Annotated in this window: 51 protein-coding genes (1 of these 51 running past the window's edge); 27 read left to right on the forward strand and 24 right to left on the reverse strand. The window is 59.8% G+C overall.

Going from position 1 to position 57,671, the window contains the following annotated elements; translation table 11 throughout:
- The 7 genes from VFN25_RS15915 to VFN25_RS15945 form a co-directional block, all read right to left on the reverse strand.
- A partial coding sequence (locus tag VFN25_RS15915) for a SulP family inorganic anion transporter (protein ID WP_325143662.1) occupies window positions 1-980 on the reverse strand: 980 nt, incomplete at its 3' end.
- Window positions 981-1,379: 399 nt separating this feature from the next.
- Window positions 1,380-4,247, reverse strand: a complete 2,868-nt coding sequence (gene fdhF / locus VFN25_RS15920; RefSeq protein WP_325143663.1) for a formate dehydrogenase subunit alpha — start codon at window positions 4,245-4,247, stop codon at window positions 1,380-1,382.
- Window positions 4,248-4,335: 88 nt separating this feature from the next.
- The gene (locus VFN25_RS15925) at window positions 4,336-5,886 is read right to left on the reverse strand and encodes an NADH-quinone oxidoreductase subunit NuoF (RefSeq protein ID WP_325143665.1); all 1,551 of its coding nucleotides are present in this window, start codon (window positions 5,884-5,886) and stop codon (window positions 4,336-4,338) included.
- Window positions 5,883-6,401 carry a formate dehydrogenase subunit gamma gene (locus tag VFN25_RS15930; RefSeq protein WP_325143667.1) on the reverse strand — a complete coding sequence of 173 codons (519 nt, stop codon included), beginning with the start codon at window positions 6,399-6,401 and terminating at the stop codon, window positions 5,883-5,885. The genes VFN25_RS15925 and VFN25_RS15930 overlap by 4 nt, the downstream gene beginning before the upstream one ends.
- An 81-nt stretch (window positions 6,402-6,482) precedes the next feature.
- Window positions 6,483-6,947, reverse strand: a complete 465-nt coding sequence (locus VFN25_RS15935) for a hypothetical protein (RefSeq protein WP_325143669.1) — start codon at window positions 6,945-6,947, stop codon at window positions 6,483-6,485.
- A 165-nt stretch (window positions 6,948-7,112) separates the two neighbouring features.
- Window positions 7,113-8,096 (reverse strand): patatin-like phospholipase family protein, encoded by a 984-nt coding sequence (locus VFN25_RS15940; RefSeq protein ID WP_325143671.1) that lies wholly within the window; start codon window positions 8,094-8,096, stop codon window positions 7,113-7,115.
- A complete protein-coding gene (locus VFN25_RS15945) occupies window positions 8,093-9,076 on the reverse strand; it encodes a YafY family protein (protein WP_325143673.1) in 984 nt (327 codons plus the stop codon). Before VFN25_RS15945 ends, VFN25_RS15940 begins: the two co-directional genes overlap by 4 nt.
- 365 nt (window positions 9,077-9,441) lie before the next feature.
- Between VFN25_RS15945 and VFN25_RS15950 the strand changes: the two genes are divergently transcribed.
- The 5 genes from VFN25_RS15950 (at window position 9,442) to VFN25_RS15970 (ending at window position 16,827) form a co-directional block, all read left to right on the forward strand.
- Window positions 9,442-12,261, forward strand: a complete 2,820-nt coding sequence (locus VFN25_RS15950) for a molybdopterin oxidoreductase family protein (RefSeq protein WP_325143675.1) — start codon at window positions 9,442-9,444, stop codon at window positions 12,259-12,261.
- On the forward strand, window positions 12,258-14,024 hold the full coding sequence (locus tag VFN25_RS15955) for an SLC13 family permease (protein WP_325143677.1): 1,767 nt from the start codon (window positions 12,258-12,260) through the stop codon (window positions 14,022-14,024). Before VFN25_RS15950 ends, VFN25_RS15955 begins: the two co-directional genes overlap by 4 nt.
- Window positions 14,021-14,833 carry a 4Fe-4S dicluster domain-containing protein gene (locus VFN25_RS15960; protein ID WP_325143679.1) on the forward strand — a complete coding sequence of 271 codons (813 nt, stop codon included), beginning with the start codon at window positions 14,021-14,023 and terminating at the stop codon, window positions 14,831-14,833. Before VFN25_RS15955 ends, VFN25_RS15960 begins: the two co-directional genes overlap by 4 nt.
- 12 nt (window positions 14,834-14,845) lie before the next feature.
- Complete coding sequence (locus VFN25_RS15965; RefSeq protein ID WP_325143681.1) at window positions 14,846-15,916, forward strand: dimethyl sulfoxide reductase anchor subunit family protein; 1,071 nt, start codon at window positions 14,846-14,848, stop codon at window positions 15,914-15,916.
- A 143-nt stretch (window positions 15,917-16,059) separates the two neighbouring features.
- On the forward strand, window positions 16,060-16,827 hold the full coding sequence (locus VFN25_RS15970) for a DUF481 domain-containing protein (RefSeq protein ID WP_325143682.1): 768 nt from the start codon (window positions 16,060-16,062) through the stop codon (window positions 16,825-16,827).
- Window positions 16,828-16,897: 70 nt separating this feature from the next.
- Here the strand turns inward: VFN25_RS15970 and hemC are convergent, their stop codons facing one another.
- The 4 genes from hemC to VFN25_RS15990 all read right to left on the reverse strand — a co-directional run bounded on the left by hemC (window position 16,898) and on the right by VFN25_RS15990 (window position 20,352).
- The gene (hemC, locus tag VFN25_RS15975) at window positions 16,898-17,824 is read right to left on the reverse strand and encodes a hydroxymethylbilane synthase (protein WP_325143683.1); all 927 of its coding nucleotides are present in this window, start codon (window positions 17,822-17,824) and stop codon (window positions 16,898-16,900) included.
- Window positions 17,821-18,555, reverse strand: coding sequence for a LytTR family DNA-binding domain-containing protein (locus VFN25_RS15980; protein WP_325143685.1), 735 nt, complete (start codon window positions 18,553-18,555; stop codon window positions 17,821-17,823). Before VFN25_RS15980 ends, hemC begins: the two co-directional genes overlap by 4 nt.
- Window positions 18,552-19,589 carry a sensor histidine kinase gene (locus VFN25_RS15985; RefSeq protein ID WP_325143687.1) on the reverse strand — a complete coding sequence of 346 codons (1,038 nt, stop codon included), beginning with the start codon at window positions 19,587-19,589 and terminating at the stop codon, window positions 18,552-18,554. The genes VFN25_RS15980 and VFN25_RS15985 overlap by 4 nt, the downstream gene beginning before the upstream one ends.
- 88 nt (window positions 19,590-19,677) lie before the next feature.
- On the reverse strand, window positions 19,678-20,352 hold the full coding sequence (locus tag VFN25_RS15990; RefSeq protein WP_325143689.1) for an alpha/beta hydrolase: 675 nt from the start codon (window positions 20,350-20,352) through the stop codon (window positions 19,678-19,680).
- A gap of 154 nt (window positions 20,353-20,506) precedes the next feature.
- On the opposite strand from VFN25_RS15990, the gene VFN25_RS15995 reads away from it, so the two are divergent.
- Window positions 20,507-22,891 (forward strand): S9 family peptidase, encoded by a 2,385-nt coding sequence (locus tag VFN25_RS15995; protein WP_325143692.1) that lies wholly within the window; start codon window positions 20,507-20,509, stop codon window positions 22,889-22,891.
- A gap of 85 nt (window positions 22,892-22,976) precedes the next feature.
- On the opposite strand, the gene VFN25_RS16000 is transcribed toward VFN25_RS15995, so the two are convergent.
- A complete protein-coding gene (locus VFN25_RS16000) occupies window positions 22,977-23,828 on the reverse strand; it encodes a choice-of-anchor J domain-containing protein (protein WP_325143694.1) in 852 nt (283 codons plus the stop codon).
- A 371-nt stretch (window positions 23,829-24,199) separates the two neighbouring features.
- Between VFN25_RS16000 and VFN25_RS16005 the strand changes: the two genes are divergently transcribed.
- The 12 genes from VFN25_RS16005 (at window position 24,200) to mutM (ending at window position 33,466) form a co-directional block, all read left to right on the forward strand.
- Window positions 24,200-24,658, forward strand: coding sequence for a hypothetical protein (locus VFN25_RS16005; protein WP_325143697.1), 459 nt, complete (start codon window positions 24,200-24,202; stop codon window positions 24,656-24,658).
- Window positions 24,659-24,727: 69 nt separating this feature from the next.
- Entirely contained in the window at window positions 24,728-25,387 is a 660-nt protein-coding gene (gene rsmG, locus VFN25_RS16010) for a 16S rRNA (guanine(527)-N(7))-methyltransferase RsmG (RefSeq protein ID WP_325143698.1), read from the forward strand.
- Window positions 25,384-26,175, forward strand: coding sequence for an AAA family ATPase (locus VFN25_RS16015; RefSeq protein ID WP_325143700.1), 792 nt, complete (start codon window positions 25,384-25,386; stop codon window positions 26,173-26,175). The genes rsmG and VFN25_RS16015 overlap by 4 nt, the downstream gene beginning before the upstream one ends.
- Window positions 26,176-26,186: 11 nt before the next feature.
- A complete protein-coding gene (locus VFN25_RS16020; RefSeq protein WP_325143702.1) occupies window positions 26,187-27,065 on the forward strand; it encodes a ParB/RepB/Spo0J family partition protein in 879 nt (292 codons plus the stop codon).
- Between the two features lie 90 nt (window positions 27,066-27,155).
- Entirely contained in the window at window positions 27,156-27,872 is a 717-nt protein-coding gene (locus VFN25_RS16025; protein WP_325143704.1) for a glycosyltransferase family 2 protein, read from the forward strand.
- 205 nt (window positions 27,873-28,077) lie between these two features.
- The gene (gene rpmB, locus VFN25_RS16030) at window positions 28,078-28,314 is read left to right on the forward strand and encodes a 50S ribosomal protein L28 (RefSeq protein WP_325143706.1); all 237 of its coding nucleotides are present in this window, start codon (window positions 28,078-28,080) and stop codon (window positions 28,312-28,314) included.
- A gap of 13 nt (window positions 28,315-28,327) precedes the next feature.
- On the forward strand, window positions 28,328-28,492 hold the full coding sequence (rpmG, locus tag VFN25_RS16035) for a 50S ribosomal protein L33 (RefSeq protein ID WP_325143708.1): 165 nt from the start codon (window positions 28,328-28,330) through the stop codon (window positions 28,490-28,492).
- Between the two features lie 311 nt (window positions 28,493-28,803).
- Complete coding sequence (locus tag VFN25_RS16040) at window positions 28,804-29,742, forward strand: ABC transporter ATP-binding protein (protein WP_325143711.1); 939 nt, start codon at window positions 28,804-28,806, stop codon at window positions 29,740-29,742.
- Window positions 29,739-30,497 carry an ABC transporter permease gene (locus VFN25_RS16045; protein WP_325143713.1) on the forward strand — a complete coding sequence of 253 codons (759 nt, stop codon included), beginning with the start codon at window positions 29,739-29,741 and terminating at the stop codon, window positions 30,495-30,497. Before VFN25_RS16040 ends, VFN25_RS16045 begins: the two co-directional genes overlap by 4 nt.
- Before the next feature lie 3 nt (window positions 30,498-30,500).
- Window positions 30,501-31,850, forward strand: a complete 1,350-nt coding sequence (locus VFN25_RS16050) for a GldG family protein (protein ID WP_325143715.1) — start codon at window positions 30,501-30,503, stop codon at window positions 31,848-31,850.
- Window positions 31,850-32,644 (forward strand): DUF4340 domain-containing protein, encoded by a 795-nt coding sequence (locus tag VFN25_RS16055; RefSeq protein ID WP_325143717.1) that lies wholly within the window; start codon window positions 31,850-31,852, stop codon window positions 32,642-32,644. The genes VFN25_RS16050 and VFN25_RS16055 overlap by 1 nt, the downstream gene beginning before the upstream one ends.
- Window positions 32,645-32,653: 9 nt before the next feature.
- Window positions 32,654-33,466, forward strand: a complete 813-nt coding sequence (mutM, locus tag VFN25_RS16060; RefSeq protein ID WP_325143719.1) for a bifunctional DNA-formamidopyrimidine glycosylase/DNA-(apurinic or apyrimidinic site) lyase — start codon at window positions 32,654-32,656, stop codon at window positions 33,464-33,466.
- 200 nt (window positions 33,467-33,666) lie between these two features.
- On the opposite strand, the gene VFN25_RS16065 is transcribed toward mutM, so the two are convergent.
- Window positions 33,667-34,287 (reverse strand): thymidine kinase, encoded by a 621-nt coding sequence (locus VFN25_RS16065; RefSeq protein WP_325143721.1) that lies wholly within the window; start codon window positions 34,285-34,287, stop codon window positions 33,667-33,669.
- 395 nt (window positions 34,288-34,682) lie between these two features.
- Here VFN25_RS16065 and VFN25_RS16070 point away from each other — a divergent pair, with 395 nt between their 5' ends.
- The gene (locus tag VFN25_RS16070) at window positions 34,683-36,659 is read left to right on the forward strand and encodes a UvrD-helicase domain-containing protein (protein WP_325143723.1); all 1,977 of its coding nucleotides are present in this window, start codon (window positions 34,683-34,685) and stop codon (window positions 36,657-36,659) included.
- Between the two features lie 9 nt (window positions 36,660-36,668).
- On the opposite strand, the gene VFN25_RS16075 is transcribed toward VFN25_RS16070, so the two are convergent.
- Window positions 36,669-37,688 carry a hypothetical protein gene (locus VFN25_RS16075; RefSeq protein ID WP_325143725.1) on the reverse strand — a complete coding sequence of 340 codons (1,020 nt, stop codon included), beginning with the start codon at window positions 37,686-37,688 and terminating at the stop codon, window positions 36,669-36,671.
- A 152-nt stretch (window positions 37,689-37,840) separates the two neighbouring features.
- Between VFN25_RS16075 and VFN25_RS16080 the strand changes: the two genes are divergently transcribed.
- Window positions 37,841-38,758, forward strand: a complete 918-nt coding sequence (locus VFN25_RS16080; RefSeq protein WP_325143728.1) for a 5'-nucleotidase, lipoprotein e(P4) family — start codon at window positions 37,841-37,843, stop codon at window positions 38,756-38,758.
- Between the two features lie 338 nt (window positions 38,759-39,096).
- Here the strand turns inward: VFN25_RS16080 and VFN25_RS16085 are convergent, their stop codons facing one another.
- Both VFN25_RS16085 and VFN25_RS16090 read right to left on the reverse strand, forming a co-directional pair.
- A complete protein-coding gene (locus tag VFN25_RS16085; RefSeq protein WP_325143730.1) occupies window positions 39,097-39,750 on the reverse strand; it encodes a hypothetical protein in 654 nt (217 codons plus the stop codon).
- A gap of 198 nt (window positions 39,751-39,948) precedes the next feature.
- Window positions 39,949-40,203, reverse strand: coding sequence for a winged helix-turn-helix domain-containing protein (locus tag VFN25_RS16090; RefSeq protein WP_325143732.1), 255 nt, complete (start codon window positions 40,201-40,203; stop codon window positions 39,949-39,951).
- 114 nt (window positions 40,204-40,317) lie between these two features.
- On the opposite strand from VFN25_RS16090, the gene VFN25_RS16095 reads away from it, so the two are divergent.
- The gene (locus VFN25_RS16095) at window positions 40,318-40,983 is read left to right on the forward strand and encodes an aspartyl/asparaginyl beta-hydroxylase domain-containing protein (RefSeq protein WP_325143734.1); all 666 of its coding nucleotides are present in this window, start codon (window positions 40,318-40,320) and stop codon (window positions 40,981-40,983) included.
- Window positions 40,980-41,675, forward strand: a complete 696-nt coding sequence (locus VFN25_RS16100; protein WP_325143736.1) for a hypothetical protein — start codon at window positions 40,980-40,982, stop codon at window positions 41,673-41,675. Before VFN25_RS16095 ends, VFN25_RS16100 begins: the two co-directional genes overlap by 4 nt.
- Before the next feature lie 308 nt (window positions 41,676-41,983).
- Here the strand turns inward: VFN25_RS16100 and VFN25_RS16105 are convergent, their stop codons facing one another.
- Entirely contained in the window at window positions 41,984-42,577 is a 594-nt protein-coding gene (locus tag VFN25_RS16105) for a ferritin-like domain-containing protein (RefSeq protein ID WP_325143738.1), read from the reverse strand.
- 130 nt (window positions 42,578-42,707) lie between these two features.
- Complete coding sequence (locus VFN25_RS16110) at window positions 42,708-44,600, reverse strand: sulfotransferase (protein WP_325143740.1); 1,893 nt, start codon at window positions 44,598-44,600, stop codon at window positions 42,708-42,710.
- Window positions 44,601-45,104: 504 nt separating this feature from the next.
- Between VFN25_RS16110 and VFN25_RS16115 the strand changes: the two genes are divergently transcribed.
- The gene (locus tag VFN25_RS16115; protein WP_325143743.1) at window positions 45,105-46,025 is read left to right on the forward strand and encodes a hypothetical protein; all 921 of its coding nucleotides are present in this window, start codon (window positions 45,105-45,107) and stop codon (window positions 46,023-46,025) included.
- Window positions 46,026-46,481: 456 nt separating this feature from the next.
- Here the strand turns inward: VFN25_RS16115 and thiC are convergent, their stop codons facing one another.
- On the reverse strand, window positions 46,482-48,353 hold the full coding sequence (gene thiC, locus VFN25_RS16120) for a phosphomethylpyrimidine synthase ThiC (RefSeq protein WP_325143745.1): 1,872 nt from the start codon (window positions 48,351-48,353) through the stop codon (window positions 46,482-46,484).
- Window positions 48,354-48,803: 450 nt separating this feature from the next.
- Between thiC and pepQ the strand changes: the two genes are divergently transcribed.
- Entirely contained in the window at window positions 48,804-50,144 is a 1,341-nt protein-coding gene (gene pepQ, locus VFN25_RS16125) for a Xaa-Pro dipeptidase (protein ID WP_325143747.1), read from the forward strand.
- A gap of 115 nt (window positions 50,145-50,259) precedes the next feature.
- On the forward strand, window positions 50,260-50,817 hold the full coding sequence (locus VFN25_RS16130) for a DUF3016 domain-containing protein (RefSeq protein ID WP_325143749.1): 558 nt from the start codon (window positions 50,260-50,262) through the stop codon (window positions 50,815-50,817).
- Window positions 50,818-50,839: 22 nt separating this feature from the next.
- On the opposite strand, the gene VFN25_RS16135 is transcribed toward VFN25_RS16130, so the two are convergent.
- Window positions 50,840-52,030 carry a class I SAM-dependent methyltransferase gene (locus tag VFN25_RS16135; RefSeq protein WP_325143751.1) on the reverse strand — a complete coding sequence of 397 codons (1,191 nt, stop codon included), beginning with the start codon at window positions 52,028-52,030 and terminating at the stop codon, window positions 50,840-50,842.
- Window positions 52,031-52,091: 61 nt separating this feature from the next.
- On the opposite strand from VFN25_RS16135, the gene VFN25_RS16140 reads away from it, so the two are divergent.
- Window positions 52,092-52,841 (forward strand): pteridine reductase, encoded by a 750-nt coding sequence (locus VFN25_RS16140; RefSeq protein WP_325143753.1) that lies wholly within the window; start codon window positions 52,092-52,094, stop codon window positions 52,839-52,841.
- A 61-nt stretch (window positions 52,842-52,902) separates the two neighbouring features.
- Here the strand turns inward: VFN25_RS16140 and VFN25_RS16145 are convergent, their stop codons facing one another.
- Complete coding sequence (locus VFN25_RS16145) at window positions 52,903-53,748, reverse strand: DUF6159 family protein (RefSeq protein WP_325143755.1); 846 nt, start codon at window positions 53,746-53,748, stop codon at window positions 52,903-52,905.
- 165 nt (window positions 53,749-53,913) lie between these two features.
- Between VFN25_RS16145 and VFN25_RS16150 the strand changes: the two genes are divergently transcribed.
- Complete coding sequence (locus tag VFN25_RS16150; protein WP_325143757.1) at window positions 53,914-55,296, forward strand: L-serine ammonia-lyase; 1,383 nt, start codon at window positions 53,914-53,916, stop codon at window positions 55,294-55,296.
- An 89-nt stretch (window positions 55,297-55,385) separates the two neighbouring features.
- On the opposite strand, the gene VFN25_RS16155 is transcribed toward VFN25_RS16150, so the two are convergent.
- From VFN25_RS16155 to VFN25_RS16165, 3 genes are all read right to left on the reverse strand, one after another.
- Complete coding sequence (locus tag VFN25_RS16155) at window positions 55,386-56,144, reverse strand: cyclic nucleotide-binding domain-containing protein (protein ID WP_325143759.1); 759 nt, start codon at window positions 56,142-56,144, stop codon at window positions 55,386-55,388.
- 160 nt (window positions 56,145-56,304) lie between these two features.
- Window positions 56,305-56,889, reverse strand: a complete 585-nt coding sequence (locus tag VFN25_RS16160; protein WP_325143761.1) for an SCO family protein — start codon at window positions 56,887-56,889, stop codon at window positions 56,305-56,307.
- Window positions 56,886-57,671: the 3' portion of a formylglycine-generating enzyme family protein gene (locus VFN25_RS16165; protein ID WP_325143763.1), read on the reverse strand. Its footprint extends 33 nt past the window's final position; 786 of the gene's 819 nt are visible here — the last part of the coding sequence; the start codon falls outside the window, past its right edge; the stop codon is at window positions 56,886-56,888. Before VFN25_RS16165 ends, VFN25_RS16160 begins: the two co-directional genes overlap by 4 nt.

Raw genomic sequence — 57,671 nt, forward strand, 5'->3', positions numbered from 1 at the left:
ACCATGATCATCACCGCGACCAGTGCCGCCATCGGAATCTCGGCGACCAGCGACCCCGCAAACACGACCATGATCAGCAGCGCGACACCGGCGGTCAGCGTCGACAGGCGCGTGCGTCCACCGGATTTCACGTTGATCACCGACTGCCCGATCATCGCGCAACCGGCCATGCCGCCGAGCAGGCCGGAGGCGATATTGGCGATGCCTTGGCCGGTCGCTTCGCGGTTCTTGTTGCTTGGCGTGTCGGTCAGGTCATCGACGATCGCCGCAGTCAGCATCGATTCGAGCAAACCGACGACGGCGAGGGTGAACGAGAACGGCAGGATGATCTGCAGGGTTTCCAGAGTCAGCGGCACATCCGGCCAGAGGAAAATCGGCAAGCTGTCGGGCAACTCGCCCATGTCGCCGACCGTGTTCACATCGATCTTGAAATAGATCGCGATGGCGGTCAGGACAACGATGCAGATCAGTGGCGAGGGAATGGCACGGGTGATGCGTGGAAACAGGTAGATGATACCGAGGCCACTCGCGACCATCGCATAGACCGGCCAGCGCATGCCGATCAGCTCGGGCAACTGGGCCATGAAGATCAGAATCGCCAGCGCATTGACGAAGCCGGTGATCACCGAGCGCGAGACAAAGCGCATCAGCACGGCAAGGCGAAACGCCCCGGCGAGAATCTGCAGCACGCCAGTCAACAGCGTCGCCGCGAGCAGGTATTGCAGGCCGTGATCCTTGACCAGGGTGACCATGACCAGAGCCATCGCGCCGGTCGCCGCCGAAATCATGCCGGGCCGGCCGCCGGTGAACGAGATCACCACGGCGATGCAGAACGAGGCGTACAGGCCGACCTTCGGATCGACCCCGGCAATGATCGAGAACGCGATCGCCTCGGGGATCAGGGCGAGTGCCACGACCAACCCGGCCAGCACATCGGCACGCGGATTGGACAGCCACTCCTGACGGATGGAATTGAACACACAGACTCCGGCTCGCGCGCGGCGAGGGTTCGAAATGAAAATGAAGATCGCGCGGATCGGCACAAAGGCCGACAAGGACCGCAGATTCAGCGGCCAGAGCGCCCAAGGCGCAAGCACGGGGCGCGCATTCTAGACCATGCGAAGTTCGATTGCCCAATGGGGCCCGTTTCGAATGATCAAGAAAGGTGAGAAAACACGTAGGAAGCGGCTTTAGCCGCGATGCTTTTCAGCATTCGGGCCAAAGGCATCGCGGCTGAAGCCGCTTCCTACGAAGAGCGGCGCGAGGATTCCCGATTCCCGATTCCCGATTCCCGATTCCCGATTCCCGAAAAAAAGCATCGTGCCTGAAGGCGCTCCAGATTCCGTTCGCCCTGAGCCTGTCGAAGGGTGAGCTTCAACCTACAGAGGCGCGGGCTCTTTTGACTTGCGTCGCTCGCGCAGCAACTGCTGCTGGACCTTGCTGAAGGCGCGATAGCGTTGCTGCCAGTCGGAAGGTTCGGTGACGCGGGTGATCTCGACGGCGGTGACCTTGTATTCGGGGCAGTTGGTGGCCCAGTCCGAGTTCTCGGTGGTGATCACGTTGGCGCCGGAGAATGGAAAATGGAAGGTGGTGTAGACCACGCCCGGCTGCATGCGCTCGCTGATCTGCGCGCGCAACACGGTTTCGCCGGCACGGCTGGCAATACCCGCCCAATCGCCGTCTTCTATGCCGCGCTGCTCGGCATCATGCGGATGGATTTCCAGGAGGTCCTCGCCATGCCAGACCGTATTCGGCGTGCGCCGGGTCTGCGCGCCGACGTTGTACTGGCTCAGGATCCGCCCGGTGGTCAGGATCAGCGGATACTTGGCATTGACCTTTTCCGTGGTCGGCACGTATTCGGTGAGCATGAAGCGACCCTTGCCGCGCACGAACTCATCGACATGCATGGTCGGCGTGCCATCGGGTGCGGCGGCGTTGCACGGCCACTGGATGCTGCCGAGTTCATCGAGGCGGGCAAAACTCACCCCGGCGAAGGTCGGTGTCAGGCGCGCGATCTCGTCCATGATTTCGGACGGATGGGTGTAATTCATCGGATAGCCGAGCGCGTTGGAAATCAACTGGGTGATCTCCCAATCGGCATAGCCGGCGACCGGCTGCATGACCCGACGCACGCGCGAGATACGCCGCTCGGCATTGGTGAAGGTGCCGTCCTTTTCGAGGAAGGTCGAGCCGGGCAGGAACACATGGGCGAACTTGGCCGTCTCGTTGAGGAACAGATCCTGCACGACGATGCACTGCATCGCCGACAGCGCCGCAGTGACGTGCTGGGTATTCGGATCGGACTGGGCGATATCCTCGCCCTCGACATAGAGGCCCTTGAACTCGCCATCGAGTGCGGCTTCGAACATGTTTGGAATGCGCAAGCCCGGTTCGGCGAGCAGGGTCACGCCCCAGTCGTGCTCGAAGGTTCCGCGCACCGTTGAATCGGAGACATGCCGGTAGCCGGGCAGCTCATGCGGGAACGAGCCCATGTCGCACGAACCCTGCACATTGTTCTGCCCGCGCAATGGATTCACGCCGACACCGCGCCGACCGATATTGCCGGTGAGCATGGCCAGGTTGGCAATCGCCATGACAGCGGTCGAGCCCTGGGAATGCTCGGTCACGCCGAGACCGTAGTAGATCGCCGCATTGCCACCGGTTGCGAACAGGCGTGCCGCAGCACGCATCTGCGCGGCAGGCACGCCGGTATCCGCTTCGGTCGCTTCGGGAGAATTGCGTTCGTTGCCGACAAACGTTTTCCACTTTGCGAATGCCTCCGGCTCGCAGCGCAGCGCGACAAAGGCCTCATCGGCCAGCCCTTCATCCACGATCACATGAGCGAGCGCATTGAGCAGGGCGACATTGGTGCCGGGCTTGAGCTTGAGCAGAAAGTCCGCCTGCACATGCGGCGAGCGGACCAGATCGATACTGCGCGGATCGGCGATGATCAGCCTGGCGCCTTCGCGCAGGCGTCGTTTCATCTGCGAGGCAAACACCGGGTGTGCATCGGTCGGATTGGCGCCGATGACGAAGATCACATCGGCCTCCTCGACCGAATCGAAATCCTGCGTTCCGGCCGATTCGCCGAGTGTCGCCTTCAAACCGTAGCCGGTCGGCGAATGGCAGACGCGCGCGCAGGTATCGACGTTGTTGTTGCCGAAAGCCGCGCGCACGAGTTTTTGCACGAGCCAGGTTTCCTCGTTGGTGCAGCGTGACGAGGTGATGCCGCCGATCGCGTCGCGACCGTGTTCGGCCTGGATGCGGCGGAACTCGGAGGCCGTGTGGGCGATGGCTTCTTCCCAGGAGACTTCCTTCCACGGATCGCTGATCTTCGCCCGGATCATCGGCTTGGTGATGCGCTCGCCATGCGTGGCGTAGCCAATCGCGAAGCGTCCCTTGACGCAGGAGTGGCCGTGATTGGCCTTGCCGTCGATATGCGGAACCATGCGCACGATTTCCTCGCCGCGCATCTCCGCGCGGAACGAGCAGCCGACCCCGCAATAGGCGCAGGTCGTGACCACGCTGCGCTCGGCCTGGCCTTTTTCGATCACCGACTTTTCCAGTAGTGCAGTGGTCGGACAGGCCTGCACGCAGGCGCCGCAGGACACGCATTCGGATTCGAGAAACGATTCATCCTGACTGGCGACGACGCGCGAATCGAAACCACGCCCTTCGATGGTCAGCGCGAAGGTGCCCTGCACATCGTCGCAAGCACGCACGCAACGCGAGCAGACGATGCATTGCGAAGGATCGAAACGAAAGTACGGATTGGATGCGTCGATCGGGGCGAAGCGCTTTGCACCGTCGAAGCCGTAACGATTGCTTTCGAGGCCGACTACAGCAGCCATCTCCTGCAATTCACAACGGCCGCCCGGGGCGCAGCCCACGCAACCGAGCGGATGATCGGAAACATACAGCTCCATCACACCGCGGCGGATCTCGGTCAGCTTGGCGCTCTGCGTGCTCACCCGCATGCCTTCGGCCACCGGTGTCGTGCACGAAGCCGGATAACCTTTCCTGCCCTCGATCTGGACCAGACAGAGCCGGCACGAGCCGAAGGCATCGAGGGTATCGGTTGCACACAGGCGTGGAATGTCGATGCGGTTCGTTGCCGCCGCCCGCATCACCGAGGTGCCAGCGGGCACCTTGACCGGCGTGCCGTCGATTTCGAGGCTCACGAGTTTCAGCGAATCCAGCGATTGGATCGCCGGGGTGCCGTAGTCAATGTCGTCAATTGAACGCATGTTGTTGCTCCACCTGTTTACTCGTCGCGCCGACCCCATCGATGGCTACGCGACGCGTATCGCTTTCGCAGGATCGCCTTTGGCGCTCTTACGAAACTTTTGGACGCCGAATCTCGAAATCCTCGGGAAAATGCTTCAGCGCACTGAGCACCGGCAATGGCGTCATGCCGCCGAGTGCGCACAGCGAGCCGTGCAGCATCGTCTCGCACAGGCTCTTCAGCAGTACCTTGTTTGCATCGGCATCAACGCCGCCGCGAATGTGATCGATGACCTCGACACCGCGTGTCGAGCCGATCCGGCAAGGCGTGCATTTGCCGCAGGATTCAATTGCGCAGAAGCCCATGGCGAAGCGTGCCTGTTCGGCCATGTCGACGCTGTCGTCGAAGACCACAATGCCGCCGTGTCCGAGCATCGCATCGATGGCGATGAAAGCTTCGTAATCGATCGGCGTATCGAACTGCGATTCCGGCAGATAGGCACCAAGCGGCCCACCGACTTGCACGGCGCGGATCGGGCGGCCACTGGCCGAACCGCCGCCATAATCTTCGAGCAGTTCACGCAAGCTCACGCCGAAGGCCAGTTCAATCAAGCCGCCACGCCTGATGTTGCCGGTCAGCTGGATCGGCAAGGTGCCGCGCGAGCGACCCATGCCCATGCCGCGATACCAGTCCGCGCCATGAATCAGGATGTCGGGCACCGAGGCCAGACTGATGACGTTGTTGATGACGGTCGGTTTTCCAAACAGTCCTTCGATTGCCGGCAGTGGCGGCTTGAAGCGGACTTCGCCGCGACGCCCTTCGAGACTTTCGAGCAAGGAGGTTTCTTCACCGCAGATATACGCTCCGGCGCCGAGACGCAGTTCGATATCGAAATCCCGCCCACTGCCCTGGATGTTGTTGCCAATCCAGCCGCCATGGCGGGCTCGCTTGATGGCTTCGAAAAGAATGCGCTCGGCCAACGGATATTCGCTGCGCAGATAGATGTAGCCCTTGTCGGCACCGACGGCGATGCCTGCAATCAGCATGCCTTCAATCAGCCGATAGGGGTCACCCTCCATCACCATGCGATCGGAAAACGTGCCGGAATCGCCTTCATCGGCATTGCAGACGATGTATTTCTGTTCGGCCGATTGATCGAGCACCGTCTTCCATTTGATCCCGCACGGAAATGCCGCGCCACCGCGCCCGCGCAAACCGGATTCGGTAATGCTGTGCACAATTTCGTCAGGTGCCATGAGCAAGGCATTCTCAAGGCCACGCCAGCCGCCCAGCGCACGGTAGTCGTCAAGCGATAGCGGGTCGGTAATACCGTTGCGCGAAAAGCACTGGCGATTCTGATTTTTCAGCCAGTCTATTTCTTCGACCAATCCCACGGCCTTTGGATGGCCGCCATCGCGCGCGAAGCCGCACTCGAAAAGGCCTGCAACATCGTCCACCTCGATCGGGCCGAAGCCATACCGACCCTCGCCCATATCCACTTCGACCAGCGGCTCAAGCCAACAAAGGCCTCGAGACCCATTGCGCACGACAACAACATCAACGCCTCGATCGACGGCTTCGCTGTTGATTTTCGCAGCCACCGCATCCGCCCCACAGGCAATCGCGCTGGTATCACGAGGCACAAAGATGCGCAGGCTCATGTCGATTCCTCGCAGCCATCAATCAAGCGATCAATGCGCTCGACGGAAAGTCGGCCATGCACCTGATCATCCAGCATCAGTGAGGGCGCACAGGCGCAGTTGCCAAGACAGTAGACCGGCTCCAGGGTTACCGCGCCATCGGCGCTGGTTTCGTTGAATCCGATACCAAGGCGAGTGCGGACATGCGCTTCGATTGCGCGTGATCCCATTGCCTGACAGGCCTCGGCACGGCACAGCTTGAGCACATGCCGCCCCGGCGGCGCAGTGCGGAAATGATGGTAGAAACTGATCACGCCATGCACTTCGGCGCGACTGAGGTTGAGCGTTTGCGCGATCACCGGCACGCTCGCGGGTGGTACAAAACCGAGCGCATTCTGGATGCCGTGAAGAATGGGCAGCAGGAAATCCTGACGTGGCTCGAATGCCGCAATCACGGCCTTGATCGCCTCGGCATCCTTCCTGTCGAGCTCGACCGTCGGAATCAAACCAGATTTGCCAGCGGCGCGTGATGTCATGTCAGCCTCGTTGACGGCGCGTGAAAACAGTGGCCAGGCGGAAATGCATGAGATCGCCGCCCGCCAACCATGCAGCAGAGACTACCGCTTTCCTGCGGCCTTCGACCCTGCCTTGCTCGTGGTCAGGACCAGATCGTAGTCGTTGCCCGGCGCTTCGGGTGCCTTTGATGGAAAGGCCAGGCTGACATTCTTGCCGACCAGAGCGGTAATGGAATGACTGTCACGTTCGACCCATTTGCCCAGATGGCGGCCGAAGAAGGTCAGCTTCAGCATGATCGATTCATTTCCGTTGGGTGCTTCTCCCAACGTGCTCAAGGTCATCAGGATACGGAATCCTTCGTTGGGCTTCTGCGGGTTTTCATCGCGAAATTCCGTTTCCGCGCCGGGCTGGACTTCGACCGCAGGCTTGCCGACAAGTGAGCCATTGTGGGTGATGATCATGTCAACCCGGTAACTGTTGGCGGGGTTTTCGGCGGCCTGGCTGGCGCTGCAGACAACAAGCAGGGTCAACAAGCAAAGGGAACTGCAAACAATCTTCAGGTTCATCAACGAATTCTCTGGTCTGGAAGGGTTTCGGCGAGGCCGGGAATTGAGCATATCTTCCCATAGTCGATGGAAAGACCCGATTGTGGCAGCGACGTTCCCTGCGAGACGAATATTCGCCGAGGGCAACGCCGGACAGGCTGCCAGCAACGACGATGCCGACGTTGGCTAGCGCAGGAGTCGATTGCCCGGCTTCGGCGACCAGACCTCAAGTGCCTTGCGCGTGCGCTGGCGACCAAGTTCGATCAGGCTTTCGGCGCGATGGAAATCGTAAAAGGTCGAAGCATTGCGTGGAATCGTGATCAGCAGATCCGGCGGCTGCGCAGCGAGTTTGAGGCGGGTGATGGTTTCCTGAACGGTATCGAGGGTACGCGCGAATAATTCAAGAATGCTCGGATCCGGTGTCTCGGTGGATGTCTTGTCGCTACCGAACCAGGATCCGAACATGCGACTCATGCGGTTGCCGACCCTGACCTGCTCTTCATTTTCGCCTTCGACGGGTAGTTCGCCGTGGGCATCAATTCCGGGGCCGACTTCGCCAGCCGAAGAGGCATCGAGCGGCTCTTCTGCACCATTCACATCGACCGCAATGGTAGCCGCGGTGAAATCGCGCAAGGTCGGCGAAACCGGCAGGGGATTGAGCAGTCCGCCATCGACAAGCAGGCGCCCCTGGTAGCGATGTGGGCGAAACACTGTCGGAATCGCAATCGATGCCCGGATCGCATCGAACAGCGAACCGTGCGAAAACCACACTTCGCGATGCGCATCGAGGTCAACGGCAACGGCCGTGTAGCTGATTGGAAGGTCCTCGATTGCCACGTCGCCGACGTGTTCACGCAGGGCATTGATGATGCGATCGCCCTTGATGAAACCGCCACCGCTGATGGTGATGTCGAGCAACTTGAAGACATCGAATTTGGCCAACTGCAGCACCCAGTCGCGATAGGCATTGAGCTTGCCTGCGGCATACACACCGCCGACCAGGGCGCCCATCGAACTGCCCGCAATCGATCGAATATCAAAGCCCTGCGCGATCAATTCCTCGATCACTCCGACATGCGCATAGCCGCGTGCACCACCCGAACCCAGCACCAGGGAAATCGGAATCTTCCGGCTGTCATCGTCGCGTCGAATTGGCGTGGCTTCGGTCATGACGTCTGCACTCCCTGATAACTGCCGATCGCAAGCTGCAGCAAAATGCGCATTTCTTCGCGCAGCGAAATCGGCGATACGACCTCGGCATCCGGGCCATACTTGAGCACATCCATCAGCAGTTCGCGGGAATTGCTGTAGGGCACCTTGAGTTCATAACGACCATCGGACAGCCAGTGGCCTTCCTGCTGCGAATGCCAATGTTCATCGGCGACCCAGCGCGAGGCGTGCTCGGAAAAACGGATTACCGCGGTGGCCTTCGGCGCACCGGAAAAAATGCCGTAGCTTGATGCAAGATGCGCATCGAGCTCGGCCAAATCGCTGTCCAGCGCTTCCTGATCGCCGACCTTGACGCTGCGCATGCGATCGAGAGCAAAACTGCGCAGCGCTTCGCGACCATGATCCCAGGCATCGAGATACCAGTTGTCCCGATAGTGAGCGAGGCGTTGCGGCGAGACATCGCGCGTGGTCGGTGCGTTGGTCGTGCGTGCACGGTATTCAAAGGTCAGGCGCTTGCGGCTGAGCAAGGCACTCGAGACGGTACGGAACACTGCCTGATCGAGCTTGCGCGCACCACTGGCGATGACACGAATGCGTTCCACCGGCAACGTGCGCCCGCTGGCATGGTCGGAAAGCAGGGTTTCGATGCGCTCGCGGAACGGTGCCAGTGCACCGGCGAGTACGCCGGGCTCGGATCGATCGAGCAGTTCGTTGAGAGCAAGCAAGGCTGACAGCTCTTCGCTCGACAGCCACAAGCCCGGCAGCTCGAAGCGATCACCCTCTTCCCTGGCATAGTGAATCGTGCCGTTGTCGGAGTCACTCTCGATTGGTGCGCCAAGCGCATCGCGCAGGAAGGCGATATCGCGATACATCGTCGCCCGGGAACACTGCAGCTCATCCTGCACACGCTTGAGCGAGACCGGAAAGCGCGCGGCCTTGAGCATGCGATGAAGGAGCAAGGTGCGTTCGTAGCGATCCATGAGCGCGAAATACCCAGTTTCCAGACGGATACCGAGTTTGGCACAAGGGGTTGATGAATCGGGAGTGGGGAGTGGGGAGTGGGGAGTGGGGAGTGGGGAGTGGGGAGCGGGGAGCGGGGAGCGGGGAGCGGGGAGCGGATATGATGCGCGCCTTCACACGAGTCGTTCCAGCCGGGCATGGTGGCTCAACCGCCAACGCGACCTGAGCCATCGATCAATGTTCAGCTCGCGAACGCAGGAATGCATGGATTCCCGTTAAAACAAGGGCTTGCAGCACCCTGCATTCGGCGATTCGTGGGCCTGCTCCCCTTCGCCCGGAATTTACCATTACCATCAGCGGTTCCTGACCAGGCAACGCATGGATCATGCCCCACGCATCACTTGCCCTGAATACGCCGACCGCAGACGAGGTCAAGACCACCACGTGCTACATGTGCGCGTGTCGCTGCGGCATCCGCGTCCATCTGAAGGATGGCCGCGTGCGCTACATCGACGGCAACCCGAAGCACCCGGTCAATCGCGGGGTGATCTGCGCCAAGGGTTCGTCCGGAATCAAACAACATTATTCGCCAGCGCGCTTGTCGAAGCCGCTGTTGCGAGTCGGCGAACGCGGTGCTGGCGCGTTCCGCGAGATTGAATGGGATGAAGCGCTGGAGCTGGCGGCCAAATGGCTGGGTGATATCCGTCAACGCAATCCCGATGAACTCGCTTTTTTCACCGGGCGCGATCAATCCCAGGCGCTGACCGGCTGGTGGGCGCAGCAATTCGGCACGATCAATTACGCGGCCCACGGAGGCTTCTGCTCGGTCAACATGGCCGCCGCCGGCATGTACACGTTCGGCGGCAGCTTCTGGGAGTTCGGCGAACCGGACTGGGATTTGACCAAGTACCTGATGCTCTGGGGCGTCGCCGAGGATCACGATTCCAACCCGATCAAGCTCGGCCTCGGCAAACTGAAGGCGAACGGGGCCAAGATCGTCGCGATCAATCCGGTGCGTACCGGCTATGGCGCAATTGCCGATGAATGGGTGCCGATCAATCCGGGCACCGATGGTTTGCTCGCTGGCGCGTTTATCCACGAACTGCTGCGCAACGACCGCATCGATCTCGAGTATCTGGTGCGCTATACGAATGCTCATCACCTGGTCATTCGCGATCCGGGTGCGGCCGATGACGGCTTGATCGCACGCGATGGCGACGGGCAGGCGCTGTGTGCGGCGCGCCGCGATGACGGCGAGGGGAACGCAATCGTTCGCGCCAACGGCGTGGATGTTTCGCCACTGGTAGTTGGTGAATATCAACTGCCTGATGGACGCAAGGCGATTCCTTCGTTCCAGTTGATCGCCGAGCGCTTTCTTGCGGACGACTATTCGCCTGATGCGGTAAGCGAGCGTTGTGGCGTCGACGTCGAGACCATTCGTCGACTCGCCCGTGAACTCGCCGAGACAGCATTCGATCAGGCGATTACGCTCGATCAGCCGTGGACCGACAGCCACGGACGCGAACACGCAACCATGGTCGGCCGCCCGGTTTCGATGCATGCCATGCGTGGCATCTCGGCACATTCAAACGGCTTCCATACCTGCCGCACCTTGCACGTTTTGCAGATGTTGCTCGGCGCAATCGATACACCGGGAAGCTTCCGCTACCAGCCACCGTATCCAAAACCGGCGCCGCCACCGAATCGCCCGGGCAAATCGCGCAAGGCCGACGGCACGCTCGACGGCGGCCCGCTCGGCTATGTGCAGTCGCCGGATGATTTGCTGGTCGATGCCGATGGCCAGCCACGGCGCCTCGACAAGGCCTATTCGTGGCAGCACCCGCTGGCCGCGCACGGCATCATGCAATCGGTGATCCGCAATGCCTGGGCCGGCGATTCGGGTCATATCGACACCTTGTTCATGTTCATGGCCAACATGGGCTGGAACTCGTCGATGAATACCAGCGAGACGCGGCGCATGCTGCGTGATCGCGATGAGGCAACCGGCGAATACCGGATCCCGCACATCATCTATTCGGACGCCTATTTGTCCGAAACCGTCGCCTTCGCCGATCTTGTTTTGCCTGATACGACATATCTGGAACGCCACGACTGCATCAGCATGCTCGACCGGCCAATCTCGGATGCTGATTGCGCTGCCGATGCGATCCGCCAGCCGGTGGTCGAACCTGATCGCGATGTGCGGCCGTTCCAGGATGTATTGATCGATCTCGGCACGCGGATCGGATTGCCCGGCTTGCTTAACGAGGATGGCAGCGGCAAATATCCCGGCGGATTCGCCCAATACATGGTCGAACACGAGCGCGCGCCCGGGGTCGGCATGCTCGCCGGCTGGCGTGGCGCCGATGGCTCAAAATCTGGCTTCGGCGAGCCGAATCCGGATCAGATCAAACGCTATATCGAGCACGGCTGCGTCTGGGAAGCCAAAATTCCCGATGCCGGGCGTTATTACAAGATGGCCAATCGCGATTATCTGTCGTGGGCCAAATCGCTGGGTTTCGTCGGCTCGACTGATGCCATCGTCATGCAGCTCTATTGCGAAACCCTGCAACGGTTTCGTCTGGCCGCGCAGGGTCATGGCGCGCAACAGCCGCCCGAGAGCGAGCGTCAACGTGTCGAGCGCTATTTCGATCCGATTCCATTCTGGTACGAAAGAGTCGAGCAACCGTCCGCCAGCGGCAATGAGCTGACCAGCGACTACCCTCTTTCCGCAATCACTCAGCGGCCGATGTTCATGTATCACAGCTGGGGTTCGCAAAATACCTGGCTGCGCCAGATCACTGCGCGCAACTACCTGTATCTGAATCCGCAGACGGCTGAAGCCAACGGCGTCGGCGATGGTGACTGGATCTGGCTGGCATCGCCGCTCGGCCGCATCCGCGTGCAGGCAAGATTTCATTCTGCGACCGCGCCCGGAACATTGTGGACATGGAACGCAATCGGCAAGCGCAAAGGCGCCTGGAGACTTGATGCCGATGCGCCGGAATATCGCGATGCCTTTCTGCTCAATCACCTGATCAATGAGCTGCTGCCTTCGGATCGAAAGTCACCGGGCTACGCAAATGCCGATCCGGTCACCGGCCAGGCCGCCTGGTTTGATCTGCGCGTGCGCATCGAGCGTGATCCGTCGCCGCTGGAAGATGGTCATCGCATCGAGATGAACGACAAGAGGGCGGTCGAGTGACCTTGTCGCAATGGATGACCCTGGTGATCGTGATTGGCGCGGTCGCCTTGTTTGCCAGTGAAAAAGTTCGCATCGATCTGGTTGCCCTGATCGTTCTGGTGTTGCTGGTGATCCTGCAACTGGTCTCGCCGGTCGAGGCGCTCGCCGGATTCAGCAACGAGGCAACGATCACGGTCGCGGCGATGTTTGCCCTGAGTCTCGGCATCGAGCGTTCGGGCGCGCTGGAACCGCTGGGCCGCCTGCTCTCGCGAATCCGCAAGCCGTGGCTGCTGACTCTCGCCTTGATGCTGGCGATTGCGCCGATGGGTGCTTTCGTCAAGAACATCGCGCTGGTGGCGACGTTTCTGCCGCTGGCGCTGCGCGTTTGCGCAAACACCGGCACCTCGCCCGCACGCGTATTGCTGCCAATGGCCTATGCCGCACAAATGGGTGGCGTCTGCACCCTGATCGGCACCTCGTCGAACCTGCTCGCCGACAGCCTCGCCCAGCAACACGGCATCGCCGGTTTCGGCGTATTCGAGTTCACTCGCCTGGGCGCGCTGCTGGCCGTGGTCGGCATCACTTACCTGATGCTGGTCGGGCGCTGGTTGCTACCCAAGGAAATTTCCCCGGTGGCCGCCGCCGAGACCGATATCGGCAAGTACGTTACCGAACTCAAGATCACGACGGATTCGCCCCTGGTCGGGCAGACCATCGCCGACGCCAAACTGGGTGACAAGTACAGCATCTACCCGCTCGAACTGCTGCGCGGCGATCGCCATCTGTGGTCACCGCGCTCGCAGGTACTGGAAGTCGACGATGTGTTGTTGGTGCGCGGTGACTGGGACAAGATCGAGGACTTCCGCAAGCGCGCCGAACTCGAAATCGATCCGGAGAACCGCTTCGGGACCGACAAGAGCAGCGCGCGCATCCTCGTCGAGGTCATGGTCAAGCCGGCAACAGCCATCGAAGGCAGCTCATTGGGTGAGCTCGATTTCAATCACAACCACGATGCCATCGCGCTCGCCATCCACCAGCGCGGGCGCATCCTGCGTGACAAGCTCAAGGATGTGCGCCTGACCGCCGGTGACGTACTCCTGCTGCTGGTCAACGAAGCGGGCGCTACTGCCTTGCGCAGCGAGGAACAGTTTGTCGTTCTGAGTGAGCGTGAAGATACCCGGCGCACACCGAAACGGGCGATCGCCGCGGTGCTCATCATGATTGCCGTCGTCGTGGTCTCCGGCCTGCACTGGTTGCCGATCCCGGTGGCGGCGATTGCCGGTGCCGTAGCCATGGCCGCCGCAGGTTGCTATGGACGCAAGGATCTCTACGAAGGTATCGACTGGAAGATCATTGTCCTGCTGGCAGCGATCCTTCCGCTCGGCACGGCCATCGAAAACAGCGGCTTGTCGCAAACGCTCGTCGAATCGAGCATGGGTCTGGTCGGCGAACACGGTCCACTGGCGGCCCTGCTCATGGTTTATCTGCTGACTGCCCTGCTCACGGAGCTGATGGGACACAACCCGTCCGTCGTGCTGATGGTGGGTATCGCGGTCACGGTGGCGCATTCGGTGGGCGCCGATCCGCGCCCGTTTGTGGTCGCTGTGGCATTTGCAGCGGCGACCTCGTTTGCGACGCCGGTTGGCTATCCGACCAACACCATGGTTTATTACGCGGGCGGTTACCGTTTCGTGGATTTCATGAAAGTCGGCATCCCGCTGATTGCAATCTTCTGCGCCATCTCGATGTATCTGATTCCCCTGTTCTGGCCCTTGCAACCATGACCAGCCTGCCCCCACCCACCGCGCGCAAGCTCGGTCTCGTCATTGACCTCGACACCTGCGTCGGCTGTCACGCCTGCGCGGTGGCCTGCAAGGAATGGAACGACGGCGGATCGTTCGGACCATTGCCGGATGCCGATCCCTATGGCGCCGAGCCGAATGGGGTCTGGTTCAATCGGGTGCATTCTTATGAAGCGGGAGTGGGGAGTGGGGAGTGGGGAGTGGAAAAGGCAAATGCTTCCTGCTCTCCTACTCCCCTCTCCCCACTCCCTACTCCCGCTTCTGCTCAATCAATCCACTTCCCGCGTTCGTGCCTGCATTGCGAGACGCCGGCTTGCGTGACGGTGTGTCCGACCGGGGCGAGTTACAAGCGCGCCGAGGATGGCATCGTGCTGGTTGATGAGGACAAGTGCATCGGCTGCCAGTTGTGCGCCTGGGCCTGCCCTTACGGCGCGCGCGAGTTCAGCGCGAAACGTGGCGTCATGCAGAAGTGCACGTTGTGTGTCGATCGTATCTACAACGAAACGCTGGATGAGGCGGATCGGCAACCGGCCTGCGTGATGGCCTGCCCGACCCGGGCCCGACATTTTGGCGATCTCGGCGATGCCGAGTCCGATGTTTCGAAGCTTGTCGCCGAACGCGGCGGCTACGCGCTGATGCCGGAATTTGGCTACAAGCCGGTCAATCGCTACTTGCCACCACGTCCGCGCAAGGACGCATCGGCGGCAAAAAAGGCCGCCATCGCCGAACCAATCGACACCACGCAAATGTCCCCGCTGCTGCGCTGGGTCGATCGCGTGCTGTCGCGCTGAGCAGGACTGACGATGCGCCCTTCTTTCTCGATCATTTTTTTCACCGTCCTGTCGGGAGCTGGCTACGGGCTGTGGATGCTGGTCGGCCTCACGTTCGCCTTGCAATGGCCGAATTGCGTGCCCGATGGCAATCTGTCGGGCGTCGATCGCGAAACCGTTCTTTGCATCGTCCCGGATGCGATCACTTATGCGTTCGGCGCGGGCTGGCTGCTGGTTGTCTCGGGTCTGGTTGCCTCCGTTGGACACCTGGGCAAACCGCTGCGTGCCTGGCGCGCATTTTCCCAGTGGCGAAGCTCCTGGCTGTCGCGTGAGGGCATTTCCGCTCTGCTCACCTTCCTTCCTGCCGTTGCCATGGTGCTCTACGCAATGCTGGTTTCCTTGCAGCTGAGCCAGGTTGATGTCGGCGATTCGTTCACTCCGTGGATTGACCGCAGAGTCATTCGTTTGCTCGGCGCGGTACTCGCTTTCGGCTCGCTGGCAACGGTCTATTGCACCGCTAACATCTACGCATCCCTGAAGCCGATTTCCGGCTGGAACAACCGTTTCGTCATGCCGATTTATCTTGTCCTGGCGATTCACGGTGGATTGCTTCTGCTGTGGCTGCTGAATACCTTGCCATCTGCATGGGTGACGATGGGAGAGCCTCTTGAGGCCCGCTGGAACCTCGTGATCGGCTTGGGTGTCCTGCTTTTTTCCGTGCTGGGCGCTGCGCTCAAGTTGATTTACTGGAAGCAGATCGATCGCAAGCAAACGACGACGACAGCCGACGCCATCGGTCTCGCTTCACTCGACAACGTGCGCTCATTCGAGCAGCCGCATACGGAAGAGAACTATCTGACCCACGAAATGGGCTTCCGCATTGCGCGCAAGCATTCGCGGAAGTTGCGCATGATCTGCCTGAGTGCGGGTTTCGCCGTTCCAGCGATTCTGGCAACCCTGAGCCTGGTGATACCGGGCCTGGGCGTGGCTGCTGCGTGGGTTTCCGTGTTCAGCGGCATGCTCGGCATTTTCATCGAGCGCTGGTTGTTCTTCGCCGAAGCCAAACATGCGGTGATGCTCTATTACGGCGCACGCGATGCATGATCTGACGAGGTAAAGATCTGTTTCGAAGCGCTGGCCGTTCACTTCGCATTCAATTCCGCTCGATAGCATCGCACCGCTTGCGCGTCCGTGCTCTTCCGGGCCGTGCATCCGTTTTCATCCGCTCCCCAAAAAAGGTAACTCCAATGAAAAACGCTCTCCTGGCGGGCGCTGTCCTGCTTGCTGTTCCGATGCTTGCATGCGCCCAGACCGACGACAACGAATGGTCAGGCAGCGGCGAAGCCGGTTTTGCGCTGACCAGCGGCAACACCAAATCGCAGAACCTGAATGCCAAATTCGCGCTGAAGAAGGAAGATGTGCAATGGAAGCACAAGTTTTTTCTCAATGCGCTGCGCAGCAAGGGTGAGTCGAACGGCGAGTACGACCTCACCGCCAATCGCTATGACATCGGAGCATCATCGGGCTACAAATTTGATGAGCGCAGCTATCTGGTCGGCGCAGCTCGTTATGAAAACGATGACTTCTCGACCTACAAGTATCAGTGGATTGTCTCGCTTGGCTACGGCTATACCTTCATCAAGAATGCGCAAACCGAGTTTTCGGCCGAAGTCGGCCCCGGCTACCGCCGCCAGGACAAGCGTGGTTACTCGGTGACCAGTGGCGAACCGCCGGTGACGACGTTCATCGACCCGGATGTCGAGGGCAGCGTCGTCGGTCGTGGTCTGATCAGCTTCAAGCACAAGTTCAACGATTCGACCTCGTTCGAAAACACCACCCTGATTGAAGCCGGTTCCGACAATACATTTGTGCAAAATGATGCCGGCCTTGCGGTCAGCATGAGCGAAAAACTCGCACTCAAACTCGGCTACCAGGTTCGCAACAACTCCAAGGTCAATCCCGGCACGAAAAAGACGGATCAACTGCTGACGACCAATCTTGTTTTCAAGTTCTGAACTTGATTGAAGCGATTGCGGAGAACAGGGGGCGAGTCCAGCAGGGCTTGCCCCTTGTCCGATGGAGGATTCACTGGTCGCGAAGTTTGCCCAGTATTTCGCCCGCACCACGCTCCAGCAACAAACCGGCGACCTGCTCACCGAGAGCGACACCCTGGTCACGACCGGAGATTTCCACCTGGGCGCGGATCAGTTGGCCATTTTCCGCATTGCCGACCAGGCCATATAGCGCGAGCCCGCTTTCGGTTTCGACGCAATAGCCGGCAATTGGCACGTTGCAACTGCCATGCAGGCGGCGATTCATCGCGCGCTCGCACTCGACACAACGTCGGGTGATCGCGTCATCGAGCACGCCAACCAGATTGGCGACGCGCTCGTCTCCGATTCGCTGCTCGATCGCGATTGCACCCTGGGCGACGGCCGGCAGCCAATCGGGCGCAACCAGACGCGAGCGGATACGTTCACCGAGACCGAGTCGCTCAATACCTGCACAGGCCAGGATGATCGCGTCGTAGTCGCCAACATCAAGTTTTGCCAGGCGCGTATTCACGTTGCCGCGAAGATCCCGCAACTCAAGATCGGGTCGCAGCGCACGCAACTGGGCTTGTCGGCGCAGCGACGAGGTACCCACGCGCGCACCCGCTGGCAGCTGATCGAGACGCATATACGTATTGCTGATGAAGGCATCCGCGGCATCGGCACGTTCCAGAACGGCACCGATCGAGAAGCCCGGCTCAAGGTCCATCGGCACGTCCTTGAGCGAGTGCACGGCGATGTCGGCGCGATCCTCAAGCATGGCGACTTCGAGTTCCTTGAGAAACAAACCCTTGCCGCCAATCTGGGCCAGCGGCCGATCCTGTACCTGGTCGCCACGCGTGGTCATCGGCACCAGTTCGATATCCAGCTGCGGATGCACAGCGCGCAGTCGCGTGGCGACATGTTCGGCCTGCCACAGGGCTAAAGCACTTTCACGGGTGGCGATGCGAATTCGATTCAAAGCGTACGTACCAGTTTGCGGAGGGCGGGCAGATTGCGGCGGCTGACTTCGAGTTCGGCGTCAACGTTGTCGAGTTTTGCCAGCACGCGACCGTCAGCGGCACGGGTCAGACCGGCCAGCTTGTTGAGTGCGACCAGACAGTTTCGATGAATGCGCACGAAGCGTTCACCGAACTCGACCTCCAGGGCCTTCAACGATTCCTCGATCAGCACTTCGCTACCAGCATGATGGACGACGACATACTTGTCCTCGGCGAGCAGATAATCGATATCGACGATCGGCACGAGCACGAGACTGCCACGAACTCGTGCGCACAGATGGCTGCGTTGACGCCGGGTCGAGTCGTCATTGTCCAGAGCATGAAGCACTTCGTGGTTGAATCGCCCGGCACGCTCCAGAGCCATGCGCAGGCGCTCGATACGAATCGGCTTGACCAGGTAGTCGACCGCATTGGCGTCAAAGGCGGCCAGCGCGTGCTCATCGTACGCCGTGCAGAAAACGATGGCGGGTGGATGCTCGAATGATCCCAGATGGCGGGCAGCCTCAAGTCCATCCATGCGCGGCATGCGGATATCCAGCAACAGCAGATCAGGGCGATGCGCCTCAACCGCTTCGATCGCTTCACGGCCATCGCGCGCTTCGGCGATAACCTCGACCGAGCCGATTTCGCCAAGCAGATCAATCAGGCGTTCGCGCGCCAACGCTTCGTCATCGACAACGATCGCCCTCATCGTCTGGTTGCCTCCGGAAGCCTGACGGTCACCGTGAACTCTCCGCGTGATGGCTGCACGATCAGCGCGGCCTTGTCACCAAAATGGTACTCGATGCGCGCACGCACATTATCGACCGCGTGGGCGTTGCGCGGATGTGCCACATCATCGGGGACCGGATTGCGCACGACAATTTCGATTGTGCCCTGCTGGCGGGTCGCATGCATGCTCAGGGTTCCGCCTTCGGGCATGCGCTGGATGCCGTGATAGACGGCGTTCTCGACCAGAGGCTGCAGCAGCAAGGGAGGCATCGGCATGTCGCGTGGCAGCGCACTGAGATCCATGTCCAGCTTCAGGCGATCAGCAAGGCGCAGGCTTTCAATGCGCAGATAGTGGCCAATCAGATCAAGCTCTTCACCCAGTGTACCGAGCATTTCGCGCGTGCCAAGCGCGGCGCGAAAAAGATCGGAAAGATCTTCGACCGCGCGCTCGGCATCGGCCGGACGCTTGCGGATGAGACTGGCGATCGTGTTCATGCTGTTGAACAGGAAGTGCGGCCGGATACGCGCCTGCAAGGCATCCACCTGTGCCTTGGCCGCAGCGTTGACGCGCTCCTGCCAGAGTTCGCGAACGTACAGATAGCGCAGCAGGGCGGCGGCGATCAGCGCGCAGATTGCCGCATTGCCGAGTGAGAAACGCCAGATTGCGCCAGCCGGTGCGGTCAACCCGAAACCCAGCGCATGATCCATCGAATAGACAACGGCGCTGCCCAATGCTGTCGTTGTCACCGCGAGCGCCCAGGCAATCACGAAACCAGGCCACGGCGAAAGCCGCTCAAGCAGTTCACGCGACGAACACAGCACGACCGCATTGAGCAAGGCCAGCCATTGCACAAAGACGCTGGCAATGGCGAGTTCGTTGATCCATGAACTCGCCACCCGAGCCGGAGCCATGGCGATGACCAGAGCAACAATCTCGGCAACCACCATCAGTGCAAACAGCGTTGGCAAACTGCAGAACTGCGGCAACCAGTGGTGTTTGTCAGATTGGCTCATGCCAACTCCGGCAAGGGAGGATCGAGCCCGGATTATTCATCAATTGCGCATGACTTCGCTTGTCCATTGAATCGACACGGCATTTCGTTCATTCGGCGATCGTGGTGAGGCGCTCACCGATCCAGCGGCGCAGGTCGGCGATCTCCTCGGCGCACACCTGATGCGCCATCGGATAGCTGTGCCATTCAACCGGGTAACCGAGACCGCGCAGAAAATCACGACTGAGCATTCCAAGTGCCTGAGGCACGACCGGATCCATGCTGCCATGGGCGATGAACAGCGGCACTTTGGCATTCGCCGCCGAGCGCTCTTCGGCAAGCTGCTTGTCGAGTGGAAGGTATCCGGACAGGGCGATGATTCCAGCCAGGGCTTCGGTGTGGCGAAGGCCGCCAGACAACACCATTGCCGCACCTTGCGAAAACCCGGCGAGGAAGATTCGAGAAGAGGCAATGCCGCGAGCGTTTTCGCGAGCAATCAATGCATCGAGATGAATCATCGAGGCACGAATGCCGGCTTCGTCCTGCTTGTTGGCGATCTCCATGCCGGAGATGTCGTACCAGGCGCGCATCGACATGCCGCCATTGATCGTGATCGGGCGCTTTGGTGCATGCGGAAAAATGAAGCGTATCGATGGCCAGTCCTTTGCCACCAGCTCAGGCACGATCGGGCCAAAATCATTGCCGTCAGCACCGAGGCCATGCAGCCAGATCACCGAGAATCGGGGATTGTCCGCGGTTTCAATCTGTACACAATCAAGCAGCATCGTTGTTCCTTGGTTGATCAGTGAACGGCAGGCTGCACGAATCTCTGCGCCGTGCCAAGGGCAGCCCTGGTCAAGGCCCGAGACTTTCGGCGCATGGCCTCGACCAGACGACCGGTTATCCTTGGTGGCTTGATCCCGCCTGGAGACTCCATCGATGTCCCGACTCGCTGTTGCCGCCTTGTGCGCCCTGCTGCCGCTTTTCGCCGCACCCGCGCACGCCATCACTCTTGATCAGGCCATGGCCAATCCGGACTGGATCGGGCCACCCGTAGAAGCTCCGTACTGGAGTGTCGATGGCAAATCGATCTACTACTCGCTGAAGCGCAAGGGCTCAAGCGTACGTGACTTGCACCGGATTGATCCGGCCAATGGCAACGACGTGATCATCGATCCTTCCTTGATGGCCAATGCCGATGGTGCGGACGCTGTTTTCACAGCCGATCGCCGACTGGCTGCCTTCATTCGCAACGGTGACGTCTTTGTGCGCAACGTTTCCAGCGGTGAGTTGCGCCAGATCACCCGATCCCCGGAAACGGAAACCTCCTTGCAGTTCTCGGCCGATGATCGCGCCGTGCAGTTTCGTGTCGGCAACGACTGGTTCATCAGCAGCCTCAGCGGCAACGTCATTGCTCCCGCTGCCGTGGTCCTGACCGAGAAGGATCCCGAGGACAAGAAGCCCGATGATCTCGGCGAAATGCAGCTGCGCCTGTTTTCGACCCTGCGCGACATCAAGGCCGATCGCGAAGCCAAGAAAGCCGACAAGGAAGCCTTCAGCAAGGGCGATCCGACACGCTCACCGCTGCCGTTCTATCTCGGCGACGAGGTCAAGATCGAAGGCACGTCGCTGTCACCGGATGCTCGCCATCTGCTGATCGTGACCCGTGACAAGGGTTACGACGAAGGCAAGATCGCCAAACTTCAGCACTACGTGACCGATTCCGGCTACGAGGAGCAGGAAGATGAGCGCGTTCGAGTTGGCCGCAATCCCTCGGCACCTCAAACCATTTGGCTGCTCGACCTCGTCGCGCATACCCAGCACAAGCTGTCGCTGGCCGATTTGCCCGGGATCGCCGACGACCCGCTGGCGAAAATCCGCGAGGAAAACCGCAAGGCCGGCCTGAGCCGGGACGATGCAAAAAAGGACGACAGCAAGGCGAAAGCGGACAAGCAGCGCGGCGTCACCGTGCCCGAGGCTATCTGGAGCCGCGAGGGCCGCCAGGTCGCGGTGCAATTGCGCGCAATCGACAACAAGGATCGCTGGATTGCCACGGTCGACTTCGCCAGCAACCGTCTGCTCAACCAGCATCGCCTGAATGACCCAGCCTGGATCAACTGGTCATTCAATGACTTCGGCTGGAGCAAGGACAACCGCAGCCTGTGGTATCTGTCCGAAGAATCCGGCTATTCGCAGCTTTACAGCAAGATTCCGGGAGGCAAGGCCAGGCAATTGACCTCGGGCAAGTTCGAGATCTCCTGGCCGCAGTTGTCCGCTGATGGCGCCTGGTTCTATGTCCGGGCCAATGTCGAAGCGCCCTACTCCTACGATGTCTATCGCGTCGCGACGACGGGCGGCAAGCTGCAACGGATCAGTTCGGTCAAGGGCATGGACGGTTTCACCCTTTCGCCGGATGGCAGCCAGATCGCCCTGCAGCAATCCTCCACCTATGTTCCACCCCAGCTCGGCGTGGTCGCGGCCGACGGCGGCACCTCGAAGCAATTGACCGATACCCGCAGCGCCGAGTACAAGGCCTTCACCTGGCCCAAGCTCGACATCGTCGAAGTACCGTCTTCACATGTGAAGGCACCAATCTATTCCAAGTTCTACCTGCCTGCCGATTTCGATCCGACGAAGAAATATCCGGCGGTTCTGTTCGTCCACGGTGCCGGCTACCTGCAGAACACCGAGTTGAGCTATCCGAACTACTTCCGCGAACAGTTGTTTCACAACCTGCTGACCTCGAAAGGCTATGTCGTGCTCGATATGGACTATCGCGCCTCGGCCGGCTACGGACGCGACTGGCGCACGGCGATCTACCGCAACATGGGTCATCCCGAACTTGAAGATCTGATCGATGGCGTCAACTGGCTGGTCGGCAATCATTCGGTAGACGCCAAACGCATTGGCGTCTACGGCGGCTCCTACGGTGGCTTCATGTCGCTGATGGCGATGTTCCGCGCGCCGGATGTGTTTGCCGCCGGTGCCGCGCTGCGACCGGTCACCGACTGGACTTCGTACAACCACGAATACACCTCGAACATCCTCAATACGCCACAGGTCGACCCGCTGGCCTATCGGCGCTCGTCACCGATCGAATTCGCCGACGGCCTCAAGGGCGGCCTGCTGATCGCCCACGGCATGATCGATGACAACGTGCTGTTCCAGGATTCGGTACGTCTGTATCAGCGCCTGATCGAACTGCGCAAGGACGATTTCGAGTTGTCCGGCTATCCACTGGAACGTCACGGCTTCGTCCATTCCGATTCCTGGTATGACGAATACCGACGCATCCTCAAGCTGTTCGAGACCCATCTCAAATAGTTCAAGGGCGACGCCCAACCGAGGTTGACTTCCGGACACAAAAAACCCCGCCGAAGCGGGGTTTTTCTTTAATCCAAAGTAGCTATCAATTCATGCGACGGCGACGCAGACCTGCGAAGCCGAACAGGGCAAGCAGGGCGCCAAGACCGATCATCGCGCTGGTGCCGAGCGATGGAAGCTCGATCGCTGGTGCAGCCGGTGCGCCGGCGGTACCTTCTTCAATCGCGACGCGGTCAATACCGATATAGTTCGAACTGGCTCCGGCAGGGCCCGCATTGTGCACGTAGTAGCGGAATGCCACGCGCCCGGTGCCACTGGTCGGCAAGCCATCAGTATTGGTGAGCGTGAACTGCGTCCAGGTGTCGGGGTAGCCACCAGCGACCTCGCCAGCATTGATGTCGGTCAAAAGCGTTGCAAAGTCGCCCGTTCCTTCACCGGCCGCGCCAAAATTCGCGCATGGCATTGCTGCGCAAACACGGACCTGCAAACGATCAGGAAATATGGAGCCGGTGGTCGTTCGTGTATAGAACGACACTGTCGCTCCTGTTCCGAAATTGATCGGTGGCGTTACCATCCAGTTGCTGATGATGCCTGAACCACCATCTCCACCGCCGTCAGTATTATTAAAATTTGCGCCAATATAAGCATCTGTCGCTCCGTCAAATGCCGTAAAGACGGTGTCATTGCCTTGAAACCAGTCGGTAGTTCCGACTCCATCACTGTTGTTGTTCAACGTCCACCCGGCACCCGCAAGCGTGGTGATGTCATCAAAACCTTGATCAACAACGATGGCCAATGGCGCCGGGTTGGCGTTTGGTACGGTGGTGTCTGGCGTTACCGCCCCTCGTGCGGAAAAATCGCCCGGTGCCGCAATCGCGCCTTGCGCAAGACAAAACGCAGCACTTGCAACTGCTAATGTAATTTTATTCATATTCATGTCACCCCAAATTCATTGATTTCACCTGGATTCAATCCCTGGTCGCTTGCAACTCCATAAATGCTTGACGCTACGTGGAAAATTGGAATCAGTGCGAGCCTGACAGCCCAACTTTAGAACGCAACTTGTGAAGCTAGCAGGTAGCTCGCAGTCAAACAACATCAATTTGACGGGCGGCGTGGCGGAAGCACCCGCAAAAAGGCCGATATGAGGCACCTTGCGGCCAGAATCGGCAACGAAACTGTGACCGTGTTCAGCATTGATTGCTGCAGCGCAAGAGAGAATGTTAAGCACTCGTTATTCCAGTTTCGTCGGAACTTTGTTAGTCTGCACATGAGGTTCACTGGATAACCTCATGATGGTGTTGATAAATGTCGCTCTCATTACTACTGACAACGCTGCTTTCCGTGACCGCTCTGGTCTCAGTTTGCGTGCGCCGTATTCCCGAAGGACAGGTCTATTCGTTGCGCCGTCTCGGCGGACACACCCGTTTCGTCGGCGCTGGCACGCATTTCATCCTGCCGCTGGTAGAGCGCATTTCGCACAAGATGAGCCTGACCGGCAGTCGTATCGATATCAATGCACCACTGTATTCGGGCGAGAACTGTCAAGCCTCGGTCTATTTCCAGGTCCTGGACCCGCAGCGCGCCGATCACGTCATCGAATCGGTCGAACCGCTACTGCGTGATCGAGCGACTCACCTGCTGGCCAGCGATTCCGCCCCGGTAGATCAGCTCGAATGTCGACTCTGGCTCAAGCAGGGTCTGAATTCCGAGGTCCGCGAGCGCGGCCTGTTGGTCACCCGCATCGATCTGCGCCGCGCCGCCTGATCGATCTGTCAGCTGGATTTTGCCTGGCTGCGCCGCGATACTGGCCCCCCTTTCGATTCCGAGCGACCCATGTCCGACCGCGAACCGCTGCGGCAGCGGCTGCGTGCGGGGCTGACGACGCTGAAGCTTGAGCTGGATGATTCGACCGTCGAGAAGCTTCTCGATTACGTTGATCTGTTGCTGCGCTGGAATGCCGCCTACAATCTGACAGCCGTGCGTGATGCGGGCGAAATGGTCACCCGGCATCTGCTCGATTCGCTGGTCGTGCTGCCTTTTGTCTCCGGCAGCACCCTGGCTGATGTTGGGACGGGCGCAGGCATTCCAGGCATCCCATTGGCATTGGCCAAACCCGGTCTCAGGGTTCATTTGGTCGACTCCAATGGCAAGAAGGCACGGTTTCTGCGCGAAGCAGTGCGCCAGCTGAAACTGGATGGCACCCAGGTCGAGGAATGCCGGGTCGAGGCGGTTACTGGCGAATTTGATTGCATCACCGCTCGTGCATTCGCGACACTGGCCGATATGCTGGCTTGGGGAGGTCATCTGCTTGCTGAGAAGGGTCGCTGGCTGGCACTCAAGGGGCGATTCCCGCAGGATGAGCTCGACAATCTGCCAGTCGGTTTCTCGATCGAGGCAGTGCATCGACTCGATGTGCCCGGCCTCGACGCCGAGCGCCATCTGGTCATCATCAAACGCAGTGCAGACGGATCGCCTGCCCGGAAGAACTCATGACACGCATCATCGCCGTCGCAAACCAGAAAGGCGGGGTTGGCAAGACAACCACCGCCGTAAACCTCGCCGCCGCACTCGCCGAGACACGCCGACGCGTGCTTCTGGTCGATCTCGACCCGCAAGGCAATGCAACGATGGCCGCCGGCGTCGACAAGCGTTCGGCCAAACCCAATGGCTGCGATGTACTGCTTGAGGAAGCCGCCATCGAGGATGCCATCGTCAAGACCGAGGGTGGATTCGATTTGTTGCCTGGCAGCGGCGACCTGACCGCCGCCGAGATCAAGCTGATGGACGCACTGGCCCGTGAACACCGGCTCAAGGAGCAACTCGACAAACTCGGTGATCACTACCACACGATTCTGATCGACTGCCCACCTTCCCTGCACCTGCTCACGTTGAACGCTCTGACTGCGGCGGACGGCGTGCTGATTCCGATGCAGTGTGAATATTTCGCGCTCGAAGGACTTTCGAGTCTGGTCGACACGATCAAGGCCGTGCGCAAGCGGCTCAATCCCGGACTCGAAATCGAAGGCCTGCTGCGCACCATGTACGACGTGCGCAACAATCTCAGCAACGATGTCTCGGCACAGTTGCACAAGCATTTCGGCGAAAAGCTGCTGCGCTCGATCATCCCGCGCAATATTCGCCTGGCCGAAGCACCAAGCCACGGCAAGCCGATCAATCTTTATGATCGCGAATCACGCGGAGCAATTGCCTATCTCGGCCTCGCCGGCGAGATGCTTCGTCGCGAGCGCGCCGCATCCACCACTGCAGCAACAGCCAGCTAGGACATACCGCCATGGCAGCAAAAAAACGCGGGCTTGGGCTCGGGCGCGGGCTAGATGCCCTGCTTGGCAACGACGACGATGCCGCCGAATCCGCATCAGTCACATCGAACAACGAAGGCGAGCTGCGTTCGCTGGCGATCAGCGCGATCAGCGCCGGCAAATACCAGCCACGCCGCCATTTCGATGAGGACCTGCTGCAGGAACTGGCCGAATCGATCAAGTCCCAGGGCGTGATCGAACCGGTCATCGTGCGCAGTGCGGGCAAGGGCCGTTTTGAACTAATCGCCGGCGAACGCCGCTGGCGCGCAAGCCAACTCGCAGGACTTTCCGAAATCCCCGCCCTGGTTCGCGATATCGATGATCGCGCCGCGATCGCGATCGCCCTGATCGAGAACATCCAGCGCGAAGACCTCTCGCCACTGGAAGAGGCGCAGTCACTGGCGCGCCTGATCGCCGAATTCAAACTGACCCATCAACAAGCTGCCGATGCCGTGGGCCGTTCGCGTGCCTCGGTATCGAATCTGCTGCGCCTGCTCGATCTGCCCGATGAAATTCGCGCAATGCTCGACAACGGCAAGCTCGAAATGGGCCACGCTCGCGCTCTGCTCACCCTGCCCGCAGCTCGTGCTGTCGCCCTCGCACGCAAGTCCATCGACAACGACTGGAACGTCCGCGAACTTGAGCAAGCGGTGCGCAACGCCACCGAGCTGCCCAAGGGCAAGGTAGCCAAGCCGAAGCGCGATGCCGATATCGAATCTCTGGAAAACGAGCTCGGCGAGAAGCTCGGCGCGCGCGTCGCCATCAACCATGGTCGCGGCGGCGGCGGCAAGCTGGTCATCAGCTATCACAGTCTTGATGAGCTGGACGGCATCCTCGGTCGCATTCGCTGAGATTTGGGCTGAACGAAGAGATCGGCGATAATTGTCGGCTTGATCGACAATCGTGTTGGCTGTCGATCGTCTCCTCACAGGATCCGGGCCATGACCCAGCTTTCCGTCGTCGTGCCGGTCTTCAATGAGCGCGACAATGTTCTGCCATTGATCAACGAGATCACCACGGCGCTGCGTGGCGTCATTGATTTCGAGATCGTCTATGTCGACGACGCCAGCAAAGACGACACTCTCGCCGTGCTCAGCACAGCCAAGGCCGACAATCCGGAACTGCGCGTGATTCGCCATCTTTCGCAGAGCGGTCAGAGTACCGCCGTGCGCAACGGCATCAAGGCCGCCCGCGGTGCGTGGATCGCGACCCTCGATGGCGATGGCCAGAATGATCCGGCTGATATTCCCAAGCTGCTCGCCATGCGTGACGAATCGCCCGCACAGATCAAATTGTTCGCTGGCTGGCGCGTCAATCGCAAGGATACCGGCAGCAAGCGCATCGCCTCGAAGCTGGCCAACGCGATCCGCAGTCGATTGCTGCGCGATGCCACGCCGGATACCGGTTGCGGCATCAAGCTGTTCGAGCGCGAGGTCTTTCTCGATCTGCCCTACTTCGACCATATGCACCGCTATCTGCCGGCCTTGATGCAGCGTGCCGGCTGGCAAGTCAAGAGCGTACCGGTCAACCATCGCGCTCGTGGCACCGGAATTTCCAAGTACAACAACCTCAATCGCGCCCTAGTGGGTATATCCGATTTGCGCGGCGTGGCCTGGCTGATCCGCCGCTCGAAGCGCACGGCGACTGAGGAAATCTGAGCTTTCCAGCTTGCGGATGCAGCCGGAATAGGCTATAAAGCGCGGCTAGCTTTGGCCCGTTCTCCGGTTTTCCCGGATGCATGGAGCCCGGTACACGACCCCTCTGTCGCATGGCCAAAGCAACCCCAGCATCGTGTGGCGCATCGACGTCGCTGGGCCGAATCCGTCCTGGCCAAGGGCGGTAACCGACAATGACGAGGTTCGCATGTCCAACGTATGCCAAGTCACCGGAAAAAGTTTCCAATCCGGTAATAATGTTTCACACGCCAACAACAAATCGCGCCGCCGCTGGCTGCCGAATCTTCACGAACGCCGTTTCTGGGTCGCCGGTGAAAACCGCTGGATCAAGCTCAAGGTCTCCAACCATGGCCTGCGCACGATCGACAAGAAAGGTATCGAAGTAGTCATTGCCGAGCTGCGTGCGCGCGGCGCGAAGATCTGAGGAGTATTGAATCATGGCATCCAAGCGCGACAAGATCCGCCTCGTGTCCTCCGCCGGCACCGGTCATTTCTACACCACCGACAAGAACAAGAAGAACACGCCCGAGAAGATGGAGATCAAGAAATACGATCCCGTCATCCGCAAGCATGTGGCCTACAAGGAAGCCAAGATCAAGTGAAGCATCGGCCCGCGCGCACAGCGCGCGGCTTCGCCAATGCTTCACCCCGGTGCAGGCCGGACTCTTGATCTTGCTTTGCTTCAACAAATAGCCCGCCACCCGGCGGGTTTTTTGTTGGTTGAAAATCGCTATTCGCCCTCCTACCTCTCGTCGAGCCTGTCCTGAGCTTGCCGAAGGGCAGGGGCGACGGAGGAGTGGGAGGCGAGGGAAAAATGGCAGGGATGCCGTGCGTCAAGGGAAAGTGCCAAAAACTACCATGAAACCGATTGCCCCTTGCCCTTCTCCTCAATAGAAACAACAATCCCTGCGGCATGAATCAAACTCCCCCTGTACTTTCCCTCAGCAACGTATCCCGACAATTGTCCGGACGCGCGATCATCAGCGATCTCGATCTCAGCCTTGATCGTGGCGAAGTTCTCGGTCTGCTTGGCATCAACGGTGCCGGCAAGTCGACCACGTTGCGCATGATCTCGGGCATGCTTGCGCCGAGTTCGGGCAGCGTGAAGCTGGCGGGCCTCGACCTCTACGAGCACCCTGAGCGCGCCCGACGCGATATTGGCTATTTGCCCGAGGAGCCGCCGCTTTATGGCGAACTCAACGTCGAGGAATACCTGCGTTTCTGCGCGCGCTTGCATGGTATTCCTCGCACGGCAATCAACGCCGCCGTCGAGACGGCAATCGAGCGCTGCGAGCTCGGCGAGATGCGTCGTCGCTTGACCAGCTTGTTGTCTAAAGGCTTCCGTCAACGCGTCGGGCTGGCTCAGGCCATCGTCCACGAACCGGCCCTGATCGTGCTGGATGAACCGGCCTCGGGCCTCGATCCGATTCAGGCCCTGCGCTTGCGCGAATTGATCCGCGCCCTCGCCGACGATCATGCGGTGGTGCTCTCGACCCACGTACTGTCGGATGTGCTGGCCTGCTGCGATCGGGTCGCGATCCTGCATCAGGGACGCCTGCGCCATTCAGCAGTGATGTCCGAACTCGACGCAAGCAGCGCGCTGCATGTGCACATCGAGCGCGATGTCGACAAGGAGGCATGGATGCGCATGCCAATGGTCGCCAGCGCTCAGGTCATCGACACGCGACGCTGGCGTATCGAGCTTTCCCGGGATGCCAGCGCCGGCGATCTGGCCAGGGCGATCAACGAAGCGGGCTTCGGCCTGCTCGAACTGCGCGCGGACAACAACGCGCTGCAGGACATTTTCGTTCAGATCGCTGGCGAGACCGCGACCGTCAAGGCCGCCGCATGAGCGCGATCCGTCTGCTCGCCGGCAACGACATCAAGCGCCAGTTCGCGCAGCCGTTCGCGTGGATATTGCTGGGCCTGATCTGTGCCCTGCTCGCCTGGCAATTCCTGATCGCGCTGGATGCCTATTTGCGTATTGCGCCGAAGCTCGGCGCGGTGGCCAATTCGCAAGGCGCAACCGACTTGATCGCGATTCCGCTGCTGCGCAGCCTCTCGGGCTTGCTCATTCTGATTGTGCCGCTGGCGACCATGCAAAGCCTGGCCGGCGAACGACGCGCGCACACCTTGCCGCTGCTGCTGGCGGCTGGCATTGGCAATCTGCGCATCGTGCTTGGCAAGTTTCTCGGCGCATTCATGCTCGTTGCCCTGATCGTACTGCTCGCCGTGTGCATGCCCTTGATGCTCGAATTCGGCACCACGCTCGACCTCGGCCGCCTTGTCGCGACAACGCTGGGATTGCTGCTGTTTGGCGCCAGCCTGACCGCGATCGGCATTGCCTGCTCGGCGTGGACGGCGCATCCCGCGCTGGCCGCCGCAGCCGCATTGATCATTGGCAGCTTGCTGGTGATGCTCGACATGGGTGCACGCTTCCAGGGCATCGACAACGCGTTGATCAACTGGTTGTCGATGTCGACTCATCTGGAACCGTTCTTCTTCGGCCTGGTTTCCAGTGTCGATATCGTCTATTTCCTGCTCGTCACGTTGCTCGCGCTGCTGCTTGCCGCACGTCGCCTCGACAGCCTGCGCACGCGAGGCTGATCGATGAACGAACGCCTGACCAATATTCTTCACCTCATTTTGCTGATCGCGGCCGCGCTGCTGATCGGTTTCCTGAGCACGCGTTACGGTTTCGTCCGCGATTTCAGCAGCAGCCGGCATGCCAGTCTGAGCGAGCCGTCGACGAAGTTGCTTGAATCGATGCAGGGGCCGATCGAGATCGTTTCCTACGCGCGACCCCAGGGCAATCTGCGCGAGACGATTGAGAAATTCATCGCCCGCTACGAGCGCGTCAAATCCGATCTGACCCTCCGATTCATCGACCCCGATGCCGATCCCGAAGCGATGCGCGAGGCCGGTGTGCAGATCGATGGCGAGCTCGAGCTGCGCTACAACGGTCGCAGTGAACGCCTCAAGAGCTTGAGTGAAACGGATGTCAGCAGTGCCCTGCTGCGCCTTTCGCGGGCACGCGAACGCGTGGTCGCCTTTCTCGAAGGCGAAGGTGAGCGCAAACACGATGGCGTGGCCAATGCCGATCTCGGCCAGTTCGGCGCAACCCTGAAGCAACGTGGCATCCACAGTGTCAACCTCGCCCTCGCAACAATCGGCAAGGTCCCCGACAACGTCGACCTGTTGGTCATCGCCAACCCGCGCGTGGCCCTGTCCGGACCCTCCGCAATGGCCGTCGTTGACTACCTAGAACGTGGCGGAAATTTGCTTTGGCTGATCGAGCCGGATGAGGACAACGGTCTCGACGCACTCAGCGAGGCCTTGTCGATCCGTGTGTTGCCGGGGGTTATCGTCGATGGCGCGGGCCAGGCGTACGGCATCGAGGATCCAAGCTTCGTCGCGGTCAATCGCTACCCGAGTCACGCAATCGACAAGGATTTCGATCTCGGCACGCTGTTTCCGCAACCCGTCGCGCTGGCCCAACTCGCGCCACCCAAATGGGATTTCAAATCCATCCTGCAAAGCTCGGCGCAATCCTGGAATGAGACTGGTCACATACCCAAACCGGGTGAGCCGGCTGGCGACGTGCGCTACGACGGCACCGATGGTGAAATTTCAGGCCCGCTCGATTTTGGATTCGCGCTGACCCGTTTGTCGCCGCGTCCCGGTGAACGCGAGCAGCGCGTCGTCGTCATCGGTGATGGCGATTTCCTCTCCAACAGCTATCTCGGCAACGGCGGCAATCGCGAATTCGGCACCCGCGTATTCGACTGGCTGCTGGCCGATGACGCCTTGATCGATGTTCCCGAAGCCAGCGCCAAAGACCGCACGATTGCGCTTTCCGATACTGCCCTGGCCATTATCAGTTTCGGCTTTCTGCTCGGTTTGCCGATCCTGCTGATCGGCAGCGGACTGTGGATCTGGCGTCGGCGTCGGCGGCGCTGATGAAACGCGCGACGCGTACCAACCTGATCCTGATCGGCGTGGTCGTCGCGCTTGGTCTCGCCGCGTATTGGCAGGTCAGTCGCGAAATGGCCCGCTTCGAGCCACCGCTCAGCACACTTGATCCTGCGAGCATCCAGCAGGTACGCGTCGCTTGCCTGCAATGTACGCCGCGCCGTTTTGAACGAGCCGACGGACACTGGATGATGCGTGAACCTTACGATCTGCCCGCCGACGATGCGCAGATTGCACGACTGCTTTCGATTGCCGCTTCTCCGGTGCGCAGTCGACGCCCGCTGGCGAGCCTGGATGCGAAGAAGATCGGACTCGATCCAGCCTTGATGAGCCTCGAACTTGATTCCACGCACTTCGATTTCGGCACGACCGATACCTTCAATGGTGACCGTTATGTGCGTATTGGCGACAGCATTGCGATGGCGCCGGATCGGTTCAGTCCATTCCTCCTCGCCGCACCGGCCAGCGAGCTTGATCGGCACCTGGTTCCGCGTGGATCGACGCTGAGCGGAATGAGCATTGATCAGGTCGATCGCCCGGATCTGGTTGCCGCCTGGAGTGATGCGCTGGCCAGCCGGATAACCGCTCGCAACGATCCGGCTACCTCCGCCAATGGCGTAAAAATCACTTTGAAGCTCAGCGATGGCTCGACGATCAGCTATCGTCTCGTTCGTGATGGCGATACCTTTATTGCCGACCGCAATGAACCCGCGTTGCGCTATGGCTTGACGCCCGAACAGGCCACAACATTGCTGGGCGACGCCGAAGCCGGCGCACATTAAGGCAACGCCGTGCCCGAACTGCCCGAAGTTGAAACAACGCGCCGCGGAATCGAACCTTATTTGCTCGAGCAGCGAATTTCACGACTCGTCATTCGCCAGCCGCAATTGCGCTGGCCGATCCCGCAAACGCTGATTGCCGCCCTGCCCGGCAAGCGCATCGAATCGATCGAGCGTCGGGCCAAGTACCTGCTCGTCAATACGCCGGTTGGCAGCGCGCTCCTGCACCTGGGCATGTCAGGCAGCCTGCGCGTGCTTGATCCGCAAACGCCGCCGGGCAAGCACGATCACTACGACTGGTTGCTCGATTCGGGGCGCATGTTGCGCTTCACCGATCCACGCCGCTTCGGCAGCCTGCTCTGGCAACCGCTGGGCAGCACCCACGATCTGCTCGCGCGCCTGGGACCCGAACCGCTCGGTGAGCGCTTTGATGGCGACTATCTGTGGCGGCTTTCACGCGGGCGCTCGGCCTCGGTCAAGACTTTCATCATGGATCAGGCCATTGTCGTCGGCGTCGGCAACATCTACGCCGCCGAAGCGCTATTCGCGGCCGGCATCCATCCACGGCGCAAGGCCGGATCGGTGTCACGAAATCGCTATGCAAACCTCGCCGAGGCAATCAAGCGGATCCTCAGCTACGCGATCGAACGCGGCGGCACGACCCTGCGCGACTTCATCTCACCGGACGGCGTTCCCGGCTATTTCGAGCAGGAATTGTTTGTCTATGGCCGCGCAGGCGAGCCGTGTCGCAACTGCGGAGCACCCGTGCGGTCGATCACGCTGGGGCAGCGTTCGACGTTTTATTGCCCTCGGTGTCAGAGGTGAAGGGGAGTGGGGAGTGGGGAGTGGGGAGTGGGGAGTGGGGAGTGGGAAATAGGAAAAGCCGCTCGCGGTATGCGATATCGTCGCAATTGATTCCATCTTCGGCGAGATCTTGAAAATGCGCTGGTGGGTCGAATGAGGTTGAACTCGTCACGCATTGCTTTCCTATTTCCCACTCCCCACTCCCCACTCCCCACTCCCATTCAAAGCGGTAAGACGGATTGCTGCAACTCGATGCGGCCTTCGCCGGCGACGATTTTCTTGAACTCGGCGCGACTGACCGAGACGTAGCGTTCATTGCCGCCGATCTCGACCTGCGGGCCGTCGGTCAGCGCGCGGCCGTGTTCGTCGACGCGCACGACCATCGTTGCCTTGCGCCCGGTGTGGCAGATTGTCTTGATCTCGTCGAGCTTGTCGGCCCAGGCCAGCAGGTACTGGCTGCCCTCGAACAGTTCGCCGCGGAAATCCGTGCGCAGACCATAAGCCAGAACCGGAATACCACGCTTGTCGGCGACATCGGTCAATTGCCAGACCTGGGCCTTGCTCAGGAACTGTGCTTCGTCGACCAAGACGCAATCAAGCTTGCCGTTGGCGGCGATATCGGCATCGATCAAGGCGAGCAGATCGTCATCACGATCAAAACGCAGGCCGGCGGCCTTGAGCCCGATACGCGAAGCAACCACGCCCTCACCGGCGCGATTGTCCAGCTTTGGCGTCATGATCCGCGTGCGCATGCCGCGCTCATGATAGTTGTACGCGCTCTGCAGCAGCGTCGTCGTCTTGCCGGCATTCATGGCTGAGTAGTAGAAATAGAGTTTGGACATTTACGAGCGGGAGTGGGGAGTGGGGAGTGGGGAGTGGGGATTTGGCAAGTCAAGAGCCCTTAAGGCAACGCTGATCAAGTGGCGCAATCGTCACGACACCTGTCTGCGTGCAGACAGGTGTCGCCTAACCGATTGATTTTATTGAAACAGGTGGCATCCAGAAGGTCCGCCAGTCGTGCTGCGCGGCTCGTCAAGGCAACCAGCCTTCACTTCGCCACGCAGCACGACTGGCGAACCTTCTGAAGGCCATGACGGTTGTGCCACTTGATCAGCGTTGCCTTAATTGTGCCCGTGTGCGGCGATTGCGTCATGTAATGGGTGGCTGGACCGGTCGTCTATGCGAAAATCCCGCGCTGTTGCCTGCCTACTCCCTACTCCCCACTCCCGCTCCAACCATGCTCAACCCCTACCAACGTGCCGCCATTGATTACTGCGATGGCCCGCTGCTCGTGCTTGCAGGCGCGGGTTCGGGCAAGACGCGGGTGATCACGGAGAAAATCGCCCATCTGGTCAAACGCAAGAACCTGTCGGCATCGAAAATTGCCGCGATTACGTTTACCAACAAGGCCGCACGCGAGATGCGCGAGCGTGTCGGCAAGCTGATCCAGGGTCCGGCGGCGGAGGGATTGACCGTTTGCACGTTTCACGCGCTTGGCCTCAAGTTCTTGCAGATCGAGCATGCGCGGGCCAATCTGCGTCGCGGATTCTCCGTGCTTGACGCCGATGACAGTCAGGGCTTGATCAAGGATCTTGCGCCGAATGGCATCAAGAAGGATGCGTTGTGGGCGCTGCAGTCGCTGGTCTCGCGGGCCAAGAACGAGGGCCTCACGCCCGAACAGGCCGAGGCCAATGCGGGTGGAGTGCGTGAACGCGAGGCGGCGGACATTTATGCGGCTTACCAGAAGCGACTTGCGGCCTTCAATGCCGTGGATTTCGATGACCTGATCCGTCTGCCGCTGCAGATTCTCGAAAGCGATGATGAGGCGCGGGCCGCCTGGCAAGAGCGCATCCGCTACCTGCTGCTGGATGAGTACCAGGATACGAACACCGCGCAATATCGGCTGGTCAAGGCGCTGGCGGGCGAGCGCGGCATGTTTACGGCCGTTGGTGACGATGACCAGAGCATTTACGCCTGGCGTGGTGCGAACCCGGAAAACCTCGGCGAGCTGTCGCGCGACTATCCGAAGCTCAAGGTGATCAAGCTTGAGCAGAACTACCGTTGCGGGCGACGCATCCTGCGCGTGGCCAATGCGCTGATCGCGAACAATGATCATCTGTTCGAGAAGAAGCTCTGGAGCGAAGGCGCTGAAGGGCCGCCGATCCGCGTGCTCGAATGCCGCGACGATGAGCACGAGGCCGAGCGTGTCGCCGCCGAAATCGCGCATCTGGTCGAGAAGCACAAGACGCGCTGGAACGAGTTCGCGATCCTGTATCGCGGCAATCACCAATCGCGTGCGCTGGAAAAAGCCTTGCGCATCGCCCGTGTGCCCTATCACCTGAGTGGCGGCACCGCCTTTCTGGAACGCGCCGAGGTCAAGGATCTGCTTGCCTATCTGCGCCTGATCAACAACCCGGATGACGACGCGGCATTTCTGCGCATCGTCAATATTCCACGCCGCGACATCGGTGCGACCTCACTGGAAAAACTCGGCCAAGCCGCCGGTGTCCGTCACATCTCGATGTTCAAGGCAGCGCAGAACGACACCGTGCTGGCCGGGCTGGCAGCACGTCCGGCCTCGGCGCTGGTTGGATTCGTCAGCCTGATGCGCGATCTCGCGCGTCTTGCAGAACGCAGCGCCGCTGCGGATCTGGTCGATCAACTGATCGAGCGCGTCGGCTATGCCGAGCACATCGGCGCACAGATCAAGGAGCCGGGCTTGCGTGCGCGTCGACTCGAGAATCTCAAGGAACTCAGCGAGTGGTTCCGTGCCATGCAGAAGGAAGGCGCTGCCGGCGATCTCGCCGCCCAGCTCGCCCTGCTTACGCATGGTGATCGAGACGATCCGGGCAATGCCGTGCGCCTGATGACCTTGCATTCGGCCAAGGGACTGGAATTTCGCTTTGTCTTTATCGTCGGTGTCGAGGAAGGCTCGTTTCCGCACGAGGCCAGCATTGACGAGGGCCGCCTCGATGAAGAACGCCGCCTGATGTATGTCGGCATCACCCGCGCCAAGGAACATCTCAGCTTGAGTTTCACCCGGCGCAAGCGTCGCTTCGGCGAGATCATTGCCAACGATCCGAGTCGTTTTCTTGGCGAATTGCCTGCCTCCGACCTGCACTGGTCCGGTCGCGATAGCGAACAGGACGAGGTGCAGCGCAAGGAAGTGGCCAACTCAAGCATCGCCAAACTGGCGGCCTTGTTTGACGACTGATCCGAGTGTTCAGACCAGCTCTGCGCCTTCGAGCTCACGTTTCAGGTAGGCGAAATAGATCGGTGCGGCAACGACACCGGCGAGGCCAAACGCCGCCTCCATGACCAGCATGGCAATCAGCAACTGCCAGGCGCGGGCCCGGATTTGCCCGCCGATGATGCGCGCGTTGAGGAAGTATTCGAGCTTGTGGATGATGACGAGGAAGGTCAGCGCGGCGACGGCGACCCATAGCGATACCGACAGACCGATAACGAAGATCAGCGTGTTTGAGATGAGGTTGCCAATGACCGGCAGCAGGCCGCAGATGAAGGTCGCAAGTACCAATGTCTTGGCCAGCGGCAGGTTGACCCCGAACAACGGCAGCACGATGAGCAGGAAAATCCCCGTGAACAGGGTGTTCAGGGCGGAAATCTTGACCTGCGCAAAAACGATGTCGCGAAACGCCGTGGCCAGATTCAGGCAGCGCTTGTTCAGCACCTCGGTGAGTGGCTGACCCGGTTGACGAGCAAGAGCGTTTTGCAAGGCAAGCATGGCGCCAAGGATCATGCCGATGAGCAGATGCACGATGACTCGTGCGGCGTTGGTTCCGGCGACCTGCAGCTGCGCGGCATGTTCACGCAGCCACTCCATGACTGCCGCGCGGATCTGTTCGGAGTTGTCCGGAAGATGATTGACAACGAAGGCCGGGAGCTGGGCTCTGGCGCGCTCGACAACCGGTGCCAGGCGCTCGAACAACTGCATGGGATTGCCATGTTCAGAGCCGAGGTAGGCAACACTGGCAACAATGGCAAGGGTCAGCAGACCAACCACGATCGCGCCGAGCAAGGCGACCACAAGCCAATGCGCGCGAGCACCCGGCAGATGACGCTGCAATGAGGGCGCCAACGCGTTGACCACGGCAAACACCAGCAAGCCGCTGATCAGGACCGGCAGCAGGTGCAGATGCAGGATCAACAGGAGGGCAATGGCAGCCATCAAATAGCTGACCTGGACGAGTCGCGGAGAGGGAATCGTTGGCGAGAGCGGCATGGCGGTCGACGTCGTTGGACGGCGCGCAGTCTGTCAGGCGCGGCCTGTCATTGCCAGTCCGATGGGGCACGTGCGTGAAGTAGACTTCGGTGACCCATTTTCAGACAACGTTGTCTTGATCCTTCAATCTCAGACCGACGCGGAGCCTCTGCATGTCCCGACTCATCCCCTTTTCCCTGCTCGCAAGCCTTCTGCTCAGTGCCTGCAGCGCACCGACAACCCGCCCGGATTCAACGAGCGCCAGTCAGCCGGGCTCGCAACCCGCCGCGGCCGCATCAGTCCAATCAACGCCGGCACCGAACGACAACCTCAACGCGGTCGCGTGGACGCAAACGGCGGTCGAGCGCGATCTGATCTATCGACAGACCTACCGCATGGCTGCTGACGAACTGGATGCAGCGCTGGCCGATCCAACCTGGGAAGCGCTGCCGAAAGGAGAGCGGAAAACGCCCGTGGCCGACCCGACCCGGACCGCGGTCATTCTCGATATCGACGAAACCGTGCTCGACAACTCACCCTATCAGGCGCGTCTTGTCATCAATGGCACCAGTTTCAACAAGGACACCTGGGCCGAATGGTGCCGCGAGATAAACGCCGCGGCGATTCCCGGAGCACTCGAATTTACCCGACTGGCCGCGAGCAAGGGCGTCACCGTGTTCTATCTGTCGAACCGGCCCAATGACCTTGAAGACGTGACTTTGGCCAACTTGCGCAAACTCGATTTTCCGATTGCGGACAACGAGCAGGTTTTTCTCGGCAAGGGCATGACGGTCTCCGGTTGCGTCGAGAAAGGCAGCGCCAAAAGCTGCCGCCGCGAGCTGATTTCGCGCAAATACCGGGTGTTGCTGCAGATCGGCGACCAGCTCGGCGATCTTGTTGATGAAGGGGAAAACACGCCGCAGGCGCGTGCCCAGGCGATTGCGCCCTATCTCGACTGGATCGGCCAGCGCTGGTTCGTGCTGCCGAACCCGACCTACGGGCACTGGGAGCCAGCACTGTTCAACAACGACTGGAGCCAGCCCGAAGCCGAGCGCCGACGTGCCAAAGAGGCCTCATTGCGCTTGAATTAGAAATATTTTTCCTTTCAATATCAACATGATATCTGATGCAAGTTAAGGCATTGCATTAACCTTGTTCACTGGTTACCATGCGCATGCCGTCTTCCTCGTGTTGCCCCACTCGGAAAGCGCTTCATCAACGCACAGAACGACGTATCAGTTCCCCCTCCGGCGATGCCGGATTCGACCCGGATGGTATCCATCCGGGTTTTCTTTTGCGCAGAATCCAGGCTGGTCAGGACTATTCATGAATGATCCGGGCCAGGGCCCGTAAACAGTGTGAAGTCGATTGAGCATTTCCTTCTCCCGCCAACGGGAGGAGCACCGAGTTGATACATTTTGGGGCCGGATCAGAAATACGGGATCGGTGGCGGCATTCCGTCGACCGATACGCCCCGGCGACCGAGTTCGGCGCGCGCCTGGCCTGCCGAGTCTCCGCCGGCAAGCATTTCAGCACGCAGTGCGAGCAGATCGAATCCGACCTCTCGCGCCCGTGTCGCAACGCGGGCAAGTGCAGACTCCTTGCCGGAGTTGCGCACCGAGGCTCGCAACAGATCGACACGCAGGGTCAGCAAGGCATCGGGATTGCTGCCAAGCTCGCTCTCCAACTCGTCGAGCAGACGCTCGGCCTGCTCGATGTGGCTCTGGGCCGACAACACACCGGCCAGAAGCACACCCGCCTGCAATCCGGCGTGCGGATCGTTCGCCTTGAGCATGGCCCGGCGCAGCTCGCGAGCGGATTGTTCGGCGGCGCCGAGATGGCCCCGGCGCGCCGCCAGTTCGGCCAGATCAAGCTCGCTCATGCGCGCCCATTCGTCGAGACCGGCCTGCTCGCGCAATTGTTTCGCCAGTCGAAATCCGGTATCTGCAGACTCGTTCGCGCCGCGCAATGCCGCTTCACGGGCGCGCGCCGTCTCGATAGCGGCACGCCGCGAGGCCGGCACTTGTTCATTGAGCTCGGAAAGCAGGCTCCCCGCGCCGTCCAGATCGGCGCGAAGCAGCAACAATTCACCAAGACTGGCGACGACCTGCAGCCGATTGTCCTCGGCACCAATGGCAGCCCGGACTCGATTTCCTGTGCAGGCATCGCATCGACAATGCCAGCTGTCGATGCGGTTTCATCCAACACCTGCGGCTGGACGAGAAAACGGTAGCCGAGCTTGTGCTTGGTTTCGATATAGGGCAACGCTGATCAAGTGGCCCTAGGTCGAATTGCGTGCGGAATCGCCGAGCGCCTGGCGCAGCTCGCGGATCGATTGAGAAACCACACCTACACTGACCGCCTGACGTCCCCAGACATTGTCGAGCAGTTCCTCGTGTCCGATCAGGCGCTGCGGATTTTCAAGCAAATGGCGAAGCACCTGCACCGTGATCGGGCGCAGCGCAATTTCGCCCTCCGCGCCACTGAGGCGCGCGTTGTGCGCATCGAAACTGAATTGATCGAATTGGTAATGCATGACTGGAGTCTACCCGGCATTTGCGGCACTACCACTCTGAATAATGACCGGCATACTGGAAGCAGACTGGGCGCGATAGAATGCATCAGCCACATACAACGGAGCCGCTTGCGGATGTTGACCCTTCCTGACCAGCCACTACTCGACAAGATCGCCCTGATTGGCGGTTGTGCGCGACTTGATTTCGGTTTCGATGCCGAGCGTGCGCTTTCCGAGATCACGGCACTGCCGGATTCCAGTTGGGGCAGTCGTGCCGGTCGAGTCGGCGTTCACGACCCGGCCCAGGCGATCTTTCTGCGTGGTCATGCGCCGGCCCAGGGTGATCTACCTGTCGAGGATCGCGACGAACTTGCGCAGCTTCCATATCTGCGTGAGTTGATCAAAGAGGTAATTCCCGCGCCAGCGCTTCGTTGCGTGCTGGCCCAGTTGTCGGCGGGCGGAATCATCGCACCGCATATTGATCAGGGTGAGTATTTCAGCAAGACCATCCGCCTGCACTTTCCGATCACCACCAACGAAAATGTCTGGATGAACTGTGCCGGGCTTAGCTACCAGATGCATTCTGGTGAGATCTGGGCACTCAATAACAGCATTGGTCACGGCGTGATCAATGCTGATGCGAGCCGCGCGCGCTTGCACATGATCTGTGATTTTCTGAGCAGCGCGGAGCTGGTGGAGATACTTGCGCGCGCTGATCGAGGCCTTGGCAGGCCCAATCCTGCGATCAAGGCCCGCCTGATCGAAGCACAGCACCAGGCCCAGCAAGCTGGCAAGCTGTGATCATCACCGACAAACTCGTCTATGTGCACCTGCACAAGTCGGGCGGCACGTTTGTCAACGAATGCCTGATGCGCTTCATTCCTGGCGCAAGAATGCTCGGATATCACCTGCCGAGCAGCATGATTCCGGACAATCTCGGTCACCTTCCGCTGCTCGGTTTCGTGCGCAGCCCCTGGAGTTACTACGTGTCCTGGTATGCGTTCCAGTCACAGATGACATACCCGAATGTACTGTTTCGCGTTGTCAGCAAAGACCGGGCACTGGATTTCCATGGGACGCTGCGCAATCTGCTTGACCTTGGCAGCGACAACGACATGCTCGACAAACTCGTTGCGTTGCTGCCAAAGACTTACGGCAACCAGGGCTTGAATCTGCCCGGCTTCGCGCTGGAACCGATTCGTGGCAGTGGCAAAGGTCTGTACAGCTATCTCTACGGCTACATGTACGGCGAAAGGGAAGCTGAGGCACTCGTGGGTCGCGTGGAAAATCTGCGCACCGACCTGCTTGGCTTTCTTGCCAGCATCGAGGGTGCGTTGTCACCGCCACTGCGCACATTCATCGAGCAGGCGGAAGCACGAAACACCTCGCGCCATGATGCGTTTCGCGATTACTACAACAAGGAAATGGCCGCGCTCGTTACCGAACGCGACCAGTCGGTCGTCGAAAAATTCGACTATCGTTTCGAAGACTGAGGTCGAGCCAGGTCAAGGCAACGCTGATCAAGTGGCGCAATCGTCACGACACCTGTCTGCGTGCAGATCGCGGCGCGCTGACGCAGATGGACTGGCCGTCCTTCAAGCCAGCGCAACAAGGAGCTGCGCGCAGACAGGTGTCGCCTAACCGATTGGTTTTGTTGAAACAGGTGACACTCAGAAGACCCACCAACCGCACCGCGCGTCTGGTCAAGGCAACCTGCCTTCACTTCGCCACGCAGCACGGCCGGTGCGCTTTCTGAATGCCATGACGGTTGGGCCACTTGATCAGCGTTGCTTAAGACGCACTATTTTTTGGCCTTTGCTTTTGGACGCTTTTCCGGCTTCGCCGGCTCACCTTTTCGACCAAGCTCTTCAAGCAGGCTGCTCATGTCTTCGGCATGCTCTTCCTCGACTTCGAGAATCTCCTCCATGAGCCGCCGAGTGGTTGTATCGGCGCTGCCCAGATAGTCGACGATTTCCCGATAGCTGTCGATGGCGATGCGCTCGGCGACGAGATTTTCCTTGATCATGTCGACCAGATCGTCACCTTCGACGTAATCGGAGTGGCTGCGTGTGAGCAAGCCTTCTGGCGAAAGGTTTGGCGCGCCACCCAGCTGGGTAATCCGCTCGGCAATGCGATCAGCGTGGCTCTGCTCCTCGTTGGCGTGCGCGAGAAACTCGGCAGCGACGCTTTGCGCGTTGATGCCCGATGCCATGTAGTAGTGATACTTGTACCGAAGAACACAAACGATCTCGGTCGCGAGTGCCTCATTGAGAACCCGAATGACCGTTTCGCGATCGGCGTCGTAGCCAGCGGTGACGGCGCCACGCTCGATATGTTCGCGGGCCCGCTTGCGGATATTCTTGATGTCGGAGACGAAGGGTTTGCGTATGGCCATGGGGACTGCTCCTTGAATCGCTGCGGATGGATCGCCGATCCGGGCGGAAATCATTCCGTTGCGGTTCTCGGCGGGAAGTCACCAGTCCATTGTGCTGAAACCCATGCATCCCCGGCTGAATGAGATTTCCTCAGCCGCTGAACACCAACTCCGCACGCGCTCTGGTCGCCTCGATCAATGGCAGTACGGCCTCGATTTCTCGCTCGTGACGACGCCACTTCTCCGGTGCGGGTGCCGAAACCGTATGCTGCGAATGTGGAAGGTTGGCTCCGAGTTCTACATCCCAGCCGAGCCCCAGCTCACTGCACAAACGCCTGCATTCAGATTGTGGGTCGGCCAGGAAGCGGTCGTAGCGAACGGTGTGAATCCGCTCACTGGGCACGTTGGCCAACTCATCGAGCAACGTTCGGGTTGTTGTCTCCCATTGCCGCGCGACGATCTCGGGCAGCGGCCGGCCGATCAGCTCCCGCCAACCCGGCACCAGCAACAATGACCATGGCGTGCCGGTCCAGCCCGGAAGTCTCGGATAGGTGCGATATTTCCCCGAGTTCCAGGCCTCGATCATGCTGGAAAGCACTTCGCGTGGATCGCGATACAGATAGACGAAATGCGCCTCCGGAAAAACTTTGCGCAAAAATGGAATGCGCAATGCATTCCTCGGGGTCTTTTCGAGCAGACGAATGCGTCCCGCTGGTGGACGTTTACCCTCTCGATCGTGCAACGCTGTATCGAAACGCCCACGTAGTCGAGCGACCACGTCCTGCGTTGCGGCAGCTGCGTCAAGTGCGTTCGAGGCGAATCCACGAGCCACAGGATGCAACTCGTTCATACCTTCGATTTGAACATGGCTTTCGCCACCGACGGTGTAGAGATCCGGTGCACGTAGCAGGGTTTCAAAAAGCAGAGTCGAGCCGGAACGAGGCGATGAAAGGATGATGACCGGTCGATCAAAGCGCGAGTCAACATCAGAACCTGATTCGGAGGATTCGATGCGCGGGCCATTCGACGAAGGCGGAGACTTTGCCTGATCCGGTGCAGTCGCGAAAGCATCGGGCCCTTTGTCGGCATTGGCCCCCAATTCGCGATTCACACGACCGATCAAGGCCCCTTCGAAGATCATCGCGCGGAACGCCGCGAAGAAGCGAAAGCTGTTCTTGAGCAGCAATCCATCGCTCAATCCATGCATTTCTATCGCGAATTCCTTGAGTACTGCATGGTACTCAGGCCAACCCTCTTCGCGGATGCCGTAACGCGCCCACAAGCCGAGCCAGACGCCATTGAATTGTGCACAGCGCGACTGCATCACAGCCATGTTTGGAGTGTGAGTCGCTTCGGAGAGCAGAAAGTTGAGAGTATCGCGAAGCTCCCACGGCGTAATTACGTCGCCTAGATTCTCCGACTCGTAGATTATTTCGACCTCTTTTTCTGGATCAAATGAAACCTGCTTCGGAGACCATCCTGGAGCAGCGTGTCCTTCTACGCGCCCCTGGTTGGTGTGCTCCCAGAAACGCTGGCTGCCAACCGTATCGGCAACCAGATGAATGCGTTGGGCAGGGTTCGCATTGATGACCCGATGCGCACGCCAGGTATCGAAGATCCAGCACTCGCCCTCGGCCATATTGACCTCGGCGTCGCCGCACTGGAAGCGTACCGTTGGCTGGGTCTGGATCGGCACATGCACGCGTACCCGTTCACGCCAGTAGTAGGCGAAGTCCGCATGTCGGGGAACCTCGGCGTGGCCCGACAGTCGCATCAGCCGACTGCGCCCCCATACAGCGCCAAGGCTGGCCAGCACCTGGCGCAAGTAAGGACAGGCATCCAGATGTGGCGTTGGCCGCATTGGCCCGGAAATCGAATCACTGGATGGATCGCCATTCACCGCGATCAAGGGCAAAGCCGAGTTGCCGGCATAACCCTGCGGATGCGGCCGCCATACGCTTTCACCGAGCTTCTCGATCTCGGCAAGCAATCGCGGCGCATCAAAACTCAGGGGCAATTGGACGAACGGAACTTGAAGTTTCATGGGTCCATTATCGCACTTTAGGCAAGGCGGAACCAGAAACGTCGGGTCTGTTTCCACGCTCCCTAAGTACATCTTCTCGACTGTTCGCTGATTTGGCTCCTGTTGCGCTGAAACGTTGCAGGGCAGTAGCCAATTTGCGCCCGCGCCGCTCTTCCGATTGCCGGGTGGCTACTGGTTCCGCGAACAAGTTCGCCTAGACACTGAAGCCGGCAATGACATCCTTGCCGCAGCAATAGCCAAGATTGAGCCATCGAGCACCGCAACTCAAAAGAAGACTCGAACTCTGAGCCGCTGTGACTTTTTGTGTACCAACTCAAGCGACAAGTACATCAAGTTATTGGATGCGACGCCGAACCTCCACCTCATCTCTAAGCATAAACAGCAATCGTATATGTTTTTCAATACTACTAATAGTTGTGATTTCGATCACATTTTTTATTCTAATACCCATACGATGCAAGTCAACATATTCGACAATATCTGTCTTGAAGGTTTGTCATGATCATGAAACGTACTTCAGCATTTCTATTGATACTGATAGCACCCCTAGTTTTACTCGCAATTTTCAGCTTGAATTACATGCGTGGAAGCGATGTTGTTCCTGCAAAAATGCCAAACAATGTACTTTTTAGTTCGGCAACTTCACGCGAGTTACTTACTCCCATAAACCCAAGGGCTAGCCATCACTTGAGGATGCCGACAGCCCAACGCTCGAACCATCAAATCGTGGATGGCCTTCTGCAGCAATTCGAGAGTGGAGATGGCGAGGCGCTAGATGCCAAGCTCGTCGCAGCGCATTTTGCTGACATTCTTCGAAGGCTGAAGGACGGAGATCCCATTGCCGCACGCCTACTGCATCAAAGCTTGGCAACGTGTAAGGGATCTTACTCTCCCAAGGAACTCAACGATTTGCGCATTTCCGCGAGCTCGCGGAATGACGAAATAGCCTTGCGCTCCATTGCGGCGATCTCGGCCGCATGCTCACCATTCTCTGGCGAGCAGATCGCCGCGGATTGGGAAATTGTGAAAGCCGGCATTGATCTAGGGGACGATTCTCTTAAAGTTCAATATTATACGTTGGACCCTGGCGTTCCAAGCTTTGACTCGCGATACTCAAGGAGACTGGCCGAGTACAACGATGAAGCACTTGCCCACTTGAATCAGGCCGCGAGTGATGGGTTTCCAGACGCCTATTGGGCATTGGGCGACGCGTATATGGAAGGAAAGATTGTTCCGCGAGACTTCCTGCGCGCGTATGGGTATCAACTCGCGTGGCTCGAAAGCCAGAGAGCCACATTCCTTCCTTCCGAGTGGGAAGCATTCCATTCGGCATTGGTAAGGGACTTCGGGACACGTCTGACGGCTGAGCAGCAGTTAGACGCACAGTTTCTGGCTAATCGTTTACTTTCTGGAGATAACTCATGAACTTTCGCCTCATCGCCGTTACATTGTTCGGAATAGCCGTTTCAGGCGTGTGTAGCGCATCAAGCTTCGGCACCCAGTGTCAGTCTTGCACACCGTTCAACTATTCGAGCGCTTCAGTTCAGCAAGCAGCAGTACTACTGGCGAGCAGCAATAGTGCCGCCATTGGAGACACCCTGCAATTATGTAAAGATATTAACAATGGGCGGTCACTCCTACTTTCGTATACTGTAAATTCCTCCCCCGTCACGAGTATCGCGAATCTTACTCACGGACCTCTTGGACAAATCATTCTCGATGTTTCCTGTGACGGCAACTAAACTAGTATCGATCTTCGTCTTCTTCTAGCCTTGGTTAGCGGAATCCGCCAAGCGGATTCCGCTCTATCGTAGCGGCCCTCAAATCTCGAATCAGACTCTGAGGTTTCACCACGAATTTCCGCTGGTAGACCGCGATTGTCTACTGGTACACGTCACCCCCGGTTGCCCGAAATTCGGCGGCTTTCTCGGCCATGCCAGCTTCCAGCGCGGCTTTCTCGTCGGTACCGAGTTTGGCAGCGTAGTCGCGGACATCCTGGGTGATTTTCATCGAGCAGAACTTCGGCCCGCACATCGAACAGAAATGGGCGGTCTTGTGCGCGTCTTTGGGCAGGGTTTCGTCGTGGAATTCCTGGGCCTTCTCGGGATCGAGGCCAAGGTTGAACTGGTCGGCCCAGCGGAATTCGAAGCGCGCCTTGCTGAGTGCATTGTCGCGAGCCTGCGCGGCCGGGTGGCCCTTGGCCAGATCGGCCGCGTGGGCGGCGATCTTGTAGGTGACGATGCCGTCGCGCACGTCCTGCTTGTTGGGCAAGCCGAGGTGTTCTTTCGGCGTCACGTAGCAGAGCATCGCGGTGCCGTACCAGCCAATCATTGCCGCGCCGATCGCCGAGGTGATGTGGTCGTAGCCCGGTGCGATGTCGGTGGTCAATGGCCCGAGCGTGTAGAACGGCGCTTCGCCACACTTCTCCAGCTGGCGCTCCATGTTTTCCTTGATCAGGTGCATCGGCACATGGCCGGGGCCTTCGATCATGGTCTGCACATCGTGCTTCCAGGCGATCTGGGTCAGCTCGCCAAGGGTATCGAGTTCGGCGAACTGGGCGGCGTCGTTGGCATCGGCGATCGAGCCCGGGCGCAGACCGTCGCCGAGCGAGAAGCTGACGTCATAGGCCTTCATGATTTCGCAGATTTCCTCGAAGCGCTCGTAGAGGAAACTTTCCTTGTGATGGGATAGACACCACTTGGCCATGATCGAACCGCCACGCGAGACGATGCCGGTGACGCGCTTGGCAGTCAGGTGGATGAAGGGCAAACGCACGCCGGCGTGGATGGTGAAGTAGTCGACGCCCTGCTCGGCCTGCTCGATCAGTGTGTCGCGATAGAGCTCCCAGGTCAGGTCTTCGGCGATGCCGCCAACTTTTTCCAGCGCCTGGTAGATCGGCACCGTGCCGATCGGCACCGGCGAATTGCGGATGATCCACTCGCGCGTCTCGTGGATGTGCTTGCCAGTGGACAGATCCATGACCGTGTCGCCACCCCAGCGGATCGACCAGACCATCTTCTCGACTTCCTCGGCGATCGAACTCGACAGCGCCGAGTTGCCGATATTGGCGTTGATCTTCACGAGGAAATTGCGCCCGATGATCATCGGCTCGGACTCGGGATGGTTGATGTTGTTGGGGATGATCGCGCGGCCACGAGCGACTTCGTCACGGACGAACTCCGGTGTGATCAGGCGCGGCAGTGACGCGCCGAAAGATTCGCCGGGATGCTGGGCCAGCAAGTGCTGCTCGCGGATACGCTCGAGATTCTGGTTCTCGCGAATCGCGATGTATTCCATCTCCGGCGTGATGATGCCCTGGCGCGCGTAGTGCATCTGGGTGATGTTCTTCCCGGCCTTGGCCCGACGCGGCTTTGGCACGTTCGGGAAGCGCACGTGATCGAGCTGGTGCGCGCCCGCGTGCTTGCGTGTGAACGGAGAGGAGAAATCCGCCAGCGCCTCGCTGTCGCCGCGCGCCTCGATCCAGGCCGCGCGCAGGGCCGGCAAACCCGCTACCAGATCCACGCGGTAGTCCGGATCGGTGTACGGACCCGAGGTGTCGTAGATCGCGAACGGCGCGTTCTTCTCGACCCCGGTGCTGCTTGGCGTGTCGTCGAGCACGACCTCGCGCATCGGCACGCGGATATCGGCGCGACTGCCTTCGATATGGATCTTGCGCGAACCGGGAATCGGACGCACCACGGATTCGGACAATTCGGCGGCTTCAATCAACAACGGGTTCGCTACGGCATTCATCGGATCATCCTGCTTTCTGTGAGTTCGACCTTGCAGCAAAACTGCAAAGGCATGGGCAACCAGAAAAGCGGACGTCGACGGGCGATTGATTTCACCTGTCTGACAAAGCTCCCTACACCGGTGCCAGGAGTCTGGGCGGCAGAAATCTTCGGGCTGCGATTGTGCTCTCATCCATAGGCAGCGCCGCTCGTCGAGCTTGCATAGAACCACTATGCGCGCCCTCCGATCGACTCTGCCTATGGCGAACTCCCAATCCCGCTATGCAAAGATTCTGTCGCCCAGACTCCTACCGATCAGGTTCCAAGGGTCTCTCTCAGCCGATCTGCATCGGCACCCCCGCTTCAATCCCGCATTGAATCATGTTCATTGCAGCCAAGCCAGCCAGACGCCACCTGGTTCAAGGCGAGGGTGCTCAGATGGCACAATGGTGGCTTGTCTCAAGGAACTGCCATGGATATCCAGCAACCCGATTTGCACCCGTTGTACGCCGCCCATCTCGATACCCTCAAGCAACGCAGCGATGCCGCGCTCGATCGCAGCCGCTTTGATCATCTGGTCATTCCGGCAGGCGTGGCGCGATTGCAGTTCCTCGATGACATGCACTATCCGTTTCATGTCAATCCACATTTCAAGCACTGGTTGCCGGTAACCCGTGCGCCGGGTTCTTGGATTGTCTACACGCCCGGGCGCCGGCCGAAGCTGATCTATCTGCAGCCTGCCGACTACTGGCACGTGGTACCCGATGCACCGGCCGGCTATTGGGTCGAGCATTTCGATATCGTCATCATCCGTGAAGAGGATGACGCCTTTGCCGAACTGCCGACGGATGTCTCGCGCTGCGCAATTCTCGGCGAGGACAACGCCGCGCTGCGGGAGTTTGTTCCGAACAACCCGCAGGGCGTGGTCAACTACCTGCACTATCAGCGCTTCATCAAGACCGCCTATGAGTTGGCCATGATGCGCGTGGCCAACAAGATTGGCACCCGCGCCCACCGCGCCGCAGAACGCGCGTTCCGCAGCGGCGTCTCTGAATTCGATATCCACATGGCCTATCTGACGGCCGCCCGTCAGGGTGACAACGATCTTCCCTACAACAACATCATTGCGCTCAATGAACACGCGGCGGTGCTCCACTACATGCAGGTCCAGCATGTTCCGCCGGCACACTTCCATTCATTCCTGATCGATGCCGGTGCCAGCTTCCACGGCTATGCCAGCGACATCACGCGCACCTATGCCGCCGATTCCGACAGCGAGTTCCAGTCGATGATCGATGCTGTCGATGCGGTGCAGAAGAACCTGTGTGCCGCAGTGGTTGCCGGCAAGGACTACGGTGCCCTGCACGTGGAAGCCCACCACCAGCTCGCCAACGTGCTGAAGAACTTCGGTTTCATCCGCATGAGCGCTGAAAGTGCGGTCGAATCCGGCGTTTCGTCGGCATTCTTTCCGCACGGACTCGGTCACTCGATTGGCCTGCAGGTTCACGATGTTGCAGGCTTCGCCGCCGACGACTCCGGGCGCACCATCGATCGCCCGCCAGGCCATCCCTTCCTGCGCATGACGCGCAACATCGAGCCTGATGCCGTGGTCACGATCGAACCCGGGCTCTATTTCATCGACATGTTGCTGGCCCCACTGAAGGACAAGCCGCAAGGCAAGGACATCGCCTGGGATCGCATCGATGCATTCCGTCACTATGGCGGGATCCGCATCGAGGATGATGTGGCTTGCACCGGGGCAGGACCGGAAAACCTGACCCGTGATGCCTTTGCCCAGCTCGCTGATGCTTGAAAGCCAAGCTGAATGGATTCAACCACGCAATAGCACTCGTGCGACCAAACCATGCCTTGCGTCGTCCTTGGTTCTGCATGGTGCCATCCGTTGGCACCCTTGATTGGAGAATGAAATGAACAGATCCACATCCATTCGGCGCCTGCTCCGTGGACTCCTGATCGGGGCTCTGGTGTCCTGCATCTCGATTCCGGCCTTCGCTGCGGATGTCGCCAACAAGGATTACAACAGCGATCAGGTCAGTGTGAGCTGGACCGATCCGGCAAAATTCACCGAAATGCAATTCGGCAACCAGTTTCGCCAACCGGAACCGGAAGTCTGGCTCACGGAGTTCCAGAAAACCCTGGTCAAACGCGGCGACAAGCTGTTGCAACCCGGCCAGCATCTGGATGTAGTTATCACCAATGTGAAACTGGCCGGCCGCATCGAGCCGGGAACCCTTGGCAACGCCAGCGGTGTACGCGTCGTCAAGTCGATCTACCCGCCGGAAGTCAGCCTGAACTTCAAACTGACTGACTCTCAGGGCCAAGTCATCGACAGTGGTGAACGCAACCTGCGCGATGTGGCGTTTCTCGATCGCGGAACAGCCAACCACAACACCCCTTACCGGTTCGAAACACGCTTGCTCAAGGACTGGCTCAACAGGGAGTTTGGCAAGCGGTCAGGTTCCTGATCCGCGTTATCCGGACAAGCGGCTAAAGACGTCGCGCCAGACTGATGCTGGCAAGTCCGGCGGGTAATGCCGCCGGCGGGATGTTTCTGGCCAGAATCATGGCCTGAAATTTCTCTCCCATTTCGCCCGGCAAGGTCAATCGTTTGACCTGCTGGGCGAGCCCGTAAGCGGTCGCTTCATCGGCGTCGATACGCGCTCGCTCGAATCGCTGCGCCAATCCGCAGGCAATCAGCAACTGCGCCTGAGCAGCATAGCCGACAAGCTCGAAACCGGCGTGGTTGCCCGCTTCGGCCAGGGCCGTGAAATCAACGAATGCGGTGATGTCCTGCAAGCCAGGCCAAGCCAGTGCATCGGCATGGGCACGATGCCGATAGTGACAAACAAGGGTGCCATCGTTGCGCTCGGCGCGATAGAACTCGGCACGCGGATAGCCATAGTCGACAAACATTGCGATACCCGAGCCCAGACTGCCGAGCACGGCCTGCATCCAGTAGGGCAACTGCGCCAGGATCTCGGATCGGTAGCCTTCGTCGAACTCACGGCCAAGATCCCGTTCGACATGCCTGACGGCGCCGGCAACAAGCGTATCGGCGGGACGATCACAGATCACGAACCGACCTGATTCATCGACGCTGACATGCTCCTCGAACACTTCACCATCGCGAATCGTGAAGCGTGTGGCGGGTAGCGCATCGATCACTTCGTTGGCAAACAGGACACCGCTCCAGCTTTCTTCTGGCGGTCGATCCAGCCACTGCAACCTTGCAAAGAGTTCGGTGGACAATGCCTCGCGCAGACGCTCTTGTTGACGCTCGCGCAGATCGGCGCTCGGCTCCAGAATGCGGTAGCGTCGAGGCAAGACTCCCGCCTCGACAAACGCCAGCATGGCCACTTCGGCGAACGCACCACTGCCACCACCGAGTTCGCAGAAATCGGCCTCAGGTCCGAGTTCGCGCAGGCAAGGAATCAAGGCATCGGCGATGCACTGTGCAAACAGCGAACCGAGTTCGGGCGCAGTGACGAAATCGCCGGCGGCACCGAATTTGATCCGGCCGGCACTGTAGTAGCCGAGCCCTGGTGCGTACAGGCATCGTTCCATGAAGCGCGAAAACGGCATCGGCCCCTGTGCCGCCATTTCGGCACGCAGCAGCGCAACCAGTTGTGCGGAATGGGCGAGTTCCTGGGCAGTCGGGGGCGGCAGGGAGGGCTTCACTGGTTCGTTGCGTCGTCTTGCGGCACTCTGGGCAGGATACCGACGTCAACAGAGAACACCAATGACGGATTTACCGAATCCCCGACCCGTAGTGCTGATTACCGGTGCCGCGCGGCGCGTCGGTGCAATGATTGCGCGCACCCTGCACGGCGCAGGCTACGACCTCGCACTGCATTGCCGGAACTCGCGTGTCGAACTCGACACCTTGATCGATGAGCTCGAGCAGCTTCGTCTTTCGAGTACGCTCGCCTTGCAGGCCGACCTGGCCGATATTGATGGCCTGCCCGATCTGGTCAGCGCCACGATCAGCCGCTTTGGACGCCTTGATGGCCTGGTCAACAATGCATCGGCGTTTTTTCCGACCCCGCTCAGCAGCGCAACGACCGCACGATGGAATGAACTGTTCGCATCGAACGCGCAAGCTCCGTACTTTCTGACCCAGGCGGCTGCGGAACATCTGCGCGATCGCGTCGGAGCCGTCGTCAACCTGCTCGACATCTACGCCGAACGTCCCTTGCCCGGCTACTCGATCTACTGCATGGCCAAGGCGGCGCAGGTCGCCATGACCCGCGCCCTCGCCCACGAGCTCGGTCCGGAGGTACGCATCAACGGCATTGCACCGGGGGCGGTGATGTGGCCGGAAGCCGACAAATCCTATGCCGACAAGGACGAAATCATCGCGCGCACACCGCTCAAGCGCGCCGGCACCGCCGCCGATGTGGCCGACGCGGCGCTGTGGCTGATCCGTGATGCGCAATTCGTCACCGGACAGATTATCCGCGTCGATGGCGGACGCTCACTGGCGATCTGAGAAAAACATCGAGCGCCGCATCAAGGGCAACGCTGCCCAGGCGGCGCTCGACTCAAGTCGGTCAGGCTTTGACCTTGAACGCAGCGTCAAGCATGCCCTTGTCAAAGCCTTCACCGGCATCGCCCTCGGTTGCGTAGCGATACAGCGCGGCGGCATAGACGCCTTGCAGCGCCGCCTGGATCAGGATCAGCAGCAAAAAGGCGATGACCACGCCGACGATCGCAGTGATCGTGATGGCAAGGATGCCGCTCGAAACGGCCAGGAAGATCAGCCCGCCACCGACGAATATCAAGGCAAAGATTCCCAGCCCGAAGACCAGGCCGATACCGGCGGTCCCGATAAGGTTCTCGCCCCAGGTTTTTTTCAGCAATTCGGCACTGCGCTTGACCGCATCAATCGGACCGATGTCCTGACTGACCAGCACCGGCACGACAAGAAACGAAGCCACCGTCCAGGCCAGGCCGATCAGACCGATGACGAAACGGCCGATGAATCCGGCACGCTCCTGCAAGGCGCGCAGAATGACGCCAACGGTAGCCGCGATGACCGCGTAACCAAGGATCGACGGCAGCTTTGACATGGCAATGCGAAAACCATCGGCAACCGTTGGATCGCCACCGTTGAGACGAATCATCGCCGCACCGATCAAGGCCGAATTGAAGAAGATGATGACGAAGTACTGAACCACATAGAAAGCAAACAGGAAGACATAGAACACGGGACTCATGTTTTCGCGATCGAGCCCGCTGAACAGTCCGGCAAAAATGGCCGGCACGAAGAACGTCGCCGCCACGAGGATGCAACTGATCGCCGAAAGCAGCGGAAACACCAGCAGCTCCTTGTCGGAACGCAATACCGAGGCGCTGGCCTTGACCAGTGACCAGCTTTGGGAAAACTTTTCGAACATGAGGATTCCTCTCCGAATCTGTCGATCGACAGCAAAAATGAAGTATAGCCGGGCTGAATCAGCGCGTGTGCTGCGGGTCAGACGATGTTTGAGGATGGAGCATCGTCGGCAGCAACCGGCATCCAGCGTAGAATGCGGTTTCGTCTCCCACGTGCGGTTTTTCTCATGGCTGTCAGTGTCTTCGACCTCTTCAAAATCGGCATCGGCCCTTCGTCCTCGCACACGGTCGGACCAATGCGCGCGGCCGCACGCTTCACCAACCGCTGGCTCGACGAACGCGGCCTGCTCGAAAAGACCGCGCGCATTCGCGCCGAACTGTTCGGATCGCTGGCCTTGACCGGCCGCGGTCATGGCACCGACAAGGCTGTACTCTGCGGCCTGGAAGGCGAATGGCCTGACCAAATCGATCCGGGCGTCATTCCTGAAAAGCTTTCACGCATTCGTGAGAGCAAACGCATTCGACTGCTCGACAAGCACGAGATCGATTTCGACGAGAAAGTCGACCTGATTTTCAACAAGCGACAGAAATTGCCGTTCCACAGCAACGGCATGCGCTTCAGCGCCTTCGATGCCGAAGGCAACGAGCTGGCGACACGCGACTACTACTCGGTCGGCGGTGGTTTCGTCGTCAATCACGATGAGGCGGCTGATGATCGGATTGTCGCCGATACGACGACGATGCCCCATCCATTCAACAGCGGCAATGAACTGCTCGCCCGCTGCGAGGAGACCGGTCTCAGCATTGCCGGCATCATGCTCGCCAACGAACAAGTCTGGCGCAGCGAAGCCGAAATTCGCGCAGAACTGTTGAAATTGTGGAGTGCAATGCAGGGTTGCGTTGCTCGTGGCATGCGCGAATCCGGTGTCCTGCCGGGCGGTCTCAAAGTGCCTCGGCGTGCAGCAGCCATGGCCGCCGAACTGCGCGAGCGCCCCGAGATGTCGCTACGCGATCCGTTGACAATTCTCGATTGGGTCAATCTGTATGCGCTGGCCGTGAACGAGGAAAATGCCGCCGGCGGACGCGTGGTTACGGCACCGACCAATGGTGCGGCAGGCATTCTGCCCGCCGTGATGCACTACTACGATCGTTTCTGCCCTGGCGCGAATGAGGCCGGCATCATTGATTTCCTGCTGACCGCCGGCGCAATCGGCATTCTGTACAAGGAAAACGCCTCGATCTCGGGTGCCGAAGTCGGTTGTCAGGGTGAAGTCGGCGTGGCTTGCTCGATGGCCGCCGGCGGATTGACCGCAGCGCTCGGCGGCAGCATTTATCAGGTCGAGAATGCCGCCGAAATCGGCATGGAACACAATCTCGGCCTGACCTGCGATCCGATCGGTGGTCTCGTGCAGATTCCGTGCATCGAGCGCAATGCGATGGGCTCGGTCAAGGCGATCAACGCGCAACGCATGGCCATGCGCGGCGACGGCAAGCATCACGTCTCGCTGGACAAGGTGATCAAGACCATGCGCGAGACCGGCCGCGACATGCGCGACAAGTACAAGGAAACTTCGCGCGGCGGCCTTGCCGTCAACGTCATTGAGTGCTGAAGCACCGGCATCCGATTCGCGTTGCGGCCCGATCTGTCAGTGCGCCGACTGACCAGCGTTGCCTTTATCAGGAACGATTTCCGTCTGGCTCAGGCGTGCAGGATGCAACGCGCAAGCTGACGCAGTTGTCCGGCTTGCAGCAACTCGACATCACGCTCATCGACGCGAATCAGGCCCTGATCCTGGAATCGACGCAGGACCCGACTGACTGTCTCCGGGGCCAATCGCAAGTGATTGGCGATGTCGCCACGCGCCATGCTCAGGCGAAAGCGCGTCGCCGAAAAACCACGCGCGGCAAATCGATCGGCGAGCAGGATCAAGAAAGCAGCCATGCGTTCGTTGGCGTTGTGATCACCGGCAAGCAGAGCCGCCTTGCCGATATCGGCGCTGAGCAGCCGGAATAGTTGCTGCTGAACACCAGGCATCCGCGTGGCCAGCGTCGCCAACGCAGGAAACGAGAAGCGGCACAGATAGACCGTATCAAGCGCAATCGCATCACACGGATAACGCGCCGGATGGATTGCGTTGAGGCCGACCATTTCACCCGGCAGATGGAAGCCGAGGATCTGTTCGCGCCCTTCCTCATCGACCGTCGAGGTTTTCACCGTTCCGGCACGCACGGCATATATCGATTCAAATTTCTCGCCGGTACTGAAAATGCGGTCGCCGGAATGAAACGGGCCCACATGCTCGACCAGACAGTGCAGATCCTGCAGGGCGGTCTTGTCGAAACCCCCGGGTATGCAGACCTCGCCAAATGCGCAGGTCGAACAGAAGCGAACCTCATCGCCGTCACCTTCACCGGGATCGATGGGCGCAACGCGTTCAATCGGCTTGATATTGCTCATTGCCACCACGTGGATCGCGCCGGAGCGGCGCGTTTCAGTCCATTCGCGACCGCGAGGTCACCCCAACGGACGGACTGGATGATACGCAGGATGCCATCGCACTGTGAACCATCCTGTCGCCGGTGAGTGGCGTGCTGCCCCGGGTTGTGGCTCCAGCCACTCAGTTGCTATCGAGAACCGCCTTGATCGCGGCAATGAAGTCTGGATCGATCTTGCCCATGACATCACTGCGCGCGGCAATCCGACCCTCGGCATCGAGCAGAAGCAACACGCTGGAATGGTTGAATTCACCGTCATCGAGCTGTCGGTACTGGATTCCGAGGACAGCGGCGAGCTTGCGCACATTGGCCGCATCGGTGCGTGCCAGGGTCCAGCGGCTGGATTGGATCTTGCGCTTTTCGGCCTGGGCCTTGAGTGCAGCAGGATCATCGCGTTCAGCATCGAAGCTGACCATCAGCACGGATAGTTTTGCCCGCTGGCTATCGTCCAGTTTGCGCTCGGCCATGCGTGTCGTGTCGATGATCAGCGGACACATGTAGGCACACGAGGTATAGAACATCGTGACCAATCGTGGCTGGCCGCGCAGGCTGGCGAAATTGAAGGTCTTGGCGTTCTGGTCAACCAGCGGGACTTGAAGCTGGTAGACCGAATCACCCGGCAAACTGGCAGCTTTTGTCGCGGTCGCCGACGCCAACAGCAAGCCAACCAGCACGATGCGGGAAATACGGGCAGCATGCCGGATCATGGTGTTGTTTCCTGGTCTGGACGCACACAACGGAAGCCAACATTGCCGGTGACATCCGCTCCTTTCAGTGACGACAGCATGGCGATGCGCATGAGCACCGCGTAGTTGTCGCGATCCTGCATTGACAATGCCCCAGCGCCACAGAACTTGAGCAGATCGGGATCACCCTGGTTGCGATTGTCAGCGCTGACAAACAATGCATTGAAATCATCGACCCATTCCCAGACCAGGCCGTGCAAATCACGCACACCATAAGCATTCGGCGCGCCGCCGACCCACTCGGGATCACCGTTTGAAGTCTTCGAATACCAGCCAAGAATGCGATTTCGCCAGGCTGGATCGTTGCGTGCATCGCGATGTGTCTCATCGGCGGCAGCGACGTATTCCCATTCATGCCAGCTCGGCAACCTGGCATCTTCACTCTCGCAGTAGGCTTGCGCGGCAAACCAGCTGACCTTGACTATCGGTTGCCGGGCTTGTGCATCGGAAATGGATTGATCACCCATCCAGTGATCGAGATAGCGCGACTCGGCAAATACACCGGCCACCTTGTCACGACGCCATTGCGGATGACTCCGCACGAAGGCCAGAAACTCGGCGTTGGTCACCGGCTCAGCGCGCATCGACATGGGCTTGATGATGACATCGAGCGGTGTGTCTGCTGTCGGCAGTACGGATTGATAGGCGCCGCCAGGGATAGCAATGTATTCGGCGGCGACAACAGGAAATGCCAGTGCCAGCGCGATCATTCCTGCAGCCAGCCGGTGTCCCCGCCGGCTGGC

The sequence above is a fragment of the Dokdonella sp. genome, assembly GCF_035703485.1.
In the GTDB taxonomy this organism is placed as follows: Bacteria; Pseudomonadota; Gammaproteobacteria; order Xanthomonadales; family Rhodanobacteraceae; genus Dokdonella.

Coding starts and splice junctions, on each gene's coding strand:
- fdhF (WP_325143663.1), bottom strand. CDS start 4,247: ATGCGTTCAATTGACGACATTGACTACGGCACCCCGGCGATCCAATCG.
- VFN25_RS15925 (WP_325143665.1), bottom strand. CDS start 5,886: ATGAGCCTGCGCATCTTTGTGCCTCGTGATACCAGCGCGATTGCCTGT.
- VFN25_RS15930 (WP_325143667.1), bottom strand. CDS start 6,401: ATGACATCACGCGCCGCTGGCAAATCTGGTTTGATTCCGACGGTCGAG.
- VFN25_RS15935 (WP_325143669.1), bottom strand. CDS start 6,947: ATGAACCTGAAGATTGTTTGCAGTTCCCTTTGCTTGTTGACCCTGCTT.
- VFN25_RS15940 (WP_325143671.1), bottom strand. CDS start 8,096: ATGACCGAAGCCACGCCAATTCGACGCGACGATGACAGCCGGAAGATT.
- VFN25_RS15945 (WP_325143673.1), bottom strand. CDS start 9,076: ATGGATCGCTACGAACGCACCTTGCTCCTTCATCGCATGCTCAAGGCC.
- VFN25_RS15950 (WP_325143675.1), top strand. CDS start 9,442: ATGCCCCACGCATCACTTGCCCTGAATACGCCGACCGCAGACGAGGTC.
- VFN25_RS15960 (WP_325143679.1), top strand. CDS start 14,021: ATGACCAGCCTGCCCCCACCCACCGCGCGCAAGCTCGGTCTCGTCATT.
- VFN25_RS15965 (WP_325143681.1), top strand. CDS start 14,846: ATGCGCCCTTCTTTCTCGATCATTTTTTTCACCGTCCTGTCGGGAGCT.
- VFN25_RS15970 (WP_325143682.1), top strand. CDS start 16,060: ATGAAAAACGCTCTCCTGGCGGGCGCTGTCCTGCTTGCTGTTCCGATG.
- VFN25_RS15980 (WP_325143685.1), bottom strand. CDS start 18,555: ATGAGGGCGATCGTTGTCGATGACGAAGCGTTGGCGCGCGAACGCCTG.
- VFN25_RS15985 (WP_325143687.1), bottom strand. CDS start 19,589: ATGAGCCAATCTGACAAACACCACTGGTTGCCGCAGTTCTGCAGTTTG.
- VFN25_RS15990 (WP_325143689.1), bottom strand. CDS start 20,352: ATGCTGCTTGATTGTGTACAGATTGAAACCGCGGACAATCCCCGATTC.
- VFN25_RS15995 (WP_325143692.1), top strand. CDS start 20,507: ATGTCCCGACTCGCTGTTGCCGCCTTGTGCGCCCTGCTGCCGCTTTTC.
- VFN25_RS16000 (WP_325143694.1), bottom strand. CDS start 23,828: ATGAATATGAATAAAATTACATTAGCAGTTGCAAGTGCTGCGTTTTGT.
- VFN25_RS16005 (WP_325143697.1), top strand. CDS start 24,200: ATGTCGCTCTCATTACTACTGACAACGCTGCTTTCCGTGACCGCTCTG.
- rsmG (WP_325143698.1), top strand. CDS start 24,728: ATGTCCGACCGCGAACCGCTGCGGCAGCGGCTGCGTGCGGGGCTGACG.
- VFN25_RS16015 (WP_325143700.1), top strand. CDS start 25,384: ATGACACGCATCATCGCCGTCGCAAACCAGAAAGGCGGGGTTGGCAAG.
- VFN25_RS16020 (WP_325143702.1), top strand. CDS start 26,187: ATGGCAGCAAAAAAACGCGGGCTTGGGCTCGGGCGCGGGCTAGATGCC.
- VFN25_RS16025 (WP_325143704.1), top strand. CDS start 27,156: ATGACCCAGCTTTCCGTCGTCGTGCCGGTCTTCAATGAGCGCGACAAT.
- rpmB (WP_325143706.1), top strand. CDS start 28,078: ATGTCCAACGTATGCCAAGTCACCGGAAAAAGTTTCCAATCCGGTAAT.
- rpmG (WP_325143708.1), top strand. CDS start 28,328: ATGGCATCCAAGCGCGACAAGATCCGCCTCGTGTCCTCCGCCGGCACC.
- VFN25_RS16040 (WP_325143711.1), top strand. CDS start 28,804: ATGAATCAAACTCCCCCTGTACTTTCCCTCAGCAACGTATCCCGACAA.
- VFN25_RS16045 (WP_325143713.1), top strand. CDS start 29,739: ATGAGCGCGATCCGTCTGCTCGCCGGCAACGACATCAAGCGCCAGTTC.
- VFN25_RS16050 (WP_325143715.1), top strand. CDS start 30,501: ATGAACGAACGCCTGACCAATATTCTTCACCTCATTTTGCTGATCGCG.
- VFN25_RS16055 (WP_325143717.1), top strand. CDS start 31,850: ATGAAACGCGCGACGCGTACCAACCTGATCCTGATCGGCGTGGTCGTC.
- VFN25_RS16065 (WP_325143721.1), bottom strand. CDS start 34,287: ATGTCCAAACTCTATTTCTACTACTCAGCCATGAATGCCGGCAAGACG.
- VFN25_RS16070 (WP_325143723.1), top strand. CDS start 34,683: ATGCTCAACCCCTACCAACGTGCCGCCATTGATTACTGCGATGGCCCG.
- VFN25_RS16075 (WP_325143725.1), bottom strand. CDS start 37,688: ATGCCGCTCTCGCCAACGATTCCCTCTCCGCGACTCGTCCAGGTCAGC.
- VFN25_RS16080 (WP_325143728.1), top strand. CDS start 37,841: ATGTCCCGACTCATCCCCTTTTCCCTGCTCGCAAGCCTTCTGCTCAGT.
- VFN25_RS16090 (WP_325143732.1), bottom strand. CDS start 40,203: ATGCATTACCAATTCGATCAATTCAGTTTCGATGCGCACAACGCGCGC.
- VFN25_RS16095 (WP_325143734.1), top strand. CDS start 40,318: ATGTTGACCCTTCCTGACCAGCCACTACTCGACAAGATCGCCCTGATT.
- VFN25_RS16105 (WP_325143738.1), bottom strand. CDS start 42,577: ATGGCCATACGCAAACCCTTCGTCTCCGACATCAAGAATATCCGCAAG.
- VFN25_RS16110 (WP_325143740.1), bottom strand. CDS start 44,600: ATGAAACTTCAAGTTCCGTTCGTCCAATTGCCCCTGAGTTTTGATGCG.
- VFN25_RS16115 (WP_325143743.1), top strand. CDS start 45,105: ATGAAACGTACTTCAGCATTTCTATTGATACTGATAGCACCCCTAGTT.
- thiC (WP_325143745.1), bottom strand. CDS start 48,353: ATGAATGCCGTAGCGAACCCGTTGTTGATTGAAGCCGCCGAATTGTCC.
- pepQ (WP_325143747.1), top strand. CDS start 48,804: ATGGATATCCAGCAACCCGATTTGCACCCGTTGTACGCCGCCCATCTC.
- VFN25_RS16130 (WP_325143749.1), top strand. CDS start 50,260: ATGAACAGATCCACATCCATTCGGCGCCTGCTCCGTGGACTCCTGATC.
- VFN25_RS16140 (WP_325143753.1), top strand. CDS start 52,092: ATGACGGATTTACCGAATCCCCGACCCGTAGTGCTGATTACCGGTGCC.
- VFN25_RS16145 (WP_325143755.1), bottom strand. CDS start 53,748: ATGTTCGAAAAGTTTTCCCAAAGCTGGTCACTGGTCAAGGCCAGCGCC.
- VFN25_RS16150 (WP_325143757.1), top strand. CDS start 53,914: ATGGCTGTCAGTGTCTTCGACCTCTTCAAAATCGGCATCGGCCCTTCG.
- VFN25_RS16155 (WP_325143759.1), bottom strand. CDS start 56,144: ATGAGCAATATCAAGCCGATTGAACGCGTTGCGCCCATCGATCCCGGT.
- VFN25_RS16160 (WP_325143761.1), bottom strand. CDS start 56,889: ATGATCCGGCATGCTGCCCGTATTTCCCGCATCGTGCTGGTTGGCTTG.